This window comes from Williamsia sp. CHRR-6 (assembly GCF_018474015.1).
Lineage (GTDB): Bacteria > Actinomycetota > Actinomycetes > Mycobacteriales > Mycobacteriaceae > Williamsia_A.
Window position 1 is genome coordinate 1 of the sequence record NZ_JAHCSG010000009.1, and the last position, 52996, is coordinate 52996.

66 protein-coding genes and 2 pseudogenes are annotated in these 52996 nt (G+C 66.1%); 33 read left to right on the plus strand and 35 right to left on the minus strand.

Annotation, left to right across the window (positions count from 1 at the left end):
* A pseudogene (locus KIK15_RS17610) lies at positions 1-231 on the minus strand (hypothetical protein); the annotation flags it as partial.
* Positions 232-584: 353 nt separating this feature from the next.
* Here KIK15_RS17610 and KIK15_RS17615 point away from each other — a divergent pair.
* From KIK15_RS17615 to KIK15_RS17670, 12 genes are all read left to right on the plus strand, one after another.
* The gene (locus KIK15_RS17615; RefSeq protein ID WP_214246092.1) at positions 585-1559 is read left to right on the plus strand and encodes an ArdC-like ssDNA-binding domain-containing protein; all 975 of its coding nucleotides are present in this window, start codon (positions 585-587) and stop codon (positions 1557-1559) included.
* Between the two features lie 45 nt (positions 1560-1604).
* Positions 1605-1898: a hypothetical protein gene (locus KIK15_RS17620; RefSeq protein ID WP_214246094.1), complete on the plus strand. Its 294-nt coding sequence runs from the start codon at positions 1605-1607 to the stop codon at positions 1896-1898.
* 410 nt (positions 1899-2308) lie between these two features.
* Positions 2309-2488, plus strand: a complete 180-nt coding sequence (locus tag KIK15_RS17625; RefSeq protein ID WP_214246096.1) for a hypothetical protein — start codon at positions 2309-2311, stop codon at positions 2486-2488.
* 19 nt (positions 2489-2507) lie between these two features.
* Positions 2508-2681: a hypothetical protein gene (locus KIK15_RS17630; protein ID WP_214246097.1), complete on the plus strand. Its 174-nt coding sequence runs from the start codon at positions 2508-2510 to the stop codon at positions 2679-2681.
* The gene (locus KIK15_RS17635) at positions 2678-2860 is read left to right on the plus strand and encodes a hypothetical protein (RefSeq protein WP_214246099.1); all 183 of its coding nucleotides are present in this window, start codon (positions 2678-2680) and stop codon (positions 2858-2860) included. The genes KIK15_RS17630 and KIK15_RS17635 overlap by 4 nt, the downstream gene beginning before the upstream one ends.
* A gap of 333 nt (positions 2861-3193) precedes the next feature.
* Positions 3194-3433 (plus strand): glutaredoxin-like protein NrdH, encoded by a 240-nt coding sequence (gene nrdH / locus KIK15_RS17640; RefSeq protein WP_214246100.1) that lies wholly within the window; start codon positions 3194-3196, stop codon positions 3431-3433.
* Between the two features lie 15 nt (positions 3434-3448).
* Positions 3449-3607 (plus strand): hypothetical protein, encoded by a 159-nt coding sequence (locus KIK15_RS17645; RefSeq protein WP_214246101.1) that lies wholly within the window; start codon positions 3449-3451, stop codon positions 3605-3607.
* Positions 3608-3666: 59 nt separating this feature from the next.
* Complete coding sequence (locus tag KIK15_RS17650; RefSeq protein WP_214246102.1) at positions 3667-4275, plus strand: DnaB-like helicase N-terminal domain-containing protein; 609 nt, start codon at positions 3667-3669, stop codon at positions 4273-4275.
* Positions 4276-4286: 11 nt separating this feature from the next.
* The gene (locus KIK15_RS17655; protein WP_214246104.1) at positions 4287-4490 is read left to right on the plus strand and encodes a hypothetical protein; all 204 of its coding nucleotides are present in this window, start codon (positions 4287-4289) and stop codon (positions 4488-4490) included.
* Positions 4491-4500: 10 nt separating this feature from the next.
* On the plus strand, positions 4501-4761 hold the full coding sequence (locus KIK15_RS17660) for a WhiB family transcriptional regulator (RefSeq protein ID WP_214246106.1): 261 nt from the start codon (positions 4501-4503) through the stop codon (positions 4759-4761).
* A gap of 85 nt (positions 4762-4846) precedes the next feature.
* Positions 4847-5032, plus strand: a complete 186-nt coding sequence (locus tag KIK15_RS17665) for a hypothetical protein (RefSeq protein WP_214246108.1) — start codon at positions 4847-4849, stop codon at positions 5030-5032.
* The gene (locus tag KIK15_RS17670; RefSeq protein WP_214246110.1) at positions 5029-5871 is read left to right on the plus strand and encodes a Fic family protein; all 843 of its coding nucleotides are present in this window, start codon (positions 5029-5031) and stop codon (positions 5869-5871) included. The genes KIK15_RS17665 and KIK15_RS17670 overlap by 4 nt, the downstream gene beginning before the upstream one ends.
* 7 nt (positions 5872-5878) lie before the next feature.
* On the opposite strand, the gene KIK15_RS17675 is transcribed toward KIK15_RS17670, so the two are convergent.
* The 6 genes from KIK15_RS17675 to KIK15_RS17700 form a co-directional block, all read right to left on the minus strand.
* On the minus strand, positions 5879-6214 hold the full coding sequence (locus KIK15_RS17675) for a hypothetical protein (protein ID WP_214246112.1): 336 nt from the start codon (positions 6212-6214) through the stop codon (positions 5879-5881).
* A gap of 154 nt (positions 6215-6368) precedes the next feature.
* On the minus strand, positions 6369-7685 hold the full coding sequence (locus KIK15_RS17680; RefSeq protein ID WP_214246114.1) for a hypothetical protein: 1317 nt from the start codon (positions 7683-7685) through the stop codon (positions 6369-6371).
* 72 nt (positions 7686-7757) lie between these two features.
* A complete protein-coding gene (locus KIK15_RS17685) occupies positions 7758-8540 on the minus strand; it encodes a hypothetical protein (protein ID WP_214246116.1) in 783 nt (260 codons plus the stop codon).
* A gap of 409 nt (positions 8541-8949) precedes the next feature.
* A complete protein-coding gene (locus tag KIK15_RS17690; protein ID WP_214246118.1) occupies positions 8950-9090 on the minus strand; it encodes a hypothetical protein in 141 nt (46 codons plus the stop codon).
* Positions 9087-9713: a hypothetical protein gene (locus tag KIK15_RS17695; protein ID WP_214246120.1), complete on the minus strand. Its 627-nt coding sequence runs from the start codon at positions 9711-9713 to the stop codon at positions 9087-9089. The genes KIK15_RS17690 and KIK15_RS17695 overlap by 4 nt, the downstream gene beginning before the upstream one ends.
* Before the next feature lie 134 nt (positions 9714-9847).
* Positions 9848-10288 (minus strand): hypothetical protein, encoded by a 441-nt coding sequence (locus KIK15_RS17700; protein WP_214246122.1) that lies wholly within the window; start codon positions 10286-10288, stop codon positions 9848-9850.
* 399 nt (positions 10289-10687) lie between these two features.
* On the opposite strand from KIK15_RS17700, the gene KIK15_RS17705 reads away from it, so the two are divergent.
* From KIK15_RS17705 to KIK15_RS17730, 6 genes are read left to right on the plus strand one after another with little or no spacing between them, the layout of a single operon-like run.
* A complete protein-coding gene (locus KIK15_RS17705; protein ID WP_214246123.1) occupies positions 10688-11128 on the plus strand; it encodes a hypothetical protein in 441 nt (146 codons plus the stop codon).
* On the plus strand, positions 11125-12771 hold the full coding sequence (locus KIK15_RS17710; protein WP_214246124.1) for a relaxase/mobilization nuclease domain-containing protein: 1647 nt from the start codon (positions 11125-11127) through the stop codon (positions 12769-12771). The genes KIK15_RS17705 and KIK15_RS17710 overlap by 4 nt, the downstream gene beginning before the upstream one ends.
* The gene (locus KIK15_RS17715) at positions 12768-14174 is read left to right on the plus strand and encodes a hypothetical protein (protein ID WP_214246125.1); all 1407 of its coding nucleotides are present in this window, start codon (positions 12768-12770) and stop codon (positions 14172-14174) included. Before KIK15_RS17710 ends, KIK15_RS17715 begins: the two co-directional genes overlap by 4 nt.
* A complete protein-coding gene (locus tag KIK15_RS17720) occupies positions 14158-15039 on the plus strand; it encodes a hypothetical protein (RefSeq protein WP_214246127.1) in 882 nt (293 codons plus the stop codon). The genes KIK15_RS17715 and KIK15_RS17720 overlap by 17 nt, the downstream gene beginning before the upstream one ends.
* A gap of 9 nt (positions 15040-15048) precedes the next feature.
* Positions 15049-15303 (plus strand): hypothetical protein, encoded by a 255-nt coding sequence (locus tag KIK15_RS17725; protein ID WP_214246128.1) that lies wholly within the window; start codon positions 15049-15051, stop codon positions 15301-15303.
* A complete protein-coding gene (locus KIK15_RS17730) occupies positions 15300-15542 on the plus strand; it encodes a hypothetical protein (RefSeq protein ID WP_214246130.1) in 243 nt (80 codons plus the stop codon). The genes KIK15_RS17725 and KIK15_RS17730 overlap by 4 nt, the downstream gene beginning before the upstream one ends.
* Positions 15543-16000: 458 nt before the next feature.
* On the opposite strand, the gene KIK15_RS17735 is transcribed toward KIK15_RS17730, so the two are convergent.
* From KIK15_RS17735 to KIK15_RS17810, 16 genes are all read right to left on the minus strand, one after another.
* On the minus strand, positions 16001-17461 hold the full coding sequence (locus KIK15_RS17735; protein WP_214246131.1) for a HEPN domain-containing protein: 1461 nt from the start codon (positions 17459-17461) through the stop codon (positions 16001-16003).
* 46 nt (positions 17462-17507) lie between these two features.
* Positions 17508-17819 carry a hypothetical protein gene (locus KIK15_RS17740; protein WP_214246133.1) on the minus strand — a complete coding sequence of 104 codons (312 nt, stop codon included), beginning with the start codon at positions 17817-17819 and terminating at the stop codon, positions 17508-17510.
* A 10-nt stretch (positions 17820-17829) separates the two neighbouring features.
* Positions 17830-18630, minus strand: a complete 801-nt coding sequence (locus KIK15_RS17745) for a DUF4913 domain-containing protein (protein ID WP_214246135.1) — start codon at positions 18628-18630, stop codon at positions 17830-17832.
* A 42-nt stretch (positions 18631-18672) separates the two neighbouring features.
* Positions 18673-20427 (minus strand): type IV secretory system conjugative DNA transfer family protein, encoded by a 1755-nt coding sequence (locus tag KIK15_RS17750; protein ID WP_214246136.1) that lies wholly within the window; start codon positions 20425-20427, stop codon positions 18673-18675.
* The gene (locus KIK15_RS17755) at positions 20424-21095 is read right to left on the minus strand and encodes a hypothetical protein (RefSeq protein WP_214246137.1); all 672 of its coding nucleotides are present in this window, start codon (positions 21093-21095) and stop codon (positions 20424-20426) included. The genes KIK15_RS17750 and KIK15_RS17755 overlap by 4 nt, the downstream gene beginning before the upstream one ends.
* Positions 21082-22773 carry a hypothetical protein gene (locus KIK15_RS17760; protein ID WP_214246139.1) on the minus strand — a complete coding sequence of 564 codons (1692 nt, stop codon included), beginning with the start codon at positions 22771-22773 and terminating at the stop codon, positions 21082-21084. The genes KIK15_RS17755 and KIK15_RS17760 overlap by 14 nt, the downstream gene beginning before the upstream one ends.
* Positions 22774-22775: 2 nt before the next feature.
* Positions 22776-24263, minus strand: a complete 1488-nt coding sequence (locus KIK15_RS17765; RefSeq protein WP_214246141.1) for an SCO6880 family protein — start codon at positions 24261-24263, stop codon at positions 22776-22778.
* Between the two features lie 64 nt (positions 24264-24327).
* Positions 24328-26223: a hypothetical protein gene (locus KIK15_RS17770; protein WP_214246143.1), complete on the minus strand. Its 1896-nt coding sequence runs from the start codon at positions 26221-26223 to the stop codon at positions 24328-24330.
* Entirely contained in the window at positions 26220-26942 is a 723-nt protein-coding gene (locus tag KIK15_RS17775) for a hypothetical protein (RefSeq protein WP_214246144.1), read from the minus strand. The genes KIK15_RS17770 and KIK15_RS17775 overlap by 4 nt, the downstream gene beginning before the upstream one ends.
* Positions 26943-26960: 18 nt before the next feature.
* A complete protein-coding gene (locus KIK15_RS17780; RefSeq protein ID WP_250324923.1) occupies positions 26961-27644 on the minus strand; it encodes a hypothetical protein in 684 nt (227 codons plus the stop codon).
* 90 nt (positions 27645-27734) lie between these two features.
* On the minus strand, positions 27735-28214 hold the full coding sequence (locus KIK15_RS17785; RefSeq protein ID WP_214246147.1) for a hypothetical protein: 480 nt from the start codon (positions 28212-28214) through the stop codon (positions 27735-27737).
* Between the two features lie 29 nt (positions 28215-28243).
* Positions 28244-28582, minus strand: coding sequence for a hypothetical protein (locus tag KIK15_RS17790; protein ID WP_214246149.1), 339 nt, complete (start codon positions 28580-28582; stop codon positions 28244-28246).
* A 20-nt stretch (positions 28583-28602) separates the two neighbouring features.
* Entirely contained in the window at positions 28603-29346 is a 744-nt protein-coding gene (locus KIK15_RS17795) for a hypothetical protein (RefSeq protein WP_214246151.1), read from the minus strand.
* Positions 29347-29351: 5 nt separating this feature from the next.
* A complete protein-coding gene (locus tag KIK15_RS17800; protein ID WP_214246153.1) occupies positions 29352-29774 on the minus strand; it encodes a hypothetical protein in 423 nt (140 codons plus the stop codon).
* Positions 29775-29997: 223 nt separating this feature from the next.
* Positions 29998-31062, minus strand: coding sequence for a bifunctional lytic transglycosylase/C40 family peptidase (locus KIK15_RS17805; RefSeq protein ID WP_214246155.1), 1065 nt, complete (start codon positions 31060-31062; stop codon positions 29998-30000).
* Positions 31063-31224: 162 nt separating this feature from the next.
* Complete coding sequence (locus KIK15_RS17810; protein WP_250324924.1) at positions 31225-32694, minus strand: cutinase family protein; 1470 nt, start codon at positions 32692-32694, stop codon at positions 31225-31227.
* Positions 32695-33079: 385 nt separating this feature from the next.
* Between KIK15_RS17810 and KIK15_RS17815 the strand changes: the two genes are divergently transcribed.
* From KIK15_RS17815 to KIK15_RS17830, 4 genes are all read left to right on the plus strand, one after another.
* Positions 33080-33802, plus strand: coding sequence for a hypothetical protein (locus KIK15_RS17815; RefSeq protein ID WP_214246156.1), 723 nt, complete (start codon positions 33080-33082; stop codon positions 33800-33802).
* Between the two features lie 13 nt (positions 33803-33815).
* On the plus strand, positions 33816-34310 hold the full coding sequence (locus KIK15_RS17820) for a hypothetical protein (protein WP_214246157.1): 495 nt from the start codon (positions 33816-33818) through the stop codon (positions 34308-34310).
* 74 nt (positions 34311-34384) lie between these two features.
* On the plus strand, positions 34385-34930 hold the full coding sequence (locus KIK15_RS17825) for a hypothetical protein (protein WP_214246159.1): 546 nt from the start codon (positions 34385-34387) through the stop codon (positions 34928-34930).
* A 13-nt stretch (positions 34931-34943) separates the two neighbouring features.
* Entirely contained in the window at positions 34944-35882 is a 939-nt protein-coding gene (locus KIK15_RS17830; protein ID WP_214246161.1) for a hypothetical protein, read from the plus strand.
* On the opposite strand, the gene KIK15_RS17835 is transcribed toward KIK15_RS17830, so the two are convergent.
* On the minus strand, positions 35872-36708 hold the full coding sequence (locus tag KIK15_RS17835; protein ID WP_214246163.1) for an SAM-dependent methyltransferase: 837 nt from the start codon (positions 36706-36708) through the stop codon (positions 35872-35874). The genes KIK15_RS17830 and KIK15_RS17835 overlap by 11 nt on opposite strands.
* 153 nt (positions 36709-36861) lie before the next feature.
* Here KIK15_RS17835 and KIK15_RS17840 point away from each other — a divergent pair, with 153 nt between their 5' ends.
* On the plus strand, positions 36862-37284 hold the full coding sequence (locus tag KIK15_RS17840; RefSeq protein WP_214246164.1) for a hypothetical protein: 423 nt from the start codon (positions 36862-36864) through the stop codon (positions 37282-37284).
* 198 nt (positions 37285-37482) lie between these two features.
* On the opposite strand, the gene KIK15_RS17845 is transcribed toward KIK15_RS17840, so the two are convergent.
* Positions 37483-37635 carry a hypothetical protein gene (locus tag KIK15_RS17845; protein WP_214246166.1) on the minus strand — a complete coding sequence of 51 codons (153 nt, stop codon included), beginning with the start codon at positions 37633-37635 and terminating at the stop codon, positions 37483-37485.
* A 1967-nt stretch (positions 37636-39602) separates the two neighbouring features.
* Here KIK15_RS17845 and KIK15_RS17850 point away from each other — a divergent pair.
* The 6 genes from KIK15_RS17850 to KIK15_RS17875 all read left to right on the plus strand — a co-directional run bounded on the left by KIK15_RS17850 (position 39603) and on the right by KIK15_RS17875 (position 44254).
* Entirely contained in the window at positions 39603-40316 is a 714-nt protein-coding gene (locus tag KIK15_RS17850; RefSeq protein ID WP_214246167.1) for a ParA family protein, read from the plus strand.
* On the plus strand, positions 40313-40852 hold the full coding sequence (locus KIK15_RS17855) for a hypothetical protein (protein ID WP_214246169.1): 540 nt from the start codon (positions 40313-40315) through the stop codon (positions 40850-40852). The genes KIK15_RS17850 and KIK15_RS17855 overlap by 4 nt, the downstream gene beginning before the upstream one ends.
* A gap of 1024 nt (positions 40853-41876) precedes the next feature.
* Positions 41877-42464, plus strand: a complete 588-nt coding sequence (locus KIK15_RS17860; RefSeq protein WP_214246170.1) for a ParA family protein — start codon at positions 41877-41879, stop codon at positions 42462-42464.
* Positions 42461-42688 carry a plasmid partition protein ParG gene (locus KIK15_RS17865; protein ID WP_214246172.1) on the plus strand — a complete coding sequence of 76 codons (228 nt, stop codon included), beginning with the start codon at positions 42461-42463 and terminating at the stop codon, positions 42686-42688. Before KIK15_RS17860 ends, KIK15_RS17865 begins: the two co-directional genes overlap by 4 nt.
* A 127-nt stretch (positions 42689-42815) precedes the next feature.
* Positions 42816-43598, plus strand: coding sequence for a DUF2637 domain-containing protein (locus KIK15_RS17870; protein WP_214246174.1), 783 nt, complete (start codon positions 42816-42818; stop codon positions 43596-43598).
* Between the two features lie 161 nt (positions 43599-43759).
* On the plus strand, positions 43760-44254 hold the full coding sequence (locus KIK15_RS17875) for a TetR/AcrR family transcriptional regulator (RefSeq protein WP_214246176.1): 495 nt from the start codon (positions 43760-43762) through the stop codon (positions 44252-44254).
* Between the two features lie 336 nt (positions 44255-44590).
* Here the strand turns inward: KIK15_RS17875 and KIK15_RS17880 are convergent.
* Together KIK15_RS17880 and KIK15_RS17885 are read right to left on the minus strand one after the other, a co-directional pair.
* A pseudogene (locus KIK15_RS17880) lies at positions 44591-45432 on the minus strand (hypothetical protein).
* Complete coding sequence (locus KIK15_RS17885; RefSeq protein WP_250324925.1) at positions 45432-46490, minus strand: DNA adenine methylase; 1059 nt, start codon at positions 46488-46490, stop codon at positions 45432-45434. Before KIK15_RS17885 ends, KIK15_RS17880 begins: the two are co-directional and overlap by 1 nt.
* A gap of 173 nt (positions 46491-46663) precedes the next feature.
* On the opposite strand from KIK15_RS17885, the gene KIK15_RS17890 reads away from it, so the two are divergent.
* The 3 genes from KIK15_RS17890 to KIK15_RS17900 all read left to right on the plus strand — a co-directional run bounded on the left by KIK15_RS17890 (position 46664) and on the right by KIK15_RS17900 (position 49492).
* On the plus strand, positions 46664-47299 hold the full coding sequence (locus tag KIK15_RS17890; protein ID WP_214246178.1) for a DUF6461 domain-containing protein: 636 nt from the start codon (positions 46664-46666) through the stop codon (positions 47297-47299).
* Between the two features lie 196 nt (positions 47300-47495).
* Complete coding sequence (locus KIK15_RS17895; protein WP_214246180.1) at positions 47496-47753, plus strand: hypothetical protein; 258 nt, start codon at positions 47496-47498, stop codon at positions 47751-47753.
* Positions 47754-48556: 803 nt separating this feature from the next.
* Positions 48557-49492, plus strand: a complete 936-nt coding sequence (locus tag KIK15_RS17900) for a DUF4192 family protein (RefSeq protein ID WP_214246183.1) — start codon at positions 48557-48559, stop codon at positions 49490-49492.
* Positions 49493-49555: 63 nt separating this feature from the next.
* Here KIK15_RS17900 and KIK15_RS17905 read toward each other — a convergent pair whose 3' ends face one another.
* From KIK15_RS17905 to KIK15_RS17915, 3 genes are all read right to left on the minus strand, one after another.
* Positions 49556-49711 (minus strand): hypothetical protein, encoded by a 156-nt coding sequence (locus KIK15_RS17905; protein WP_214246185.1) that lies wholly within the window; start codon positions 49709-49711, stop codon positions 49556-49558.
* 152 nt (positions 49712-49863) lie between these two features.
* Positions 49864-50184, minus strand: a complete 321-nt coding sequence (locus KIK15_RS17910; RefSeq protein WP_214246187.1) for a hypothetical protein — start codon at positions 50182-50184, stop codon at positions 49864-49866.
* Entirely contained in the window at positions 50165-50347 is a 183-nt protein-coding gene (locus KIK15_RS17915; protein WP_214246189.1) for a hypothetical protein, read from the minus strand. Before KIK15_RS17915 ends, KIK15_RS17910 begins: the two co-directional genes overlap by 20 nt.
* Positions 50348-50534: 187 nt before the next feature.
* Between KIK15_RS17915 and KIK15_RS17920 the strand changes: the two genes are divergently transcribed.
* A complete protein-coding gene (locus tag KIK15_RS17920; RefSeq protein WP_214246191.1) occupies positions 50535-51410 on the plus strand; it encodes a UPF0489 family protein in 876 nt (291 codons plus the stop codon).
* 64 nt (positions 51411-51474) lie between these two features.
* On the opposite strand, the gene KIK15_RS18935 is transcribed toward KIK15_RS17920, so the two are convergent.
* The 5 genes from KIK15_RS18935 to KIK15_RS17940 form a co-directional block, all read right to left on the minus strand.
* On the minus strand, positions 51475-51639 hold the full coding sequence (locus tag KIK15_RS18935; RefSeq protein ID WP_214246193.1) for a histone-like nucleoid-structuring protein Lsr2: 165 nt from the start codon (positions 51637-51639) through the stop codon (positions 51475-51477).
* On the minus strand, positions 51584-51826 hold the full coding sequence (locus KIK15_RS18510) for a histone-like nucleoid-structuring protein Lsr2 (RefSeq protein ID WP_214246195.1): 243 nt from the start codon (positions 51824-51826) through the stop codon (positions 51584-51586). Before KIK15_RS18510 ends, KIK15_RS18935 begins: the two co-directional genes overlap by 56 nt.
* A gap of 100 nt (positions 51827-51926) precedes the next feature.
* Positions 51927-52049 (minus strand): hypothetical protein, encoded by a 123-nt coding sequence (locus KIK15_RS18645; RefSeq protein WP_284150032.1) that lies wholly within the window; start codon positions 52047-52049, stop codon positions 51927-51929.
* A 299-nt stretch (positions 52050-52348) separates the two neighbouring features.
* Complete coding sequence (locus KIK15_RS17935) at positions 52349-52702, minus strand: helix-turn-helix domain-containing protein (protein WP_214246197.1); 354 nt, start codon at positions 52700-52702, stop codon at positions 52349-52351.
* On the minus strand, positions 52702-52996 hold a 295-nt coding region (locus tag KIK15_RS17940), incomplete at its 5' end, for a hypothetical protein (RefSeq protein ID WP_250324926.1). The genes KIK15_RS17940 and KIK15_RS17935, both read right to left, overlap by 1 nt.

Below are 52996 nucleotides of genomic sequence, written 5' to 3' on the forward strand. Positions count from 1 at the left end.
GGCGATCCCCTGCCGAAACGGATGCGACACCCGCCAGACCGGGAACCGACGCGACTGGCGTACACGCTTCAACGTCGCCGTCTCCTCGGTCGGCGGCGCGTCGAGCTCGTCGAGCACCTGCAACTCCGCCAGTAGCAGGTCCAGACGTTCGCGCTGCTCGGAGTCAGTTTTGGCGGCCTCCTCCAGCCGGTCCAGATAGGCGTCGAATTCGCCCGACCAATCGATCAACACACCACCGATATTAGCCTGGAGCGATATTGCTTGCAACCAATACCTTGCGGTTGGTCGGTGACTGCCGGCGCGCTGCGCACCCCGAATCGGAGCTCCCTGCGGTCGCACAGTGACCCCGGCCTAGCGGCCGGGGCGGGGATCTTGTTTCGTCCTTCTGGCCGTCCGATTGTGACCGGCGTCGTCCGCCGCACAACCCCGCGACACTGTCGTGCCCTTCGGGTCGAGAAACTCTCAACCCGGCTGCGCCTGAGACTTTCTCGCTCGCGGGGTTGTGCTCTGTCCTCCTGTGCCGGTCTTCATCTCCCTTGCCAGAAGGGCAAAAAAATTGGCGGACATGGGAGGTCGCACCAGTCATGGGTACACGTCGCGCACGCACAAGCAAGACCGCCGAGCAGGCAGCCGCCGAGCGTCGCGAGCGGGCCGAGCAGATGCAGGCCCAGATCGCCGCACAGGTCCAGACGATGGCCGAGTCAATCGGCTGGCGTGAATGGCTCGACTACCTCGCGAACTTCCACAGCTACAGCCTGCGCAACATTCTGCTGATCGCCGCCCAGCGCCCCGACGCGACCCAGGTCGCCGGATTCCGCACCTGGCAGTCCCTCGGACGACAGGTCCGCAAGGGCGAGAAAGCAATCCGCATCTTCGGGTTCAGCTCGAAGAAAGTCACCGAGACCGACCCCGCCACCGGCGACGAGACCGAGACCCGCATCCCCCGGTTCCCCATCCTGAGCGTGTTCGACATCGCCCAAACCGACCCCATCGACGGGACCGAGGACCGCACCGTCACCGAGCCCGGCGACATCGTCACCCACGTCCACGGCGACGACGAAACCGGCATCTACGACCGGGTCGCCGCCTTCATCACCGCCCAAGGGTGGACCATCACACGCGAGCAGATCCCCGGCACGACGAACGGATACACCCGCGTAGACGGCACCAAGCTGATCGTCGTCGACGCCGACCTCGCACCCGCCCAAGCAGCGAAAACGATGATCCACGAGACTGCCCACGCCATGCTGCTGCACGCCGACACCGACGGCCACCGCGTCGACACCCTCGACATCGAGCAGCACCGAGGCATCCGCGAGGTCGAAGCCGAATCCGTCGCCTATGTCGTCGCCGCCCTCTGCGGACTGGACACCAGCGCCTACAGCGTCGGCTACATCACCGGATGGGCCGACGGCGACCCCGAGATCGTCACCGCCACCGCAACCCGAGTCCTCGCGTGCGTCCACACCATCGCCGACGCCCTACACCCGCAAAGCGAGGACCACGACGACACCGACGACCAGGACGACACCGACGCCCACACCGCCGACGCAGCCTGAACCCGCGCCGATTCACCACCCACCCAACAGGAGAGACACCACGCCATGAGCACCCGACAGAAATGGACCACCACCAGCGACGCCCTCTACGGCGTCATCACCCGAGTTGAGCTGATCGTGGTCCGCGACCCCGACGGCGACACCACCACCCGCCTGTTCCTCGACGGCCGCGAGATCCCCGCCGCGACCGTCACCGTCGACGCTGGCGCCGGATGGCACCGCGACGACTGGAACACCCATCGCGACAGCGCGGTCGCCGCCGCGAGCTGCCCCGCTGTGGCCACAGCGATCCGGGAAGCGTTCACCGACCCACCCGGGGCCGAGCACATCACCGGCTGACCCCCTGCCCCGGTGCCGGGCCTCGACCTGGGTCCGGCCCCGGTGTCGGGGGCGTCGCCCATAAGGACCGGGCCTGCCCGGACCGTGCCACGGGTGGAGCGGCCTGTGGCCGCGCTAGCCCTGACGCCGTCGGGATGCTGCGCACCCCGGATCGGAGCTCCCTGCCGGTCGCACTGCCGAAAAGCGTTGTTGCTTTTCCCTTCTGGCCGTCCGATTGTGACCGGCGTCGTCCTGCACACAACAGCGCGTCCGCGGCCTCCGGCGGGACCGACACCACTTTCCACACCCGCACTCGGCTGCGCCTCGCGTGGAAACTGCCGCCGCTCCCCTGTTGTGCTCCGTCCTCCTGGCCGGTCTTTATCTCCCCTGCCAGAAGGGCAAAAAAGTTGGCGGTACGAGAGGAGCCAGACATGGCCGTGTTCCGAGGAATCAACCCCATCGCAGCGGGAGCCCTGGTCTGGGACCAGATCGCCGGACCCGGCGACATGGCATTCGACGACCTGACGGTCGAGGACCGCGCGGAACTCGTTGGCCTCGCCCTCGACGACACCGCGATCTGTGAGGCCGCGACGACCGAAATCACCGTCTGACAAAGAAGGGCCAGAAGCCATGATCACCACCGCGATCCGCTACGCCTGCGGGCACGGCGACTGGCACGACACCTACGCCGGCGCCCAGAACGACCCCGGCACCCGACCACCCACCGAGCACGCCACCGACGAACAGCTCGCCCAGCTCCGCGCACTTCTAGCCGCGGACACCCCCGTGGAGACGAACCGATGACCGACACCACCACCGCCAGCGAGCGGGGCGCATACCTCCCGCACTGCGCCGACACCGCCTGCCGCGAAGGCCATTGCCGCGACTGTGGCACCCACACCATGTGGACCGCCGAGGCCTGGGGCAACGCCGTCGACTGCCCCGCCTGCGGCCGCCACGACTTCTACTCGATCGGGGACTGACCAAGTCTCTACGCCGAGGGCACTACGCCGAGAACACACCGCCAACGCACTGTCGTGTCGACGCCAGCCAACGGAGTCCGCCATCCCTTGATTGGAGCTTATTTCGCGGCCCTATATCCCTCCGCAACATTGACACCGCCGACCGCCCCAAGTGAATTGCCGAATATCAGGAAATGACCAAACAATGGCTTATCCGCCCTGCCTCATCACCCGCGAGAACGTAACCAAATAGAAACAGATAAATCGTCAAATAGATTGCGCAACAACGCTGTTGGGCATAGAATCGAGGTATCCCGCATACAGTCGACTCCAACCGAGAAGGATGCGAAACCAATGACTGCCGTCACCGTGTACACCAAGCCTGCCTGCGTTCAGTGCAACGCCACCTACAAGGTTCTCGACAAGCAGGGAATCGCCTACGGCGTCGTTGATCTCACCGAGAATGCCGAGGCGCTGGAATATGTGATGAGCCTGGGTTTCGTGCAAGCCCCGGTAGTTGTGGCCGGTGACCAGTCGTGGGCAGGGTTTCGCCCCGATCGGATCAAGGCACTCGCCGCCGCCCAGGCCGCGTGAAAGGACTGACCCGTCATGGCCATTGATTACGAACAGCGCGCCGCCTGGCACTGGGACCGCGCCGAGCAAGCCCGCGCCGATGGTGACCCGCAGCTCGCGGCCGAGCACGAGCACGCTGCCGGCATTTGCGAGCAGTTCGCCCACGAAGACGCCACCGGCACTGTGGCCGCCTGATCATTCCCCTCATGGACCCCACCGACATCGATCCGGATCCCGACAGGAGTGACGACGATATGACCGCAGCACTGAGTGAGCTGGGCGTCGAGGAGATCCCGCCGGCTGATGTCGACGAGCTCGATGACGCCTACACCGCAGGTGGATCGTTGGGAGATGACCCCGAAGTGGAGGTCGACGTTGCCACCGACCTCGAGCAAGAGCTGCTGTCCGCGCTGATGTGGGCTCCGCCGTCCCTCGCCCGCGCCGTCGCTGCGCAGCTCGACATCAAACACTTCTGGGTGCCCCAGCACGCACGCATCTTCGCGGCGATCGCCGCCGTCGCCACGAACGCCGGGCCCTCTCCCGCTCTGGTCAATGCGCAGTTGCTCGCGACCGGTGGGCAGGGTGAGTTCAGCACCCGAAGTGCGCAGAAGACGATGCTCGCCCTTGTCGCTCCCACGCACCGGCCGGTCGCGGTGCCCGGCCAGGTGCGCTACCTCGCGATCGCCGTTATCGACGGGTGGTACCGCCGTGGCTACACCGCGCTGCTGACCGCGATGGACCAACGCCGCCAGGAAGCGCCGATCGAAGAGCTGTCCGGGCACTGGGCGCAGCTCACCGGATACCAGCAACGTGCCGAATCAGACTGGCTCACCCGACGCCAGGCCCTCACCGAAGTGGAGTGATGACAATGACGATGACCGACACCGAATATGGCCACGAGACAGACGGATACCGTCAGCGCCTCGCCTACGACCTCCACAAAGTTGACGGCCTGCCCCTGGCTGCGGTCGCCGACGAATTCAATGTGTCGCTGGCCGAGATCCAGGACTGGATCAACACCTACATCGCCCGCACCGACGCCGCAGCTGCCGCCGCGCAACCACCGCTGTTCGAGTGAGGAGACGATCATGACGCCGTTCAAGCCGGCAGGCATTGGGAATGAGTGGGAGGCTGACGGCCTGTGCCGTCAGGTCGACCCCGACCTGTGGTTCCCAGAGGTCGGCGAACGCGATACCGCAGCCAAACGCATCTGCGCGGACTGCCCCGTCACCGGCGAATGCTTGGACTGGGCGTTGGCCACCGACGAACGGTTCGGCATCTGGGGTGGCCTCTCGCCCGTCGAGCGACGACGCTTGACCCACCACGACACACGGCGCCGAGCATCATGAGCGCAGCACAGCACAGCACAGCACCGATGACACCGGTGAGCAGGTAGAATCGACCGTGAACCACCACAGGAAGAGGTGATCGTTGATGGCCACCACCACACGCACTGACGATCAGATCCTCGCCGCCGTCGATGCCGGCCACGAGATGGCTGGCATGGTGGCCACCGACGCAGATCGAGCCGCCGCTCTGCGCGTGCTGCACGGTGAGACCACTCCCGAGCAGGAAGCTGCTGCGGTCCTCGCTGAAATCCGGTCACGCCACTCTCAGTGACCACGTCCTCATCATCCGGTGACGAGGCCGGGCAGGTTCCCGATAACCTGCCCGGCCTCTTGTCTGTCACCGATCTTGAGGTGTTCGAGCGTCGCATGGCCTATGTCCGGGTGGCCGAGCTTGAACACGATCCCGCGATCGCCGACGGCGACTTCACGTTTGAGACCCTCCGCGAGATCCACGGATGGATTCTGCAAGACGTCTACCCATGGGCGGGGCAGCTGCGCACTACCGACACCCAGGCGATGGGGATGGCGCACTGTCGGCCGGCGTTCCTGGCCGACGAGCTGCATCGGGTGTTCGGCGGCATCACCACCGACCGTCCCTCCCACGTCGACCGGGAATCGGCGATCGCCACGACCGCCCACCATTGGGGTGAGCTGACCGGGGTCCACCCGTTCGTCGATGGGAACTCGAGAACCCAGCGGGTGTTCTTCCACCGCTACCTCGCCGACGCGCGGTGGGACATCGACTGGCGCGTCGTCGACGCCGCCGCGGTGCACGCAGCCCGCCACGTCGCGATGGCCACCACGGACTCATCGTTTCTCGCCGCCGAGCTCGCACCCGGGGTGGTGCGCTTGGGCGACACCGCGCCGGGGTCCCTGGCCGCCACCCAAGACACCCGAGATCCCGCGAGAGCGGTCGCGGTGTTCCGGGCGATGATGATGCACCGCCGGGCCGGGGGAACCGCGGAGACATTCAGAGCGCAGGCCGCGGCCGCAGGTCCGATGGCCGGCCCGTCCGGACAGGCCGCCCCCTCGCCGCCCTACCGGGGGCGCAGCGAGCAGAGCACATCGGCACCGTCGCGGCCGGATCGGCCGCGCGGCCGGGGCCGCTAGAGCGAGGTCACCACCGGTTGGGTGCCGACGGGGTCTGGCGGGCAGCGTTTCCGCCGACGCCGGCGAACGCCACGAGCAGGAGTAGCGGCAGTAGCAGGAACATGGCGCACGCCGCGGCGAACGCAGCGCGCAGCAGGATCGGGCTCCAGGTCCGGGCGGGAACCCACCGCGGCCGGTAGCCCGGGCCGATCGGCGGGAGCCAATGACCCGGTCGGGGTCGGCGCACCAGGAACCCGACGAGGACGCTGAACGCGAATGTCGCCGCACCGAGCATGAGCCACACGGTGAGGAACACCGCGCCGAAGCTGGCGCTGGCGAGCATGGTGTCGATCGCGTCGACCATGACGGTCTCCTCATCGGCTGGTGTGGTCTGTCGGTGGTATCAGAGTGCTCGGACATGACCGGGTGCGCCAGTGGCCGCGCGGGGAGTGTGACTGACGTGAACGGACGATCCCCGAACCGATGTGGGTCGGGGATCGTCGTTCTCGCTGACGGGTTTACCGCCGAGCCGGCGGAGTCAGTTGTGGGAAGGTGATGTGCAGGCCGGGGAAGGCTTTCTGGGCTTGGCGGCTGAAGTCAGCGACGGCGTTGCTGACGGTGTCGCGGGCGGTTTGGGCGAGGAGTCCTGCCGCTTTGAAGGGGGCGTCGGCCTGGGTGTGGTTGATGTGGATCGGCACGTTGATGGCGCCGAGGGTGACCCGTCCGGTGACGTCGCCGTTCTTGGCGACGACGTAGTCGACCTTCCCGCCGCCGGGTAGGTTCTTGCGGTCAAGGTGCAGCTCGTACTGGTTGGCGGTCGGGTTGGGCGGGTCAGCCCGGTAGGGCCGCTCGGTTTGGGTGCCGGGGGTGATGGTCGGGGCGTTGGGGTTTGCCCCAGGGTCACCGGCACCGACTTGATCGCCGACGACCGCACCGATGATTCCGCCACCGATGGCGCCGATGACGCCGGCGCCCAGGCCGATTGCGGCTGCGCCGCTACCGGCACCGATCAGTGCACCGGTGCCGATGTTGAACGGATAGGGCGGGACGAATGCACCGATCGCGGCACCAATACCTGTCCCTAGCAGTGCGCCGCCGATCGCTGCGGGTGCGGCGAGCACGGTGAATCCGATGGCGGCGCCGGCGGCGCCGCCAGTGACTGCGGCGGCACCGCGGCGGGCAGCTTGGTCCTTGGGTAGACCAACTGATTCCCAGAATTGAGCGATCTTTCCTTCGGCGACGCCAGCGTTTTGGTTGATCGCGGCGGCGTCTGCGTTGGACAGCTGCGCGGGTTTACGGGTGATGTAGTTGCCGATGCGGATGTAGCCGACCGGGGCCAGGATGGTGCGCGGCACAGGGGTGGGTCGCGGGGCGTGCAGGACTGCGGGTGCAGCGCTGCTGTAGGACGTCGAGTAGGTGGCCGGCGGGCTGTAGTAGACGGGTCCGGTGGGGCCGTAGAACGCTGGCGGTGTTTGCGGGCTAGGTACGGGGAGCACCAGTGGCGTGGATTCTTCGGGCAGGGTCGGGATGGCTGAGCCGCGCGGTGAAGGTGCCGGGGTGAATCCGCCCTGCCCGGTGGTGGGGGTGGTGAATCCGCCTTGGCCCTGCCCGGTACCGGGGGTGGTGAATCCGCCCTGCCCGCCGGGATCGGCCATGGCTGGGGCTGCGGTGCCTACTGCGGCGGCCGCGATCGCACCGAGTACACCGAGGGTGATTACACGGGTCGCTCGGTGGCTGGATGCGGTGGACACGGCATCGATGTCGCACTGTCGACGACGGTGACGGCCGACCATATCCGGGGTGTCGTAGGGGCAGGGGGTAGCTGTTTTCGGCATGGGGGTAGCGCCTTTCGTTGTGTGCTGAGAAAAAGAGATACGGGCGTTACTCGGCCCGGTCGAGCGAGGCGGTCAGCTGATGCGGACGTTGAGGAGGTTCTGCGCGATCAGTGTCCGGCCGCCGATGACGGTGGTCTGGAACCGCTGCTGATAGATGGTGGGTGTACCTCCTCCCGGCGGGGTTTCGGTGAGCGTCACGTCAAACAACCCTGACCCGCTGTCGACGATGCGGAGGCAGTGGCGTGTGCCGGTCGGGGTTTGGTCGATGGTGGTTTGGATGGCCTGGGGGGTGCCCATGTTTGCCGTGGGTGCGCCGGTGTCGCGGGCCTGGTCGCCCGAGCGGGTGACGTAGAAGGCGTAGTCGTATTTCTTGATGACTCCGGGGCCGCTGGAGTAGTCGCCGGCGTCGCGTCCGGTGGTCACGTTGTCTTTCGTGGCCGAGGGGCAATCGGCATTTGGGTCGACTGGTGAGGCGGCCGACGTTGTATTCGATGAGGTGATGTCGGGCTCGGGAGCGATCGCGTGCGGCGTGGTGTCACCGCCACCGATGCCACCCAGAGTCACTGCCACGGTGACCGCGGTGACGATGATCAGCGCGACTAGTCCGCCCGCGGCCAGTGCGGCATGGCGGATGTTGCGGCGTTGGGAGGAGCGGTCCGGAGCGGGCTCGCCGGTCCGCTCGACGGGCGGAATGGTGAGTGGAATGTCGGCGGTGACCGGAATCAGTTCGACGGGCGGGGCGTCAGCGACGCCGGCGGCCGGGGCCTCGTCGATCGTCGGTGGGGCGACGGTTTCGGTGACGTCGGTGTTCCACGGTTCGGCGCTGGCCGGTGGGATCTCTTTGCTGCGTTTCATGGTGGTGGGGTCCTGTGGCTTGATTCGGTGGTGACGGTGTCGGCTTTCGCGGCGAGGGCGGCGCAGATCCAGTCACTGAGTTGGGGGTGGTGTTCGCGTTGGGTCCACCAGGCGTCGCGGGCATCGGACCAGATGTCGGGGCGGCAGGTGAATGATCGGCGGGCGCGGGTGGCGGTGCCGGCGGGGGCTGGTTCACGGCGGCCGGGTGGGATGCGGGTGGGAGCGCTCCGGAGGGTTCCCCCAGTGTGGGCGCGGGTCGCGGTGACGCCCTCAGCGATCGCGGTTTCGAGCCATTCGGTCCACGCCGGGTAGGTGTCGAGGGTGTCGGCCCAGGCGCGCTTACACCTGTCCCAGAGGTCTTGGGGGCAGGAAAATGACTGCCGGGTACGTGTCCACTGTGTGCTGTCGGTCATGGGTGGGTTCCCCTGGGGTGGTTGCGGTATCGGGTGGTGGTCAGTCCCCCGATCCTTGCAACCATCGACACGATGACTATCCCCACCACCAGGCTCCCGGCACCATCGGTGGATGGGGTGTCGGCGTGGGTGGTCATCGGGTTCGGGCCGCCTGCTGAGTTCGCGCCGGCGCTCGGTGGCGTCCGCGGGTGGCCGACTGGACACCGTGTGACACCGCCGGTGACGTCGCTGGTGTGGTGGTGGCAGCCTGGAAGGGGCCGGCGGCAGCTAGCTCGGCTGCGGCGGTCCGGGCGTCGGCGGTGGGGGGTTCGGTGACGGCGGCTGTCTGGGTGAGGTGGCTGGCAGCGTCGATCGCGCTGAGGTGCTCGGTCATGACTCTGGTGATGTCGAGATAGTTGGCGGCATCGGCGGCGGCAAGGATCTGACCCGCTCCGCGTGTACGACCACCGTCGGTGTAGCTGGTGTCAGCGACGAGTGCGTCGTGACTGACAGTGTTCAATGCCTGGATTTCGGAGCGGGCGAAGTCGCGGAGCGCGTCGCTGTCGGGTCCGGCGGCCGCTCGGATCGTGTAGGCCTCGGCGAGGATGTCGATGCCGTCGAGGGCGGCATCGGCGGTGCCCTGTGCGGCTGCATTGCGGACCTCGGTTGCGGCGGTTGTCGATTGGACATCCATCGCATGGCGGTAGGTGTCGAGGATGCTCGCGAAGGCTGCGTCGAGAACTGTGTCGACAGGATGGCCTGGGTCGTTCAGTGACGCCACGGTGGTGACGATCGACTCGACTAGTCGGGTCGCTCGAGTGTTCAGACCCGACACGCGGCTACGTGGGCCGTGCTCTATGGAATCGCCGCCGATGCTCGTGGCTAGGGACGACGGTTGTGTCCGCGGGTCGGGGGTCACGCGTTCTGCTCCACGCGGATGTGATCGTCGATCGCGGCGGCGCTGATCTCACGCACCGTCGCGGGCAAAGGCGGCTCGATCGCAGACACCGGGCTCACCGCAGCGGTGTCTGTCTGCTGCTCATCGGGGGCCAGCTCTTTCCGGGCGCTACGCGCCCGCGCGGCCGCCAACGCCGACTCCGGACGCAACCCGATGTTGGCCAACGCTGCGGGCTTTGCCCCGGCTGCTTTGGCCTCCTCGAACGCCACCAGGAGTGCGTCTTCATCGCGCACCTGGCGGGCCGCGAGCTCCTTCTCCTGCACCTTGCGGTCGGCACGATTGGCCTCGTATGCCGCGACCGCGTCGGACAGTTCGGCGATCCGTTGCTCGATGCCATCGGAGATGATCTCGCGCCGATACGCCTCCAGTGCGCCTGCGGCTTTCGACTTGGCTGCCACCAGGTCTCCCTTCATTGTCCGGCTGTGAGCGCTCCCCACCACCATCGATGAATCTAATGTATCTAATGGTTCTAATGTCAAGGGGTTGCCGCGCATCGGCGAGCGATTCCGCCGGCCGGGTAGCCGGGTGTGCGACAGCGGGAACCCCCCGCCGTCCTAAGCATTGTTGGTGGTGACCGCCGGAAAATCTGCCGGTTCCCTCTCAGGCGAATGCGCCGGAGCAAGATATGCCAAAACCCAGGGGTTTTGGCTTGCGCCTGCGGCGGGCGGTCGCCAGACTCGGTGGTACGAGTCGCGGCCAGTGCGGTGGCTGGCCAGGTGTGGCGGGTGGTCGGGGGCGGAGACCGCGACCACGTGAGCGCCCCAGGCGGGGCGGGATGAGACGGAGAGGGACGGCAAATGGCGACACGGTCGGCGCGGGGGCACCGCGCCCATGTGTCGGGTGCGCCGCGTACCCGTCGTGAGGTGTGGCTCTCGACTGAGGAGCGCACGGTGATCACCGCCGCGGCGGCGCAGGCGGGGTTGCGGCCGGGGGCCTACATTGCCCGGGAGGCGGTGCGCGCCGCGCGCGCGGACACCGCCGCTCGCAGCGACTCCCCCACTGCTGAGGCCGCACCGGCGGCCGGTGTCACTGTCTCCGGTGCCCGGGAAGTTCTCGACGAGGTGCGTCACCTACGCCGGCTGATGGGCAACGTCGCTGGCAACCTCAACGACGTCGCCCGGCACGCCAACTCGACCGGCGAGCTGGTCGAGCAATCGGGGGCGATTCTGGATTTCGTGCGCCGCACCAACGAGCGCGTCGACGCCGAGTTGATGGCGATCCTGCGGAGGCTGCGGTGATCGGCAAGGTGGATCGCGGGTGGGATGCGCCCGGCCTGGTGTCGTATCTGATGGGTCCGGGCAAGCACAACGAGCACACCCGGCCGACGGTCATCGCGTCGTGGCAGAACGATCCGGGCGCGTTGCAGCCGTCGATGATCGGCGACGGCGATTTCGATTTCGATCCCGCCGAGCTGGCCGCGTTGCGCGCCCATGTCCACGCCCCGGCCGAGGCGGTCGGGTTGCCGCGCCGCCAGCCGGCCGAAGGCGAACCGGGCTTCACCAAGCACGGCTATGTGTGGCATACCTCGATCGCGATTCCCGCGGCTGACGGCGCTCTCGCCCAGGAGACGTGGGCGCAGATCGCCCGCGACGTGATGGAGCGGACGGGTATCGCCGCGGCCGACGATCCGGGCGGGTGCCGGTGGATCGCGGTGCACCACGGGCGTAGCGCTGAGGGCAACGACCACATTCACATCGCGGCCACCCTGGTTCGCCAGGACACCGGGGCCCGGGTGCACCCCCGCAACGACTACCGCACCCTGCGATCGGTGATGCGGGAGTGGGAAGACCGTCTCGGGTTGACCGTCACCGCGCAGAACGCCCGCGACGCCGACCGGCCCGCGGCGCGCGGGGAGTTCGAGAAGGCCGCACGCCGCGCCGCCGACCCCGATGCGTTCGTCGCCTCACGCACCGATCCGACAGAGACGATCCGCGGGCAGCTCCGCCAGGCCGTTGCCGACACCGCGGCCACGGCTAACGACACCGAAGAGTTCCTCGCCGGTCTGCGCACCCGCGGTCTGCTGGTGCACCTGCATCACGATCGGGCCGGAGCGGTCGACGGGTATGCCGTGGCGTTGCCCGGTGACCGCAACCGGCAGGGCCGACCGGTGTTCTACGGCGGCGGGAAGCTCGCCCGGGACCTGTCGTGGCCGAAGGTGTCTGCGGAGTTCGCCCGCCACGGCGGTGTGGTCGCCGACCGTCCCGCCGAGCGGAGTTGGGATCTCGGGGTGACCCGCCTCGACGGTGCCCGCGAGGTCGTCACCCGCGCCCATCGGGCGTTCGCCCGCCAGCCGTATGCCGCCCAACGCGATATCGCTGTGGCCGCGCACCGCATGGTCGCCACCTACGCCAAGGTAACCGCCGGCAATCCCGGGCCGAACGGGACACCCGATCAGACCGGGCCGCGTATCCAGTCGGTGTGGACCGGTCACCGATCGGCGCGGGCGGCGCGCATGGCCGCACATGCCCTCCACGACACCGGTCGCCCGCTGGCCGGGATCGCCGCCGACCTCAACGCCGCATCCCGCAACCTCCTCGCGCTCGGCGCACTCGGTGAGGGCGGCCCGGCGAAGACCGCGAGCGTCGCGCTCGCCGTCGCCCTGGCCGAGCTGGTGACCGAGATCGCCGCGTGGCATGACCGCACCGGCTCCCCCGCCGGCGGCACCGCGGCCCGCAAGAGCGTCAGTGCTCTGCGCACCCACACCGGGTGGGTCACCCAGTCCACCGCGGCGGCCACGCCCGCGACGTCGACGGCGACCCGTGATCCGCACCGCGCGGCGCACGCGTTGTCGCGGCGGCCACGTGGGGCACCCCGAACCGATCCACCCACCCGACGCATCCCGCCCCCTCCCCCCGGACCGCAGACAGGACCTCGACGATGACTGGACCCCGCACCACCACCATCACCGATGAGCTCGCGGCGCTGCGCGAGACACCACACATGGGTGTCCCCCGCGAACAGGTCCTCGGCATGGCGATGGCCGCCCGCACACTGGCCAGTGGTCTGCGTGCGGTCCGCGAGGCACGCGGCCGGGCTGGATGGTCCGACGCCGAGCACGCCGCCCGTCTCGAGCTCGCCGCCGACGCCCACGGCATCGACCGCCTCACCCCCGCCCAGGCGCAGGAATGGAACCAGCGGGTCGCTGACGGCGACATCACCAGCCACCAGCACCGCCTATCGGGGATGACTATCTCGTTCGCTGACCTCGACGACCACACCCAGGTCGTGCAAGCCACCCTCGACGACCGCACGGTCACCGTCGCGGCCGGGTCGGCCGACATGGGCGCACGGGTGCGGTCCTGGCTCGCTGACTCCCCCAGCGACGACAGTCTCACCGAGCTGCGCGACGTCGCCCGCGAGATCGCCGAGGACAAGGTGCGGGGCGGCCTTGACGACACCCGGGCCAGCACCACCGCCGCGGCGGCCGATGAGCGGACCGAGACACGCGGCCGCGACGAGGCTGAGACCCGAGAGCGGCGCGATCTGGCGGACCGTCTCGGTGACCGGGTCCCCGATCGGGTCACCGGTCACCCGTCGTGGGCGCGCGTGGAGAAGCAGTTCGATGACCTCATCACCGCCGGCGCCGACCCCGACACCCTCGCCGATGCGGTCGCCGGTCTGCGGTTCACCGAGCAGGTCCGCTCCCCCGCCGGCCTGGCGATGTGGCAGATGCGCAAGACCGCGGCCGGGCAACCCGGCCCCAGCGACGAAGACACCGCCCGCCGCGAAGCCGCGACGGAATGGCTCGCCACCGAAGCCCTCGACACCCCCGCCGATCGGGCCCGCGCCGCCCGCCTCATCGGCCAGTTCGACGACGCATTCGACGCCCAGCTCGCCGACAAATACCCCGGGCTGCTGTCGGTCGACGACGCCCACATCGCCGACCATATCGCCCGCGCCGACACCAACACCGACGCCGCGGCCAAACACGAAGAGACCGCACGCGTCGACGAACACGCCCTCGCCACCATCGCGCCACCCGCGGTCGACGACACCCTCGACCGCGACACCGAGCGCGCCGACATCGCGCTCGAACACGGCCAGAGCGTCGACCACGAACACACCGCCGACGACGAACGCGACCTCGCCGAGAACGCCGAATCCGACCGCGCCCGCCACGCCGCCGAACCCCCCACCGCCGAACGCGCAGCCGAACGCGCCGCCGCCGCACCCTCACGCACCGCCGACGGCAACGCCGTCCGCACCGCCAACCCGCGGCCCCGCCGCGGCGGACCGGCCCGCGCGCCACAGCAGAACACCAACCGCCGTGCCCGGACCCGCTAACACCCTGACGCTCGCCGACCGGATAGCAGTCTCGGCGGGACTCGTCCTCGCTTACATCCTTGCCTTCGGCCTCGGGATTTTTGCCTCGGTGGAGGCGCTTCTCGGTGCAGACCTGAGTATCCGGAGCAGCGCCACCGGCGGCCCCGGCTCCTACGACTGGGCGTACGTCATTGCGGAGAATTCCGCGACGGTGATCGCGCTTGTGCTCGTCGTGTGGGCTGGAGCGCTCACCGCCGGTGACGGGTTCCGCTGGCCACGCGCAGACCGGACCTCGCCGGTAGGGCCGGTGGTGATCGCCGCGGCGATCGCGGTCTACGCACTCGCTCTAGTCGCGGCGCAACTCATTCAACAAGCGATGCTCGCCCACGGAGCTGGACTCCCCGCCCCCGAAACCCGGTCCGGTACCCCAGTGTCGGCGTCGATGATCCTTGCCGTCCACGCAGGAATCGGTGAAGAACTGATCGTCGTGGCCGGCCTGGCCATGGCCGTCGGTCTGTTCACCCGACGCGCTGTGATCGCACTCCCAATCCTGATCGCTGCCCGGCTCGCCTATCACCTGTACTACGGCTGGTCAGTCGTTGCGCTCGTTCTGTGGGCGGCGGTGTCGGCATACATCATCTGGCGGTGGCGGTCCTGGACCATCCTCGCCGGGTTCATCGCACTGCACATCGCCTGGGACGCACTCATTCACTGGGATCTCTGGGCGAACGGCGACGCCATCAACTACCTCTTCGGCGTCCCCGCTGTCGCTGTCATCGTGGCCTGCTTCGTCGTCGACCGCCGGTGGTGGTCGACACCGCCGACGGTCTCAGAGCAGTCGAAGGGGCAGGTCTCAACCGCGACCGTCGCCGCCGCCGACCATTAGCGTCGAGATGTGAACAAGATCCAGGTCGAGAACCGCGTCGGCAATCAGGTCACACGCGTCCTCGCCGGCCATCAGCTTGAGGACGACTACGTCGAGTGCAAGGGCGAGTGGTACGACGATTACCGCAAGTCGGCTCGTCAGATCGCCGGTCTGTGCAATGCAGCTCGCGGCGAGGACGCTACGTGGATTGTGGGCCTCGACGAGGACGCCCACACGCTCCGGCCGCTGCCGACCACCGAACATTCCACGTGGTGGCGCAGGTGAAGAAGTGGTTCGCCGACGACGTCGCGCCCGAGCTGGACACCGTCGTGGTCCTGGTCCCTGGCGGGTCGGTCGTCGCTCTGGTGTTCTCCACCGACCGCGCCACATACGCCGTGACCGTCGCGGACCACCAGGTGTCCCGGGAGGTTCCGGGCGGGAAGCAAATAGCACCACCACAGCAACCCGATCTCAACTTCTACCCGTGCTGGTTCCGAATCTTAAAACGCCTGTCTTGGAGTTGATCGATCCCGAGGTGTCGTGCGTATCGGCCACCACTAGCCGACACGATGCGCTTTCAGGCGGATCTCTTCATCTCCGTCGCCGATCGGGCGATGCTGCCCAACCATCGCTGGTCGCTGACCATCTCGTCCGATGAATGGGAGGCGGAAGGGTGGGGTCCGCTGCGGCCTGAGCTGGAAATCAGCCGGGTCGGCTCGGACGATATGACGCCGGTCCGCGGCCCCTTGACCACTCAGGGATCTACGTCAACGGGGCCGGTCGGGTAGGGCTCGTGGCCGAGCTCGGACCCACCGACGCATGGACGTCCGATCATCGTCGCACCCTGCAAGTGCAACCGGAGCTGCGTGTTGTCCTCGACATGCCTGTTGACGGGCAGCCCAAATCAGCGCGCACGGCCGTCACGCTGAGCCACACCCCGACGCACACCATCGGCGAATTGTGGCGTCACCGCTGACCGATCTCACTCGGCGTATATCCGCGGCAGCCGTTCGTTCCACAGCCGGACCGCATTCCGATAGCGCTCACTCTGCTCTGCGGCAGTGGCCAGCTGGTCGGGTGTAACCCCGGCCTCAAGAAGCAGCCGGAACGTCAGCACCCAGCGGAGTGATTGAGTCAACGCGTACACCTCGAGAATGTCGGGTGCCGCCCCTGCATCGTCTTCGCCAAGACCATGCGCCGCGGCGACTCGCTGCGCTCGAACAGCTTCTTTCCACCGGCCGATCTTCCCCACCGCGGAGGGCACCGCTGCGGCAACAGGTTCGGCGAGCTGTTTGAGTCGTTGTGGGTAGGACTCCTCAGCCCACCAGCCCTGCAATGCCTCAATCAGGCTGTCTTTGACCGCATCGTCGACCTGCGATTCTCGAAGTGCTTCGGTTGCTTGAGCGATCTGTCCGTCCGAGAATCGAGTCGCAGCCGGATACAGCCGACGGTGGAGCATTTCCGCGACGGTGGCCAGGGTCAGTGCCTCGGTGTCGATGGTGGTGAACTCATCGCTCCATGCCGCCGCGAGGATCTGCGGCACGGGGGTAACACGCTGCGCCAGTTCCAGCCAGCGCGGCAGGAATTCGTCGCCGAGCACGCTTCGGTAGAGCAGTAAGTCGCCGGCGCTCTCCGGTGCGTCCGTCGCCACCTGATAGCCGAAGACCTCCACACGAACGTCGTCGTTCTTCACCTCCACGCGTCGAACCGAGCTCTCGGCCCCCGACAGCAAGGTCATCAGGGTCGCGATCGGCGTAGCTAGCCGATGAAGCGCGTCGGGCAGGGTGGGGGCGGTATCAACCGTGATGACCGCGGTTGTGTTCGTCGATACGCGAAAGCCGCCGAACTCCGGGGGCGACATGGTCGCCTGCGGCACCAACCGCAGCTGTCCTGGCTGGTCGACCAGGGCTGCAGTGGGGGAATCTGGAAGATCCAGCGTCCAAGACCGAGGCCCCTTCCCGTCGAGCGGCATGGTCTGCGATGTGGTGCTTATGCCCGCCCATTCGTGAAGGTTGGTCACGTTGACGCGCACCTCGCCGAACGTTGTCCCTGGGTCCGCGACGTGGTCCCCGACGAGGCACCAGTCGGTACGCATCACCTGGTTCCCTGGGGCGTCCTGTCCGGGCAAAGAGAATCCGACAGACCGCCGGCGGGTCGTATTCACTCCCCATAGCGTGACTTGGTTCGGATTGACCGCCAGCGACCCCAGGACGACTGATTCAGCCGGCTCGTCTACGTGGCTCCCCACCAAACCATTGCCGTCCGGCTGCTCGACCCACTTGATTGTCGGAGTGAACCCGGGGCTGACTTCCAGTACGGCGCGATCGTCGGTGAACCGGAGGATCCCTGTTCGCACGGGACTCAGCGGATCGCCGGCAGCATCGACCATCTGAAACTGGCCGATGGACTCGGGTGTCGGATCTGGGAACCGCTCAAACGCCATGCTCAGTGATGCTATTTGCGGTTCCCGCGCGGGTATGGGTCAACGGTCAAATGGGATGTGCGGTCGCGCTGATCTGACAGCGCACGCGGTTGAGCGCCGCCCAGTTGGGTGTCGTCACGTCGAGGTCACGCATCACCAGCGACAGACTCGCGCTGATCTGGTCGGCGACGTCGCGGGCCGGGAGCTCGCGGACGTGGTCGTTCCAGGTAGTGGGGTTGCAGCGGGCGAGGACGTCGCCGACTTCTTCGAGCGTGACCGCGACCGTGGTGCCGGCCTGGCCCGCGGCGTACTCGTAGTAGCCGCGGGTGAGGTTCTGTAGTGCGGCAAGGATCGTCGCCGCTGTGACAGGTGCGGTCATGGGGTGCCTCTCATCTCTCATCACGTGGTGGATTGTTGGGGTCGGGGTGTGGGTGGCGGGTGTGGCCGGGCAGCTGGAATGTGTTGTGGGGCTGGGGAGCCCACGGACTTTCCGTGCCGTTGGTTCCGGCCACACCCACCGCGCCACCGTGTGGTCCGGTCGAGATTGGGAGTGGGACCACCGATGGCGGGTTCATGGGGAGACCGGTGATCAACCCGGCTACGGCCGGCAGGCCCGGCGCGGTGGTGGGCAGGTAGCGGCGGTCGTGTGAGTTGGGCGGACTGTGCTTTTCCGGGGTGCAGGCGTGGAAGGGGCCGCCGGCCCCGGTGAGCACGGCGACGTGGTGGTCGAAGTGGTCACGTAGGTACCCCGACAGTGCGGCTGCGCCCTCGGCGGCGGCAATGAGCTGCTGGGCGCGGAGCGCCCACAATCGGGTGATCGCCTCAGGGTGCAGATCCCACCGGGAACACCACCGGGTTCCCCCGCCGCCGCCGGCGGCGACCTTGCGTTCGCACCAGTCGCTGACGTTGGCCATCACCCACGGTCGGAGGACGTCGAGCACCGGGGGGCCGTTGTCGGCCGCGGAAAGTACATCAGAGCTGCCGCCGGCCTGCCCTTCGGAGTCGTCGGTCTCGCCGACGGCCGCGGTGTCGGGGTCGGCGACGATGTCACCGAGTGTGGCCAGTGTCGATTCGAGCTGCGCCATACCGTCGGCGTGGATCTCGGACTGGGTTCTGACGTCGTCGAGCTGGGCACGCATCGCGGCGAGGGCGTCGCGCAGATCGGCGAGCTCGCGGTCGCTGTCACTCATTTCCCCCACCACCACGACTCGCCTCGATTGGCCGTCATGGCGTTAGACCGCGCTGAGACGGTGGCGTAGACGCGCACCGAGCGGGTTGTCGTCGCCGAGTTCCCGGATCGCGGTGTCGCGCACCGTCGCGGTGTACTCGCGGGCGTGCTTGGTGATCGCCGCGGCGTTGTCGGTCTCGCGGTACCACGGCAGCAGGTCGAGCAGGACCGGTCGCGAGCCCTGGCGAATCAGTAGGGCGTGGTTGCGGCTCAGGCCGGCGACCTCTTCCAGTGGCAGGATCGGTTCGCGGACCTGGCTGCGGTTCTTCGTTTTTCCGCCCGGTCCGATGCTCAGCGATTCTTTCCACACTTCGTGGGTGCCGACGAGGTCGCTCACCATGCGGGCGTCGTCGACGTTCTGTAGACCGGCACCGATGATGCGGCAGGTCGACGCACCCCACATCGCGGCCATGCCCTCACGGCCCCACACGCCCATGCCTTGCTGGTAGGACTGCAAGATCACGTCCACGAGAATGCCTTTCGAGCCCAGGTGCGACGCCTTGGCGGGCAGGTCGGGGATGCGGCAGATGTTCGCGGCCTCGTCGAGGACGATCACCGGTTCCGGGCTGATGCGCCCACCCGACGCCGACGCTGCGAGGTCGCCGAGCTTGAAGATCTGATCAACCATCGCTGCGACCACCGGGCCGGAGGACTCCGCCCCCTCCTGGGTCATGAGATACAGCGTCGGTGCGTCCTTCTCCTCCGGGGCGAACAGGGTCCACAGGTCCAGTTCGGGGATCTCGCGGGTGGGTGGGGTCTCCCACGTTGACGGTGGGGTGACCCAGCACAGGTCTGACTCGTCTTGCAGCGATTCCAGGGCCGCCGATGCGCCACCCTGGATGCCGCCCAACGTTTCCTGCGGGAGTCCCCACTGGGCTTCCAGGGCGCGGGCGTGGCGGTGTAGGCCGTGATCGCGCAGCAGCTCCACCGGTTCGGCGGAGTATCCGTCGATCCACTCGATGACCTCGCGCATCGACCGGCCCGCGACGGCGGCCGCGAGCAGGGTCCGAGACAGCATCTGCTTGGACGAGGAGTCGAAGAACCCGGAGTTACCGCCGTCGGAGTTGTTGGTGCCGACCGCGGCCATGAAGTGGGTGGCCACCCGCTTGGCCGATTTGTAGTCGACGACGGCGGACAGGATGTTCCACCACCACATCTGGTCGACGAACGCGATCCGGCCCGGGTCGTAGGCGTAGATCGGCCCGACCTCTTTGCGCAGCGCGGCGGTCAAGATCCACAGGTCCGGCTTGTTCGAGGTGGCTACCACTGCGCCGCGGGCGGCGAGGATGCGTGGAACCGCCTGTGAGCTGGTCTTGTTCGATCGCGGCCCCATGATGATGAGGGTGAAGTCCTCGAGGGTTTTGTAGACCCGCTGCCCACCTTTGGTGGTGCCCTGGCGGCGGACGACGCCGATGGCCATCGCGACGTCCTCGGCGGTGAGCCCTGAGCGGGCCGGATCGTCGTCGCTGAGGCCGCGTAGCTCTGCGCCCTTGTCGATCGCCCCGGCACCCATGACGTCGCCGAGGTCACTGGCGTCGCGCAGCTTGCGGTCGGCAGGGCTCTGTAACCACCACGAGCGCGTCGCATACGCCACCACTGCAGTGGCGATGAGGACCACGACGACCACGGTGACGGGAAGCCAGGTCGGCCATCCCAGCATGTTGTGGCCGATGATCGCGGCACCGATTGCGGTGATGACCGCCAGGCCGACGAAACCTATGGCTTGCATCTGTTTGTCGGCGGCCTGGTTGTTGCTCATGCCACCGACCCCCGCCGGGTCTGGCCCGAACTTTCAGTGGCGGACGCGAGGAGGAACAGACGGTCGGCGATGACGTGGCCGAGTGCGGTGTCGTCGGTGTGGACGATCACCGTCGAGGACTGTGCGCCGCGGACTTCCCGCCACACACCGTTTCCGCCCGTGTCGTAGCCGCGGGTGGGCCCGGTGATCGCTGCGGCGGCCGCAAGCAGTTCACGTCCGGCGAGGGCGGCGGCATGCCGCACGACATCGCGGTCTGGGGCGAGGTCACCGGCCGCGGCCGCCACACACAGAGCGAGATCGTCGTCGCCGTCGGCACCCAGAAGCTCGACGATGGTGGGGATGGCTCCGGCATCGAGGATGTGGGCGACGGTGACCGGCGGCCACCCGACCAGCGCCGCGGCGTGCAACGCCCCGGTAAGCACGGTGGCGGCGTCAGGCACAGCGAGAGTGAGGTTCGCGGGCAGGTCTCGGGTGAGGTGATCGGCGGCGGTCGCAGCGACCGACTGATCGGCGCACATGTCGAGGAGTGGCCACCAGGATCGCTGGTCAGCGGTGACGGCGGCCGGGTCGGGGCTGATGACAGTGGCGGCCGGGTGCATGCGCAGGTAGGCGGCCAGGGCAGTGCGGGTGGGGGCCACCAGCACCGGTGGATAATTACGCGTGTTCACGGGCGGGTCCTTTGTGGTCGAAGCTGGCGGTGACGCCGTTCCAGGCGGTATCGGTGTTGTAGAGGGCGGCTTCGGCGGGGTCGAACTCCATGACGACCGGAAGGCCCATGCGGGCACCGGATTTCACCAAATATTTTCCGCGGCCGGGGTGGCGCTGTCCGGGCACCCAGGTCGGGGGTGCCGACCAGCTGGTGACCATGGCCCGCTCCCGGCTGGTGAACGGGGTCAGCTCGTGCAGGCGCTTCATCTCTTCCCCGTCGAGGCCGCCGAGGACCTTGATGGCGTTGCGTGCGGCCATACCGCGGGCCTTGGCGCGGTCCTCGACGGTGGCCAGGGCGTCAAGGTCAGACAGCGAGTGCGTCGACTGTGCCGAGACGATCCCGCGGTGGCGGTTGAGTCGGGTCATGCGGTCGGTTTTCTCGACCAGTCCCGGACCGGCCCGCAGGCCACGCCACAGCTCGTCTTGGGGTTGAAAGATGTTGCGGCGGTTCCCAGATGCTTGTTGGGCTTCGATGACCGCAGCACCCCAGGTCCAGGAGCAGAGCATTGCTGCGCCAACGACGTCGTCGCCGTCGTCTTCGATCGCTGACAGTGACAGTGACACTGCCGGTAGATCTTTGGTGACCTTGATCGTCGAGGGCCGATCGAACATTCCCTTGATGGGGCCGTTGTCGGAGCACAACAGGTGCAGGGTGTTGCGGAACTCGCGGATCTCACGCTGATAGGTCATGTCCTGCGCGCCGGGTAGTGCGGCGGGGACGGCCATAATTTTGCGCAGCGCATCGCTGCCGTGGTCGAGGGCGCGTAGCACGTCGGGGATGGTGGGTTCTTCGGTGCCGGCGGCATCGTCGGCGATCGCGGTTGCGGTGCCCAGCAGCAGTCGCTCGGTCGGGGTCAGCTCGGCGCGGCCGACGATCGCCAGCAGCGATTCCAGCAGGGCCAAGCGGCGACTGTTGGCCAACGATTCGAGCTGGTCGCGTTCGGCTCCGGTGGTGGCGGCGATGACGGCGATCAGTGGGCCACGATCGAGGGGGTTGAGGGAATGCAGGCCCCGGCCGATGCGGAACACCTGACCGCCGATGGCGTCGACGAGTGGGGTGTATTCGTCTTTGAGATCGCCGGGGATGATGCCCATGAACCCGAATCCGACCAGCCCCATGAGTAGTCGTTTGAGGAACGATGACTTGCCGATACCGGGCTGTCCTTGCACCCAGATCCCAGTGTTGGTGACCAGGCCGTCGACCAGCCACTGCGCGGGGTCGAGACCGATTGGTTCGGCGGTGTGCAGGTTGCGGCCGATCGGTACACCCCGCACCCGGGCGCCACTGGGTGCGGGAAACGGGTAGAAGCCGGGCATTTCCGCTGTTGTTGACTGCCACCAGGTGCCTGGTTCCACGTTGGCTGCCCAGCCACCGAACGGTCGGCGGAACCCTTTGGCTGGTGGTCGAGGTCCGAGTGCGGCGTTGAGCACATCGAAGGGCAGGTCGGTGGGAATGTCGTCGAACGACACCTCGCCGGGTATGTCGGCGACTGCATCAGGGTGGGGTCCTAACCCCAACGCCCGCAACACTTTCTGTCCCATGGAGACGCGTTCGGCTTCAACCGCCACCGCGACATCGACGTCAGGGAGATGGGCGGGCCGTTCTGCGACCGCCTCAATGATCGAATGTGTTCCCATCCCTATGCTCCCCACCGCTCAGCGGCGTTGCGGGACAACCCTGATGCGGGGTCGACCCCCACACCCAGTGACGCCATGAAGGTGGCCTCCTGTGCTTTGCGGGCCCGACGCCAGCGCCCTTTGCTTTGGCCCTGGCGCTCTTCAGCGTCGGCGCATGCCGCGGCCAGCGTGGTCTCGTTGCGGACCGTTGTGGTCAGGTAGAACGTGAACCGGCCCAGCCCGGCACCAAGGGATTCCTGTTGTGCAGCTCGCCGGGTTTTGACCCGGTCGTCGTGTTCGCGTTGGGTTTCGTCTTTTTTCGTCTTCTGCGCCCAAATCCGGCGAAACACACCAGCATTGACTTCCGACTCGACCTTCTTCGACGCCTCAGCGGCGCTGTAGGGCCGGTAGATCATGCACAGTCGGCGGTGGTAGCGGCCGGGAGCGACCAGCGGCAGCAGCGACCGGTACCGCACCACCCCACCCGGTGGGGCGGTGAACACCCACGACACCGAGTAGCCCGAATCATGGGCGTACACATCAGGGTTGGAGCCTTCGGTGCGCAATGGTCGGGCATCATTCCAGCGCCACAGTTCTTCGGTGTCGTCGAGTTCTGTGGTGCGTACGGCCGGGTCGAACGCGGCCCGCAGATACCGGATCAGTCCAGCGCGGGTCATCCGACCCATGACCGTCATCCCGCATGAAGCCAACGACGACTCGAATCGGGGGAGCATGTTGACGACCTCGGCCGCGCCGCGCTGCAACGTGTCAGGGACAGGGGTGGCCTTAGACAGGTTGAAGTTGATGGTCACCAGGCAGGTGACCTCAGCGGTGCGGGCTCGAGACTGGTTGACGAGTCGTTCCAAGACACCGCGGCAGAACTCGGGGGCAGCGGTGTTCTTGTCAAGCCGGTCGAGGGTGTAGGCGCGTTGGTTCATCCCACCGGCGGGCGCGGTTTCGGTGATGAATGCCAGCGAGTCGACCAACGGCATGTGCCCCAGCTCGGCGAGCAGCCCACCGAAGTTCGTGACCCACGTCAGGGCGTCAGCATCATCGGCGAGGGTCAGGCCGACTGGTGCAACCATCAATGGGGCTGTGAGCAGACCGGTCTGGCGGTTCCAGATCAACGCCTGGGTGCCGCCACGACCGTCCTCCACCTCGATCGGGCACAGCGGAGCCAACGGCCCGGGCAGGTTCTGCCCGCGCGGAAATTCTTCGAGGGTGTCATCGGCGTAGGCCGAGGCGTTACCTGCCCCAGCGAACCGCAGCTGGAAGGCCAGCGACGTCATGATCGTGCGCCCGGAACTGGTGACGGGGATGACTGCGAGGGCGATCAGCAGGAACGCGGCCAGCGCGAGAACCCCGGTGACCGCGAGGCTGCCCAGGATCGGGGAAAACGACACCACCGTCACCGCAGTGAGAACGATGATCGTTTCCCGGGTTCCGAGTTTCCCGATCCCAAAGCCCCGCGGCCGGCGGTAGCCGGAATACCCAGGATTGGTGGTTGTCATCAGTGAATCTCCTGTCGTACACACGATGTGGCGGTCACAGAGCAGCGGGGGTGGTGGCGTGGGGTCATCGCAGGCCGGGTCCGGTGTCGTCGGTGGTGTCGGTCATCCCGTCTGCCATGGCCTGGGCCATACCGGTGATCGAATCGCCGGCCGAACCGACGGCGTCCCTGGCGAGCATCGCCCCAGCGACGTACGGGTTGCCGCCGGATTCGGCTGCTACCGAACCCATCTCGCCGCCCCCGACACCTGTGGCGGCGGCACCGTCCCCGTCGGGGCCGCCGGATACCGGGATGCCTGTGTCGCCGGAGATACCGCCGGCGGCGTCGGTGGACTCAGCGCCAACGTCAGAACCCCCGAGGTCCGCGACGTCGGAGCCGCCGCCAACATCAGCCGCGCCACCCCCACCCCCGCCGGAGCCGGGGCTGTTGCCCGGGCTCGGGTCGGGTTCGGGTCCGGTCGTCGATGACTGGGGGCCGGTGGCGTCCATGTAGTTGGACTGTCCGTCGCCGCCGGAGGCACCAAAGGAACTGAGCACGTCCGCGCCGAGCTGCCCGGCGAGGCCCGCTCCGCCGGCGATTCCGGCCAATGCGGTTCCGGCCGACCCGCCACCAGATATGGCGGGCGAGATGAATGCGAAGAACTTCAGCATCACCGGCAGGGCGAGCATGGTCAAAGCGATCACCATCAGCCCAACCATCACCGCAGACAGGGATCGTTCGGTGCCCATCAGTTTCCAGCCCAGGGAGTACATGATCGCTGCAGCGGGCTTGTAGAGGACCAGGGCGATGAGCATGGAGCAGATGCGGGGGAACCACTGCCGACCCCACGACGACAGTTGACCCGCAGCAGCGAAGATCAGCATCGCGTAGAGGACGACGATCCCGGCCTGCCGGATGAATCCGAACAGCCACTGGATGCCGGAGAGCACCGCAGCCACGATGCCCAACAGCAGCACCCCACCCGGATTGTGCAGGGTCGCGATCCCCAACATTTGTTGCATCTGGGGTCCGAATTGGTCGGCGCCGTCAGCGGTGACCTGGCGGGCGAAGTCATCCCCGGCATGCATGGCCCCGGCGAGGATCGTCGTCGACAACGACGCGATGAGCACGAATTTGATTGCCCCCATGCCCAACTCGGCAGCCGGTCCAGGGCGGCGGGTGAGGACCATCGTGATCGCTGAACCGATGATGCCCAACGCGATGATCATCATGACGACGGTCTGCACTGCGTGGCTGCCGGTGATCGCCAACCCGGAGGTGACGTCAATTGACCCGGTGCGCAACCACCACGACATCGACAGGGTCAGCAGATCACCGGCGAACTTTCCCACCGACTCGCAGGCCTGAGCGAACCAGTTGTCGAGTTCTTTCGTGGCCACCGCCACGGGGTTGAGTTTGTTCCAGTCGACGTTCTTCGTGACATCACCGGCGGTGGGGGTCACCGTCGCGCCCTGGGTGAGGCGTTGGAACCGGCCGTTGGCGTCGTACTGCATCGGCTTGGACTGCGCCCACCCGTCAGGCTTGTCGCAGACGGGGATTTTGTGGTTGGCGATCGCACAGTCCAACACGTTGTCCCTGTTGAGGAGTCCTTTGTGGTCGGCATCGATCGTGGCGGGGGCGGTGGCGGAGACGCCGGCGAGCTTGCCGGTGGAGTCATAGATGTAAGAGGTGAACCCCTTCGAGTCGTCGGCGCCGCCATGGGCTGCGCAGTCGCCGAAATCAGGGTGCGCGGCGCACTGGATAGCGCTGAACCCGGGATGGCCGTCGACCGGTGTCAGCCACGTCTTCTGCTCACTGGTCAAAGGACCGGGATCGGCGGGTAGCCAGCCAGGGGTGGTGGCCGGGTCGGCGGCCGCCGACCCGGCGCAGGTCGTCACCACCGCCACGATGACGGCCCCGACCGCGGCGATCACTGAGGACGTGCGATGTCGGGTGCGGGGCGTTGGAATGCGACCCGTCATCGCAGGCTCCGATCCTGAAATTGATGCCAGGCCGGGTCCCCGGTGATCGCAGCTGAGGTCACCGCGTCGGCGGGGCTGGGATAGTAGTTCGGCTGGTAACGCCAGTCACCGGAGATCCACACCACCGTGAGCCGGAAAATGTTGTATCGCCCGTCGGATGCTGCGGTAGCGATGTCGTAGGTGGCGGCCTGATCGTCATAGGGCTCATAGGCACGCCAGGCGAACACCCGCGGCAACACCTGGTTAGCGGCGAGGGTGGCCTGCAACCGTGCCGCCTGGGCCCGGACCTCGTCACGGTCAGCAGCGTCGCCGAGGACCTGATCGGCGAGGATCTCATCGGTGCCTGAAAGGGTGTACACCCGCAACGCGATTTGCAGCGCAGCGATCAACGCCCCATCGGGGGTGTGAGTGAACCCGCGGGCGGTCACCCCTTCCTGGACGCGGGGGCCGGCAGTAGCGGAGAACGGCAACTGCACCGGCCCGACCTGTAGCCACGTCACCGGCTGCGAGGTGACCGACGACGATGACGATCCGTTCGGCGACGCTGCCTGCCCTGTGGGCTGGCCTGCGGTGTCACCCGTGGAACGGGTAGCCACCACGATCACTACGACAGCCACAATCGCTGCGACGCCGATGACTGCTGCGGCCACAGCGATGTACTGGCCGCGACGGTGGCCACTGTCGGGGGTCTGCTGGAACTCGGGGCTGGTGAAACTCATGGGCGGGTGTCCTCGTGTTCAGAAACGGGTGAACGTGTCAGGCAGTGCAGCGTCGGGTAACGGTGGGGAGTGGGAATCGAATTGGTCGCTGTAGCGCCAGTCGCCGCCCTCCCAGATCAATGCCGAACGCGAAAACCGCACCTGGGCGCCGGGGGTCCGTGGATAGGCCAGGTACACCGTTGCGTGGTTGTCGGCGAACGCTGAGACCCGAAACGCCACCGGTGCGGCCGCGAACTGGGCGATCACCGCGGGATCGGGTTGCGGGCCCGCCTCACGGGCGGCGACGAGTTGAGCCCGGGTGCTGTCGCTGACATCGGTTTGGGCGTCGACGACCGCCTGATAATCCGGGGAGAACGCCAACCGGAACGCGATCTGCGCGGCGGCTAAGACCGCGCCCTGCGGGGAGTTGGAGTACCCGCCGGTCACCGCACCCTGGATGCGCGTGGGTCCGTCGGTGGCCGAGAACGGCAGCGGAACGCCATCGACGCGCTGCCACGAGATCCCCTGTGGCGCAGCGGTGAGGTAATCCGGGTCGGCCGGGGTCAAGGTGCGGTGCGGGATCTGCGGCACCAGTGACCCTTTCGCCGCTGATGGGGCGGTCGAGGCTCCGACCCGTGAGCCGCCCACGCTGGACGGGGTGGGATCACAGGAGCGTGCCAACAGTGTCACCGCGACCGCTGACACCACAAGTGCCACGATCATTGCCGCTGACCTGCTGTCGAGTCGGCGTCGCCGAAACTCTCTGGTAGTCATCGCCATTCGGAGATTCCTTTCGTCGCCATCACGTGAGGGTCAGTCGGGAATGCCTGCGGTGAGCAGCATTCCGCCGATCGTGGAGGCGGATCCGACCAACATGCAGCCAGCCCAGATCCAGATGCTCGATTCCAGAGCGTTTTTCGCGATTGTCGAGCGGCCCTTGACCCCGACGATCATCAACCCGAACACCACTAGTGAGCCGAGGACGGCTGCGATCCCGAACCCGGTCAACGCGTAGCCGACGATCTGGGTGGAAAACTCGTCGAGGTTCTTCGGCGAGGTCGTATCCGAGCCGCCGAACTTCTCCCAATGGATCTGGCCCTGATTAGCGGTACCGAATTGGATCTCGTTACGCCCATCCGAGGGATCAGTCGATCCCCCCGGCGGGCTGGCTGGGGCCGTAGGGGCGGCGGGACCAGTCGACGGGCCCGACACGCCCGGCGGTGTGGGATCAGCCCACGCCGCCGGTGCACATGGGGTGGCGAGTAGCACTGCTGTGCTGGTGACTGCGAACACGGTCGCGGTCCACCGCCGACACCGGCCCATCAGGTGAACATGTCCAGGAGGCCGACGATGCTTCCCATGCCGATGATTCCGCCGAAGATCCACGGGAAGTGGCTGACCGCGTCTTTGGCGAAGTTCGAGCGGCCCCGAGCGCCGACGATCATGCCGCCGAACACAAACAGTGCCGCCCCGACAGCGAGTACGTAGATGAACGTCTTCGCCATGCCGAGGATCTGATTGACGCCGTTCTGAGCCTTGGTCGGCAGAGGAACCGGCTTGGGGTCAGGGAAGTTGCCGGTATCGGCTGGATTGATGCCGTGCGGGCGGTGGGCGTCCCACAGCGCGCTGGCCTGGGTGAGGGTCTCGATCGTGATGGACATCGATTGCGTTCCTTATCTTTTCAGGAGGTGCGGCGCAGACCATCTGCGCCGGTCGAACCGAGTGCGGTAGTGCGGGGTTGGGGGGTTGATCCCCGCGGTCCCTGCCGTGACGGTGGCGCATCTGGTGCAACCGACCACCGGTCGTATCCCGCCGCCGGTGGTGGGGGTGTCGGTGGTGAGGGTGTCGGTGGCCACGCAGGGACCAGCGGCCCCGGTGATGCCGCAGCGCTCGAGGCCTGCGGATTAGGCCACTGTCGCGGCACTACCGGTCCGGTCGCGATAGGCCACCCGTCACACACCGCTACGGGCGCCTCGCCCATACCGGTGGTGTCGGTGGCCACGACAGTCGTCACCGCCGCCAGCAGCTCCTCGCGGCGGTGACGGGCGGTCAGTGCCCACCGGGGCGGGTGGTCGGCGAGGACCGCGTCACGGGCCGCGGCCGCCGGATCAGCCACCTCCCGTAACGCAGGAAGCCACGGAATCCACACCACTGCAGCAACATTTGGTTCCAGCATGCGGGCGCGGTCTCGCACCGCAGCAGGTGGCTTTTCGGCGCAATCAGCCACGATGACTACGACCGGGGACGTGGGTAGCGCTGCAGCCGCTCGGGTAATCGCGGCGAGCTGGTGGGCAACCGAGCGGCACACCAACACATCGGCAGGCATGCCAGGCGCCCATACCCCCGCATCGGAGACCCCGAGAAGACCTGCGACGATGGTGGTGCCCACTCCCCCGGCCAGGCCGACGATCACTGGTGGACGCATCCGGGTCATCGGGTCACCACCCCACACCCGTGTCGGCCGTCGTCAGTGACCGACCAGCCCGCGCCGTCGCGGGTCATCGTCACCACAACAACCGGATGCCGATCCGGTAGCGGTGTGTCAGCGATGAAACTCTGGGTCACCGCGATCACCCGCACTGCAACAGTGGCGGTGTCGGCGGGACGTTCCTCGCTTCCGATTGCCGCGCGGGTCTGTGCCCGGGCATGGACGCGGGCCAGCGCCGTCCAGTCCGCGTCAGGTGACCCGGTCGGGGGTGTCGCGGTGATTCGCTGCGCACACCGCCGGGTCATCAATCCAGTCGCCCGGACCGCCGCATCGAACGGGCTGCGGTCGGTGATGGTGTTCCACCCCAACCAGATTCGCGCCGCAGCCACGCCCACCGACGATGGATCGGCACGGTCGACAGTCACACCGGGAGGCAATGTCGAAGGCACCGGCGGTGGGGTTGGGAACGTTGCTGATCGTCCCGGCCACGCCTGCACCGACGGGGCAGTGACCGGTGGCAACGACACCGTCGCCGCCGCAGATCGATCCTCCCGGCCACCACCAGTGGAGCTGCTCGAGCAGCCGGCGAGTGCGGTCAGAAGTACCGCCACACCCAGCGTGGCACACACCAAGCGTGTGTGGGTGCTGTCACGAACCGAATCGACGAACATACATCTCCTCTCCGTTCCACCCCGACAACGGCATGATCGACACTGTCTGTCCGGACTGTGGGGCGTTGAGCAGCATGTCGACACCGTTTTGTGTGCCGTAGTAGATGCCGACGTGGTGGGTGTTTCCCCCACTGCCGAAATAGATTTCATCGCCCGGGGCCTTCTGGTCGAACGGAATGTCCTTGCCCCGCGGGTCATACAGTTGACCCGGATTGGACCGGTCACCGGTGTAGTGCGGCAGGATGATCGCACCGGCGGTGGCCTGGGCGATCGCGTAGAGAGTCAGGCCCGAGCAGTCGAACCCGGTCACCCCCACATCCGGTGCTGACCCCGGGGACGGGCCGTCTTTGGTTCCCCCAGCCCACGCGTAGGGGGTGCCTAACCACCGCAACGCCGCCTGAATGATCTTGCGGTTAACTGGACCCGACAGGCGGGTGTTCCCGCCGCCGGCGTACACGGCCGCATACTTCGGGATCAGCCGTCTGATTTTCGGTGCATACGACTCGGTCTCGCCGTTGTTGATGATCGGTCCACCGTTGGCCAACACGCAGCCATAGCCGCAGTTGTAGGCGGCCAAGACAATATCGAGGAGATCACCCTTGATACGGCCCGACGCGATATCTGCGCGGGCCTGCGCGGCAGTCGCACAGTCAAAGTTGGCCTGCGCCAGAATCGCATCCGGAGGATCGAACGGCGAGACCGCGCCGTTGTGGTTGGCGTCCTGCCCGTACGACGGCCACGTGTACGGCATGAACTGCGACAGCCCCTGCGCCCCCGCCGGTGACACCGCCGCAGGATTCCAGCCCGACTCCACCTCGATCTGTGCAGCGATCACCGGCGCAGAAATGTCGGAGCACACTTTCCCCGCCTTGATGACCCACGGCTCGAATTCCGGTGGGACAGTACCGGTTTTCAGACCAGCCTGAGACGGTGCCACACCCTCATCAGACGGCTTGTTAAACGGTGCAGCGATGACCGTCACGATGATCACCGGGACCAGGAACACAATTCCCAGCACCAGCGCCAGTGATGTCTTTTTCACCGCCTACACCTTCCCCAGCTCGCTTCGTCCCCGACCAGATGCGTTGCAGAGTTTCTGCACTCATCGAGCATCGAGATGTACAACCGCGTCGGCCCGAAACTGGTTGCAGCGCACTCCCATACGCTGTACCCAGGCCCTGGCCAGGCGATCACCGTTAAATCATCAGCTACTCTCGATCCGACCCAGCAGCCACTTCGCCAACCACTGCGTGGCCGAATCACCACGGCTATCGACCTTCATGTGGGCATAGGACTGATGGGCGCCGAGCAGTGCATACGCCGTCACCTCCACCACCTGCGTGGCCAGCTCGTCGGGCTTGGTCAGCGACAGAAACGCGTCATACTCGGGCATATCGACGACCTTGCCGATATCGGAGAGCATCGACGACCCGAACACCACCTGCGCCAACTCCATTGGCAGAGAAGCCGGATTAACCGCGGCGGCCATCGACACCCGAGTCACCGCGCCGATCACCGACTGCACAGCCTGCTCAATGGTCGACGGGTCTGCGTTGACGACATGCTGCAACAACGTCAACGCCCGGCCCGTCACATACGGGCCGATGTCCTGAAACCGAAGATTCAGCAAAGGCACCACAGCCGCAATCGCTTTCGACTTCCCCGACAGAGCACAAATACCGTCCTGGGGCGCACAAAACGACGTCACCTTGTCCGCCAGCGTTCCGAACCCGTCCGGTCGGGCACCCACCACGCCCTGACCCACCACGTTGGGGCCAACGAAGCTTTCCGCACCCGGCAAACTCACCGGCTGAGCCGAAGGCTGATCAGAATCAAGATTCGACGTTGTCTGAGTCCGGGCAGGATCAGACAACAATCCGGCCGCGATCACCGTCGAATCCGGTACCGGACCCCTACCGTTACCGATCGCCGACAACACATCACCCGCGATCAACGCGCCCTGCGAATACCCCAGCAACACCTGCTTCGACGTCGGACACGCCGAAGCGATCGCCTTCATCCGTGCATTCACCGCATCAGTCCCAGCCTGCCGAGACTGACCCAACGTCAACGGATTCCCCGTGCCCAGCCCAGCCAATGGGCCGCCCACCTGCGCCACATACGGGACCTGCTCGAAACTCACCGACCTCCCAACCGACCCGCCGCCCACACCAGACGCACCCGACGTAGTAGTCGGCGGCGCGGCTGGACTCGTCGTCGCCGAGGGTGTCATCGCATCCCACAACCCGCCCGACGTCGATGCTGTCGAAGGATCACCCGTAGACGTCGTCGACGGAGCAGTCGCACCCGCCCCACCCAGAAACGACCCCGACGAATCACCCGCAGCCGCGTCCTGACCCATCCCAGCCGTCGGAGCCGCGCCAATCTGAGCCGGAGCCACACCCAAAGCAACGATCGGCGACCCCTTCTCCACCGCCGCCCTCAACGGATTCGTCACCGCCGCCAACATCCCCGGCACCACAGCCCGATCAGCCCGAGCGTTCGTCTCCCACGTCCCCGGCACCGCCAGCACGAACACGTCCTTACACGCCATCGTCGACGGAGCAGCATCCGCAGGCCCGGTCGCGGCAACGGTCACAGATGCTGCGGTGACAACGGAGCACAGCGCGACGATGGTCAGGGAGCGAACCGCAGGGTTCTTGTGGGCGATCATGAAATCTTCCGCGCAGGCCCGACGTTCCGCGTGACCATCCGGTGGCCGACGGGGCAAGCGGGCCCATGTCCAGGTCCTAGTCCCACACAGCGAAACCCGGGCGGCTGTGCCGGGCAACCAGGTGCCGTGAAGTGAGAGAGTCCGTCGTGAGGAGCCTGTAAGGAAGTCAATTCATCCCAACCCAGAGCGATCGGGGCTTGCGCTGCGTGCATGGATCGCACATTAACACGTCATAAGGAGAAGTTCGACGCTCGGCGAGACTTGGACCAGTAAGACCCGCCGTATCTCCGATCTATGACCCCGTTACGATCGTTTTGTGATAGATCTGCGGGTATCATCGCCCACTAGAGCGTTTCGACACCTTGCGGGCGATAGTCTTCTGCGTGTGCTTGATCAGATCCCGCCACCGCTGGCGTTTCTCGCCGACGCGGTGACTACGAGACGTCGGGCGCTCGGTCTCACTAGAATTGATCTCCACGGGGCTGGTGGTCCGTCCGACTCGACGATGTCGAGGATCGAGAACCCTACTGTTTCCACTGCATACCCGCGGCCGAGCACGCTTGACCGCCTAGACACCGCGCTGCGCTGGAAAGCGGGCTCTGCCGCAGGTTGCCTCGATCTACGGGTACCCACTCCCCTGGAGGATGTCGCGGCACCCGCGCCGGTTGAGGACCCTCCAACACACAACTGGAACCCAGTGAGCGTCGGTCAGCGTTCCGATCCGCTTGATTTCGACTATGTGGCCGTACCTGTCGACGTACTGCGCGACGGACTGATGATCATCCAGCAGAACCTCACACCGGCCGATATCGCCGGCGGAGCGACCGCGCTACGCCAGTTGATTCAGTTCGCGCAGAAGCTTTCCGCAGCGCACGCCACTGAGGTGCTAGAACGCATTGGGGGCCCCGGTCGTCCAATGCCAGGGTTTCTGCAGATCACGTTCGCGCCGTACCTCCTCGAGGAGGTTCCGTTCGACGAACCCAGTGAGCAGCAACGCGACGATCAGCGTTACCGCAGGTGGCTGGTGGGGGCGGCAGATGACGTCTCTGGTCGCTACGAGCGTCGCCTCGACAGGAAGCTTCGTGCCATAGCACTCGACGCGATCTAGCTAGACTGGAGGAATGACGAACGCCGAGCTCGGGAGCGATCGGAACGACTCGCCCCCAACGATAGTGGGGCGAAGCGGTCTCGGTAAGTCTGAGTCCATTGCGTATCGGCTCTGGTTGCTGATCGCACTCACAGGTCTGCCTACGGACGAGGACTCGACTTACGAGATCCTGGCTGAACGGCTGTCCCGCGAGGGTTGCTCTATCCGGCCGCGGACGATCAGAGCTCACCTCAGCGGAACGGTAGTCCCGACCCGGCGAGAACTTGACGCGTACGGCCCCGCCTGCGAATGGTTCGCCAACAACGCGGTACTCGCCGAAGACCCGCGCTACTACCTGAAACCGTTGATTCAGGCCGAGATGTTCATGTGCACGCACATCATCGGAAGCATCCCCCTCGCTCGCGGTCGTGATACCCCACACGGCCTGGACGCCATGTCCGTGCCTGAGCTGCGCGCGTACCGGGCCGAATTGCTGAGTAGCGGTCGCCTGGAACTAGTCAGCACGTGAGCCTCCTCTCCCGGCCACCACGAGTGTCTGGGAATCCCCCTGGTGGGGTGCCTCGCTCGCCGCAGCCCCGAGAGGTGGCCGATCAGCTCGTCCGGCGGATTGACCCCGGACCAATGTGGGACGTCGACCAGTTCGTCAACTCCGTAGCGCGACGACGTCGCCGCCCGATCACGGTCGTCGAATCGCCCGGCCTCGTGTCGCTCTCGGCTGGGGTAACTGGCCAGCTCTGGACTAGAACCTCGTCGGATGAGATATTGCTACCGCCAGGCCTCGAACCAATCGAGCGACGTTATGCGATCGTCCACGAAATGGGCCACCTACTGCTCAATCACCCGTCGCGGATGTCTCCAGACGCGTGGGTGGCGTGGTTCGACGCTCTCCCCCCGCACCTAGTGCGTCGGCGCATAGCCGCGCCCGCGTTCACGTGTGAGATGCACGTGTCAGCACTAGGCGGCGACACCGAAGCCCCGGTAGAAACCGCCGAGGAAGAGGCCGAATGGTTCGCATCGCTGCTGCTATCCGAAGTGGACGACAAACGTGCTCGAATCGCAGCCCGGCGCGGGGCGGACAAGACCAACAAAACGATTGATCGACTAGCGCGCACTTTCGGCTACTACTGATTTCGGAGACACGATGTGGTTTCTCGACGTCGTCACCACCATCGGAGCAACCCTGTTGCTCGCGGTCGGAGTGATCCTCCTCGCCCGCTCAGGTCCGCCCCGCAAGCCGACCTCGGCCGGCCACTGGTTTGGCCTGGCCATCCTGCTTTTCGTTGCTGCCCGCTTCCTGCACCTGCCCACGATCGAGAATGAGATGTCCAGGATCGCAGCCACTCTCGACGGACATCACCAGTGGTACAACATCCCGTACATGCTCACGATCACCTGCACCACGGTCGCCATCGTCTATTGCGTTCCGGCGGTTGCCTGGCTCCTGGGCGCCAACGTCAGACTGTGGCCGCCACATATTTTTGCCGGCGGCTCGTTCGTCGTCATGATCGTGTCGTTCGCGGCGAGCGACCTGTGGAAACGACCGATCGACTATCTTCCCGCCGCCTTCGAGTGGGACACCGCGCAGATCGTGTTCTGGGGATACGTCGCAACCGCTATCGCGGCGGTAGGTCTGATAGCTCTCGCCCTCATCGCCGGAACGCTGCGAGACTTCCGCGGGCCCATCCGCCTCATGATGATCCTCATCGCGTCATCCGCATGTACCGCGGTAGCTTTCGCCGCCCACATCGTGCTCCGCGTGTTCTTCGTCAAAGCGGCCCCAGGCATGTTTCCGCACAGCTACATCACAAATGGGTCGTTCATCGCGGTACTACTCACCACTCTGGTGACAGTGCAGCTGTTGGGCGCCTTCTTCGTCCCGCTGGTAGTTCGGCTACGCATGCGGATTGTCTACTTCCAAATGCTGTGGCAGCAACGCGAAGAATGGAATCTGTCGCGGGAGCTCGATCACCGCAACGTCTTCGACGATCTGGAGATCCCGGAGACACGATGGGAATGCTGGCGAGCCGCTCGGACACCCGTCGTTGCCCGACGGATGCTGTTCGAGATGTCTACGGTATAGCTCGCGCGGCAAACATCCATGTGACCTCAGCGCCGATTTTGTTCTCGTCGTATGGGATCTGCCGGCCAACCTCAGGCGCGTACTGCGCGATTGATAGGGCGCTCTCGACACTCCATGACGGACCGACCCACTCTGCGGGGGCAGACTCGATGACTGATTCGAAGGCATACCCGTTGCTACCGACCGCTAGGGACATAGCCTGCGTTTCGGCGTCGATGAGTGCCCCGCGACCGAAGTGAACGGCGAGAAGGTAGCTGCCCGGCGCAGCAATGTTGTTGATTCTTCTAAGGATTCGCTGGTTGGCCGACTCTTCGATATACATGAACAAGCCCTCCGCGATGAACACCGCGGGTTCTGAGGTGTCGAACCCGGCCGCTACCAGGCCATTCCCCCACGAGTCCGACGTGAGATCCGCCGCGATGCCGTGCCAATTCTTGTCGGGGCCGATCCCAAGGCCTTCTGCTTTCAGCTCTGACACATCGGAACGGTCGATCTCGAACACCGACACTCCTGCCTCGAGCCATCCGAGGCGAATCGCCCGGGTGTCCAGTCCTGCTCCCAGAATCACTACCTGGCGGATCGCCCTTTCGCCGAGCAGGCGGTCGCACCACGAGTCAAGGTAGTGCGTCCTCACCGCCAGCGACACGTAGACTCGCTGCCCCTCCACCTGTTCGAGCGTCACGTTTTCTATGCCCAGGCCAGCCGCCGCCACCAGCTTGCTGGCCAGCTCGTCGGAGAACAATCGGTCATCGCGAGCAGATTCGATGGCGCGCATCTGCGCGGTGATCACGGCCGTTGTTCCTACGCTGGACACATCGAGGGTCATGAGCAGCGATATTACCGACGCCGCTACCCGTCATAAATCCGCCATAGGCTGAGGGGTGGACCAAACTCTAGCGGTCCCCGCGTGTCGCGCCCGTATCTGATTCACAGGCCATGCAAGGATTGGCGGCAGCAGGAACTCAGAGGAGGAGCGACGATGGCACAACCGCATCTCGGTACGCGCCGCGGCTTTCTGGTGCGTGGCGTGCCCATCGAAGTTGACGTAGAACAGCTCGCTCATCAGGCCGGTTACAGCGCCGTCTCCCGCTACGGTGCGGACGTGTTCTGCGACCTGGCCGGATTCGACCAGCTCAAGCTGGGCCCCGACGTCACACTCCCCCTCAACGCCTTACCCATGCCACTCCCCACCAGGATCGTCTCTGGCGCACCGCGCACGCACAAGTACACGATCCGCATCCCAGACCAGGTCAACGCCGAGGAACTAGCCCGGCGAGCGGGCTACAGCGCCGTCTCTCGTTTCGCGCGCGACACGTTCTGCACGCTTGCCGGCCGCAGTGACCTCCGCCTTGGCCCCGACCTGTTCGACGAGGGAGGTAGCCAGCTCTCGCTTTCCGCATAGCGAAAAAATGACGGCCCCCCTGGCGGGAACCAGAGGGACCGTCGAAGTCTGAGCCAGCGAGTTGGCGCTCACTGGTCTCGATATCCCCGAAGGGACTGTCTTGGATGACAGATCTCAGGATAGCTCGCACCCTTTGCGGTCGCTAGCTCCTGTTGAACGCGTGTTGCGTGACGGTTTGGTCACGCGGTGGGCTGATTTCTACGACCGGCTGGTCGCGGACCCCGTCGAGACGATCAAGGCTGTCCAACTCACCGCCGACGGCATGATCACACCGGTGATGTCAGGCACCGCGGCCGAGCTCATGGCCGCGGGAGAGGCCGCCGGCGCCGGCACCTCACCGTGGGCCGTCATCGCCCCGATCCGTTCCGAGATCCAGGTTGTCGACATCGACCGTTGCGCCGACCGTGTCCTGCAACCCCTCCTCGACGCCGCCGAGACCGTCGGCGCGTCCCTGGCGCACCTGACAGAGTCCGGTTCGCCGGACAGCGTCCACGTCGGCGTCACGCTGCCCAGTCGCGCTGCGCGGCGGGAGTTTGCCCGCCGGGTCGAGGAGATCCGTCGGTGGGCCGGCGAGACGACAAAGGCGGTCGACCTGCGGTCCAGGAACGACGGTCTGCGCCTCCCGGGGTCTGCGTCACTCAAGCCCGGCGGTGGCATGTGCTGGCCCATCGACACCGACGGCCGGCGAATCACGGCTATCGCCGCGGCGGCACGGCTCGCCGACGCTCTCGACCAACCGCACCTCGACACCGGTGAACTCCTCCCCTCCCCTGCTGCCGCTACATCGGTGTGGGAGGAACTTGGAGAAGCCGACACTGGCGAGCCTGCGGTCATCGCACCGCGCGCCTACCGGCCGCCAACCCGGATGACGGCCGAGCACTTCAAGACCCTCTCGGTGTCCCCTCGACAAGGGCTGCGATCGCACGTCGCACTCGCGGGAGCATGGGTGCTGTGGCGTCTCGGCGTCCGGTCCTGGCGGGCGGCGGCGAAGTACTACGCCATCTACCCGTGCTTCGAGAAGTGGCGTGAGCGTGACGCTGACGCCCGCGCCCGCAACCGACACCTCGAACCCGGGTGGGTCTCCTGGTGCCAACGGCACTGGCAAGACATAGCGCGACGCGCGCAAGCTCACCGCCCGCCAACCGCGGCGCTGCACGAGCCACAGATCGCTGAGGCCCTTTCCGAGATCGCGCAGTGGGACGACCCAGACCTCGTCGCGGCCGCCGTTGCAGTGATCCGCCGACGATTCTCCGACGGCTACGGACTTACCCGTCCGATCGCTGTACGAGATCTCGCATCGTGGCTGGGACTCTCCGCAGAAACAGCCCGCCGACGGTTGCACCAGCTCGCCGAACGGGGGCTCCTGACAGTCACGCGACCCCACGACCGGCATACAGCCCCTCACGAGGCCACAATCTGGACGCTGACTACTCCCGCTCGTACTTACCGATCATCTGTGAGTCATGACGTCACAGCCGCCCCCGGGGTAGCGACCATCCTCCACCCGGCATGGGTAGACTTGGGTCAGGCTGCCCGACTGGTGTTCAGTCACCTGTCCGTCACCCCCACCCCTGCTCAGGCCTTATCCGCATCCACTGGGCTCCCCACGGGAACGAAGCACCACGGCCTGCTCCGCGTGCTCCACTTGTTGGCTGAGCACGGTCTAGCGGCCCGCACAGGAAGCGGCCGCGCAACGCAATGGCTCCTCGGGGCCACCGCCCTCGACGACGTTGCGCCCGCTTCGACCGGTCGTGCGGCGCGCGAGCACGTCCAGGCGCGGGTCATCCTGGACCGAGATGTCTGGCACGCACGCGGCCACTACGTTGCTGCGCGAGCTGTGCAGCGTCGGCGACGAGCTGTGGGGACTCGTCCAGCGAACGCGCCCGCACGCTTGCAGGATGCGCGCCGCTCTGGGCCACCCCAACCTGCGCTTGTCTTTTCATCGGAAGGGGCGACGAACCGCGTGCGAGCGGCCGCGGCTCGTCGACGCCGGCCGAAGAGACACGGAACCGTACCCGGCTAGTGACGTTCTAACGGCACAACGGTATAACGGTTCGACACGCCAACGTCGTAACGGTAGTGATTTGACGTTCCGGCGTTAAAATGTTCCCACACTACAACGGCACAACTTGACAACCCGACAACGGCACAATGCTAAAACATCAAGACTGCACAACGGCAGGCCATTGCAACGTTTAAGTGTTACACCGTTGAAAGGCCATTTGAGCACCGGGCGCTGCCGTCACCATCACAACGTTCCTACGTTCTGCGTTCATAACGCCAGAACGTCCTGACCAAGATCGAGAGAGGACACGGCCATGGCCAACATCGTTGTGTGTCATTCCCGCAAGGGTGGGGTGGGTAAAAGCACGCTCGCATACGAGCTGTCATGGCTCCTTGACGCTGTGCTCGTCGACTTCGAGCATGACGGCGGCGGCGTCACCGCGACCTGGGGATACCGGCCACTCGAACGGCTCCGGGTCCCTGTCCTGGACGCACTAGAAAGCGGGAGGACTCCCCGGCCACTCAAGGGATTCCACAAACCGAGGCTCGTTCCCGGTCACCCCGAGCTTCTTGATCAGCCACATGGCCAGGAGGACGTCGCCACCGCCTTGGAGCAGTGGGCGGGGGAGTGGGACACCGACTGGGTCGTTGTCGACACACATCCCGGCGCATCGGCGCTCGCTCACGGCGCCCTGATGGTCGCCAACGTCGTGATGGTCCCGAGCCCGCTCAAAGTGAAGGACCTCGCGGCCCTAGAGCACCTTGTCGCCGACATGGCCGATTACCCGGTGGTGATCTCGCCAAGCATGGTTCCCGCTACGCCGCCCCCGCAGATGGTTGCGCGCCTTGAACGAGCCATCGAGGGAACGCCGGTGCAGGTATCCGCCCCTATCCCCGACAGTCGAACTGTCGGTACCAGGACCAAGCGCGTCGCGATCACGTCGGAGTCGCCGGTGCCGAAGAAGCTGGAGAAGGTCGCCGCCGCGTTCGACGACACGGCCAAGTTCGTGAAGGAGTACGTCCAGTGAGCGGTCTCGATCAATTGAAGAGCCAGACGGCCAAGCGCAAGGGCGGCGGCCGATCTATGCCGCCGCCGCGTCACAAGCCTCGTCAGGAGCAGGTCGAGATCCCTGACGAGCAGGCGGCGTCACCAGTGACCCCAGTGCCCGACAGCGTCAAAGAATCCGCTCCGCCCCAACCGCAGACAGCGGCCCCCACACCGGCAGCGAAGGCCGAAACCGCTGGGGGCGATACCGCGCCGCGGGAGGTCCCCGCGGCGCCAGCTGAAAAGCCGCGGCCGGCGGCACCCGCGGCGGCCTCGGCCTCCGCCAAGCAGCGCAAGGTCGGGCCGACCACGATGTACTTCGATGTCGAGACTGACGACTGGCTCGAAGACGTCCTCGCCATCGGCCGCCGGGGGACACCCAAGGTGTCCAGCAAGAGCGCGATCGCCCGCCTGGCGATCCGCCAGCTCGCCAAGCGCATGACCGTCGAGCAGGTCGTCGAGGAGCTACGTCGCGGCGCAGCGACATCCGGAAACCAAACAGGTCGACCACGGCTCTAACCAGCGTTGTAACGCTAGAACGTTAGACCGTCAGACGCGCACATTGCCTCGAACGTGCGTTCGATATAGATTAGCTCCAGCGTGGCCTGGGGGGACGTGGGAAGCGGAACCCCGGCCACGCGACATATGACGGTCTCTGTCGCGGAAGTCAGGAACGTTCCGGTGACACGCGACCCCGACCAGGCTCTACATCTGTTTCAAGCCACGGTCAGACAGACCGGGCCGGGGGAGTGGTCAGAGTCCCGCCCCCGTAACTGTTTTCGAGGCCACGACCTTACCCGGCCCCGCTCATTGCTGGTGGGGTGGGATTCGAGCATCGACCCTCCGCATCGGATCTGGATCTGCCGTACGTGCGGCGACGTCATCCACAATCTCGCACCAGACCAGCAGCGCGAGGCGATGCGGCCGGTACGGCTCGACCACTGTCATCCACACCAGAGCCTGTCGCCGTTAGCCGGCGAGCCGCCGGCCGAGCATTGATCGCGGGGTAGTAGTGAGTGGGTTGCCCACCGGTGATGGACTGCCGACCCCGGCTGATGGACGGCACTCCGGCTACCGCCGGGCCTGCGTCCGACCACAACCCCGCGCCAGGCCCACACCCGTGGACAACCCCGTCAGGCGCCGGCCAGCGGTTCCACCTCAGCACCCATTCGTCGCGGCGTATCGCCGGGCGCGGCACTGGTTACGTGCGGTGGCGAACCGAGAGTGGACGGATCTTGCTGGTTGATGCGCCGGCCGTGCTCCCGGCCTGGTCACCGCGGATAGTCACCGCGGATAGCGAGCTATCCATACCGCAATCCCGCAAGCGGTTTTGATCTCATACCCGCGTTACCGCTAGCCCGCATGCGGTAAGTATGGTTTACTGTTGTTCCCGCACTACCGCGACTGGCTTGCGGGGTCACGGTATTTACCGCAAGGCGTTTTGCGGTAAATACCGCATGCATGTTTGACCGCTCAACCGAGCGCGGTTATTGCCTCAACGCCGCATGACTGCATGCGGTATTCGACGAGAAGGGGTACCAACATGATCGTCTCGGTTGTCAACACCAAAGGCGGAGTAGGCAAGACAACGTCGAGCCTGTTCATAGCCAACGAGTTTGCCTTGAGAGGTAAGCCAGTCACCTTCGTTGACCTCGACAAGCAGGGCTCAGCGACCTCGTGGGCCGACAAGGCCTCCGACCGCGGCACACCACTGCCGTTCAGGGTCGAGGTGTCGAACACGAAGCGGCTCGGGCGGTGGAGCGAGTCCCTAGACCCCGATTCGGTCCTTGTTATCGACACTCCGCCTGGGGACAGCGCGATCATTGACGCCGCAATCGATGCCGCGGACTTCGCTGTCATCCCCACTCAGCCGTCGGCGGCAGATACGGAGCGCGTCTGGGAAACGCTTCCCTCGCTGCCCAAATCCACGGTGTATGGCGTGCTCGTCACCGGTGCAACTCTCCACACGAAGCTCCTCACCACCACCCTGGCCGCGTTTGATGAAGAAGACATCTCACGCTTCGACACTGTGGTCCGATTTCGGCAGGTCTACCGGCAGAGTTTCGGGCACCGACCCCCACACGACAGCACCTACTCAGACGTAATCGACGAGATCGTGAGTGCGCTATGAGTATCAAGAAGCCGGGAAACCCCAGCACAGAGGACATGCGGCCGCGCAAGGCTGTAGCCACAAGCTTCACCCGACCATCCGACGGCGGATCTCAATCACAACTCACCGTGCGAATCGATGCCGGGCTCCACAAGCAGTTCAAGGCTGCCACGGCTATGGCTGACCAGTCGATGTCAGAAGTGATCGAACACCTCATCCGCGAATGGGTAGCCAGCAAGCGGTAAATCCCGCAACACCGCACGCGACCTTGGCGGGTGGTCGTCAAACTGACCCGCCAAGGTCGCTGAACACAGATTGGAGCTGTGCCTAATGAGCGACGTTACAAGCCCGCTGGTGAGGCGGTTGGCGATTGTGCTCGCCGCGGTGGTGGCGGCCGGTATCGCTGTCGCCGCGTTCGTTCTGAGTTTCGCCGCGCTATGGGACGTGGCGACCCGAGTATGGCCGTCTCGCCACCTGAGCTGGCTGGGACCGGTGGTGGTCGATGCAACGATCTTGCAGGCCACGGTGAGTCTAGTTGCGGTGTCGTCGTCGACGCGGGTGGGAGAGCGGCGCTACTTCTGGGCGCTGCTGATCGGCGCCGCCTCCACTTCGGTCGCTGGCAATGCACTGCATGCTGTTGTGCCGGCTTCCCAGCCGCTTGCCTCGTGGGTTGCAGCGTTGATCGCGACGATCCCTCCGGTGTTCCTGTTGCTGAGCACACACTCGCTTACGTTGTTGATCCGGAGGCGACCGGAACCGATCGGGGCGGCGGTCGTGACAGCTTCTGCGGTCGTCGAAGCCGGTAACGCACAGGCTGGGACCACCAACACTGCGGCCATGAACCCGGCGCCTATGGCCGTCGGCGAGGGTGTGGCACCTACGACTACGACATCTGATGGAAGGCAGGCAGCGGAGGTCGACGTTGCACCGGTGCTGCCTGCCAGTGATGCCCGGCCGTTCCTTGAGCCGGCGCGTGCACTGCGTGAGCTCCACAATTTCGACACCCCGACCAGCCGGATAGCGGCGATTCTGCACCACCTCCACACCAACCCCGACGCCTCGCACCGCGAGCTCGGCACAGCTGGAAACGTCCACCACAACACCGCAGCAAAAATCGTCAACGCCTACCACGAAACAGAACTCGTTTCGCGGTGACGTGACCCCCGGGGGAGCTGACGATTGGAACCGTGCCTGATGCAAGTCGTTACTGAACCGCTGGTGAGGCGGGTGGCGAGTGTGTTCGCCACCCGCCAGGCGGCCGACGCAATCACAGTCGGGGTGCAGACGATCTTCGCTACCGCGCAGCGGGTCTCGGCATGAGCCGCCCTGCACGTGGTCATGGACTGGTTGCACTGCTCGATGCCACTGCATCGCTGATCGCCGATAGGGGAGTGGGTGGCCTGAGAATCCGTGACGTCGCTGCTCGAGCAGGGCTGTCTGTGGGGTCGGCTACGTATCACTTCGAGACGCGCGAGGATCTCGTGTACGCCGCGCTACTCAGGCACACCACCCGTGTCGAGCACCTGGTGGCCGAACACGGCCAGGATGCGATCGCAGCCGTCTACGGAGATCGTGACTTGGCGCTGCTCACCGTGGAGCTCCACCTACACGCGGCCCGTACAGGTGGTGACGCACTCGACTTGTCCCGCCGCTTTCGCGATGCGTTCACCGAGTACATCGACCCATCGAGCCTCGCTGTACTCGATGGCGCCGCGATCGACTGCGCTGGTCGGCATCGAGGCGCTCCCGACCGCTACCGCACGGCGATGGGACCGATCATCGACGCCGCAGTCACACCATCACTTCCATAAGCTCGCTGAAACCCGAGACAGGAAAAGCCTTATGAACTTCCAACACAAGAGTGTCCACATCGTCAGAATCGTCGATGTGACAGCCGCGGGTGACACACATGTCTGGTACGTCGGCCCCTACGGTCACAGTGACGCCACCCAGGCCGCGCGGTCCCTCGAGGTGGCGGCCGCTCACAACACGGACCGTGAATGTGTCGTCGAGGCACTGTTCTCCAACAGCGAATGCCTCCGAGTTGTCGGCGGTGACCGCGTCACGCTCGGATCGCTGCAATGACCACGGGCAGCACACGACGCGGGGAAACGACCAGCGTTTACGGACGGGTTTACCGCCGCCGGTCAGAGCAGTCGGCGGATTCGTGCTGCCTCGGCGATGTCTTCGCGGAACTGATCGAGGGTGGCCAGGGTGTACATGCCGTCGATCTGTTCGGTCGCCCACAGTGTGTGGATGCGGCCGAGGTCGGCCTTTCGTGACTTCCAGCCGATCCCGTCGATGACGGCGATGACGAACTGGCGGGGGAGCCGAACCTCCGCCATTTCCACGATTTCGCGGACGGCGTCGGCCAGCTTGCTGCCGGTGGAGTCAAAGCCCTTCGCAGCGACGACGATTGCGGCGTCGTCGCTGTCGGGGATGACCAGGTCGCAGGGCGCGGTACGCCCGTTGCGTCCAGTGAACCGGGTCCGCGTCCTGTAGGTCAGGCCCAGATCTACGGCGATGGCCTCAATCCCGTCTTCGACCTTGCGGCCCGAGGCTCCGGCCCGAGCGGCGGTGACGCGGGTCCCGGCGCGGGCGACGAGCACGTCACCGAACCCGTACTGGCGGCCGACTTGCACGGTGAGGGATCGCAGGAGATCAAAATCCCGGTCGAGCCAGCCGATGAGAGCGGACGGTTCGCGCAGGGCGAGGGTTTTCGCCCCGGAGGTGTCGAAGGCGTCTCGCATGGCGTTCTTGAGCTTCTCCTGCGAGAGGCCAACGACGAGGCCGAGGACGGGCACCGAGTCGGGGTGTGTCTGGACCCATGTCGCGACTGTGGCCACGTCGAACTGGGGGGGAGGAGCGCAAGGGATTCGGCGGCGGTGCGGATCGCTTCTGCTTCCGGTGTCGAGGCTGTGGGGTCGACGTGGCCGGTAAGTCGCCCCAGGGTGCTGAGGTAGTCGTCGAAGGGGACCGCCGTGCTCATCAGTCCCGTCCGATGAACAGGTACTCGCTCACGTCTCGCCGGGTGGCGGCTGCGTGGGTGCCAAAGCTGTACTTGTGGTCGATGGCGACGGTCTCCACATGGGGTTTGACCTTGCCCAGCAGATCGACGATGCGGGTCGCGTCGGGGATCGCGTTAGAGGAGTAGGAGAGCACGATCGCCCCGGCGTCGCTGAAGTGCTCGAAGGTCCGCAGCAACGCGTCCTCGATGGTGCGTTTGTAGGCGAACGGGGTGAACTGCTTTTCGAGCTTCTTGGTCTTGGTGTCCTCCATGATGGTCACCCCGCGCCAGTACAGGCTCAGGCCTTCAAGGAAGTGATAGCGCTTGATGTAGTCGTTGTCGTCGGTCGGCGGGGCGTACGGGGGGTCGAGGTACACCAGGTCGACAGGCTCGTGGGCCAGGTCGAACACGCTGCCGGTTACCGCGCGGCTGCGGGCGCCGTTGCTGAACACGGTCGCGTTGTACTCAGCGACCCGTTCGCGGAAGTGTTCGCGCAGGGTCAGCCGGAGGTCTCTGCGGCCGTCTGCGTAGCGGTTAGAGTCGGTGAAGGTAAACACCCCGCGAGGCTGTTTACGCGCCGCTGAAAGCACGAGAGCGGCTATGGCGAGGTCGCGGCGGTACCCGGTCAGAAGGTCGATGTGTGACCACGCCGAATCCAGGAACGCCCGGTCGGCGGCGGTGAAGTAGAGGCCGTCGAACGTCGACTGGATGAAGTCACGGTCATCAGCCGGCGGCCCGCAGATCTGATCGACCAGCTCGCCGTCAAGACGAACGCTGGAATTGGCGACCGTCGCGCGGGCAATGGAGCCGGGGAAGTGCAGGTAGTCGTTACTGGTGACCTGATAGCCCTGGTTTTTCAGGAGGTAGGACACCACTCCGGATCCGGAGAACGCATCGATCGCAGTGGCGCCGCCGATGTCGGCGAACGTGCGTTCCAGGTGCGGGACCAACCGATACTTCGACCCCATGTAACGCAGACGAGGGAACTGCTGGGTGCGCGCAACGACTTGCGCCGAGGTCAGCACTGCTCGCGGGGTCATGCCCACCAGCTTTCCATGACCTCGTGGCCCAGACGGACGTAACGCTGGGCGCGTCACACCGTGTTGCTGGACCTCGGACTGCCTGCGATGTTTTAGCCGGGGCCGCCGCCACCCGTCCGCAGACCACCGATACGGTGGCGCGCCGGGAGGTACTAGGGCGGAGAACCTGGGTGATGGATTTTCATGACTACCTTTGGGTCGAGGACTTCGGGTGGTTCACCTCAGATGGCTACTCGCTGGCTCTGATCGAGGCGAGCACGGCGGAAATGGCTCTTGCCGGCCTAGGAGCCAGCGATGACAAGATCGTCCGTCCTGGTGCTCAGACGGCGATACAAGATGCCTACGACCTCGGGGAACGGCTGGGTGTCAACGGTGTCGACACCCAGCTCATCGCTGCCGCGGATCTCGAGGGATGGGCGATACTCCTGCAAGCGCCGGGCTTTATTCCGATCTCCCCAGGTCCGATGAAAGCTATCGTGGCCGAGCGCAATGCCGTGGCCCATGGCGCCGACCGTTTCGTGTGGTGGTCGGGCGGAAATGAGCGGATCTCGTTCGAGCCGCTTCTGCCGCGGTCCGATCTCCTGGGGGTCCTGGCCGACCGACAGCCTGCCGACGCCCGAGAGGAGATCATCAGCCTGATCGTGGAGGTTGGTGGCATCGACCTTGATGAGAACCCCGACCGCGAGATCCACCACGTTGCGGGATCGTTTGCATTGGCGGAACGGCTCACCGGGGTCCGGGTGACTGAGCAATTCTTGCGTGAGGCCGAGTTCACGGTCGCCGCAGTCGAGGTTGGCGTGGGGCTGTAAGTGCCTGTTGCGCAGCGCTGCACCTGTTCGCCGGCGACGGAAACGTTCAACAACGAACGAACAACTCTGGCCGGACCCTTGTCTCGCGCTACCGCACCACCGCCCTATGCGACTACCTAGCTAGACGCCCAGCAACGCCGCCGCGATCTTTCCTTCGGCGACTGCTCCATTGGCCCGGTCGCTGCGACCCGCGGGGTTGACCGTCGCCTATCTCACCTCGGCCGCAGCCTGGGCGGCCGTCGACATCGCCCGCCAGACGTCACCGACGCAGACCGTGGCCACCGTCGGCGTAGCGCTACTGGGGATGGGGTGGGCAATCGCGCTGCACCGCAGCGGACACCGGTTCGTTCACGCCGCTGCCCGCCGCTACGCCCACGAATTGTTCAAGGCCGCTTACACGCTGCCCCGCATCGCCGCAGGAAACCCGCCGACCGCGCCCCGATTGGCCCCGTGAGTACCCACCCGTCGCCGATAGACAGCCCAGGTTCGGCAAACTTCGGAGAATGGGCCTGATGTGGATCGCCGCCCTCGTGGTGCTGATTGTGACCCGTACTCGGGTTCGCCACGTGACCGGCCCGGCACCCCGGGCTTTCTGCCTCGTAGTTGACAGATGACAGCGTCAACGACTCGATGAGTCGCGCGTAGAGCGGGCGCGAGGTGAGTGCGCCGCCGCGCTCCAAGCGGTCCGGGTGATGTCTGGTTTGAATTCGTCCCAGTTGTGCGCCGATAACAAATCTTATGTCAGGTCCTCGAAAGCCCCTGCCGTTGGGCGCTCGGGATCGCCGCGACGAAATCGCCGAACAGAACCGGGCCGCAGGACAGTGCGCGAGCAGCAGCGAGACGGCGGTGCGGCGCTGCCGTGACTTGATGCACCGGCGTTTGCTCGGCAGTGCATTGCGCGTTCGAAACGTGCATATGTGCGATTCGCTATCCTGAGGTGTGGGCCCCGCGCATTGGCAGCTTGTCGACGCGTTAGACCCGGCCATCGGAGCTCCCTGCGGTCGCACTGGGAAAAGCATTCTTGTTTGCCCTTCTGGCCGTCCGATTTTGACCGGCGTCGTCCGCCGCACAACAGCGCGTTCGCGGCCTCCGGCGGGACCAGCACCAGTTTTCAAACCGTCCTCGCTGCGCTCGTGAAAACTGGTGCTGCTCCCCTGTTGCGCTCTGTCCTCCTATGCCGGTCTTTATCTCCCTTGCCAGAAGGGCAAAAAAATTGGCGGACACCGGGTCTGCCACCGTTTTCGAGGGAGCCTCACCATGACCGAGCCCATCCGCATCACCACCGCCGCCGACCTCGTCGCCTCGATCCCCGCCCTGCTGGGGTTCGTCCCGACCGAGTCGATGGTGATGGTCGTCCTGCGCGGTGAGCGGGTTCTGTTCACCGCCCGCCACGACCTGGCCGCAATCACCAACGGCCACGACGCCGCCACCCTGGCCGAGACCATCGCCGCCAACGGTGCCGAGCGGGTGTTGCTCATCGGGATCAGCGCCGAGCCCAGCATCGCCGCCCACACCGAGATGGTCGGGCACCTCGCGGGATACGCGATCGACGTCCACCGGCAGATCCACGTCAGCACGTGCGGGCACGCCACCGAGTACATCGATTACGAAACCGGCGAGACCGGCATGACCCGCGACTACCGCGACAGTGCATACACCGCCCACACCGCCGTGGAGCACGGCCAGGCCGTCCGGGCATCGCGCAAGGACTTCGCGGCGATGTTCGCAACCACCACCGAGGCCGCGCCGGTCGACCCGCAGACCATCGACCCCGCACAGGTCGCGCGGGACATGGCGGCGGCAGTCACCGCCAACACCGACCCCGGCCCCGAGCTCGCAGCGCAGTTCGGCGCACTCATCGGGGACGTCAAGAAGCGAGACGCCATGCTTCGGCTGGGTATCAGTCAGACCGGCACCGCCGCCGTCGTCATGGCCCGCACTGCAGCGCACCTGCGGTCACACGCCCGCGCCCGCGTGCTCGCCCTCGCGATGTACTTCTTCTACGTCGCGGGCAACGGAGCAGCAGCCGGTATCGCCGCCGCCACCGTCACCGACGAGGGACTCGAGCCGACCAGCTTCATGCAGCTACTCGACCGGTCACTGCGGGCCGCGATGCACCCCGACGGGTTGAGTGACCTCATGCCCACCCAGGAGGACGCCAGCACCTACCTCGGCGCCCCGTTCCCGATCTGACCGGTCGGGTGGGTATCGGCCCCAGGGAAGCGGGAGCCGATACCCACCCGACCACACGGCAGTTCAGTCCAGACCCGGCGCCTGCCGGAACGACACATCAGACCGCTGCGCCGCCGGCCGCGCACCCTCAGCCACCAGCACCTCGACATCCTCCACAGAGGGCACCGGCACCGCATCCGACACCGCACGACGCAACTCACGCTCAACAGGACTGGACATGTCCACCACGCTAACCGGCCGCCCCCGCCCGCCGGCCATACAACTCCCGCGTGGCGACGAGCCGCCGACAGGCTCCGCCCGCCGGCGGTGTCGCTGGCGCGACAAGGACCGGGCCTGGCGGCCCGGGCTGATGCCCCACGAGGCAGCGGCGGCTACGCCGCCGCCGTCTCCACCACCAACAGCCGGCCGGGAGGAACTGTCATGTAACCCGTTCCGTCAACGTCAACCGACAGCACCCAACCAGCGATGGCCGCGCGAGTGGCGTCCTCGTCGACCTCCAGATCAGCGTCGCCGTGCAACAACCACTGAGTCGTCGTGTATGCGACAGGATTACGGACCTGTGCAACCGGCGTCGGCAGTCCGATCAACGACTCGAGCTCGGGAGCCGGGGACAAGTTGAACCACACCCGAGTCGACTTCCGTTTTCCCAGCTGCGATTCCGCGAAGTCGAAGTCAGCGCGCGCGACGTACATGACCGTCTTGTCCCGCTGATCGACCGCGACGAGGTGATCGACGCGCAGAGCGGACCACCTCGGAGATGTCTTGACCAGCGTCGATGTTCTTCAAACCGTTGTCCTCGGAGATGAAGACGAAGATCGTCTCGCCGTCCGCGTCGTACGTGGTCGCCTCGCTCACCACGAATCCGCTTCTATAGCAGATACATGATCTATCCATCGAGTACATCTTTTAACCTCAGTGCTGCCGCGTCCCTGGCGACCTCCCGGGCAAACGCCGCTCCCGCCCAGCGCCCTGGCCTGGTGTTGCGGTCGAGGTGGCCGCCGGGCGTCACCTGTGGTGGTCAGGAAGGGCTGGCGTGCTACGTGTGACAGCAACGCCCCTGAGGCGGAACTGCGTTCGAGAGTGTGTGGAGCGTGTCGGGTTCCTGCCAGACTGCAGTGACGCCTCACCCTTCCGAACGGACCGCAACGTGACCCCCTCCTCCCGCCCGTCCATAGCGCCCCAGCGCGTCCTCGACATCGACCTGGACTTTTTCGTCACCCCGCCCGTGCACTTTGCCACCAGCGACGGCCCCCGGCCGTCGTCGGAGGACCACTCGGTCTGGCCGCTCGCCCACGCCACACGATTCCTCCGCGACACGTGCGGCGTGACCCAGAAGCTCCCCGGATTCGTTACCACAACCCACGATCAACTGTTCTTCCAGTGGCGCGATGCCCTCGAGCGAGACATCCTCACCCCTCCGTTCCACGTCACCCATCTCGACGCACACGCCGATCTAGGACTGGGCGAGAACGGGTACACGTACCTGATGACCGAACTGCTGTTCACGCCGCCTACTGATCGGCCGTACGCGGTTCAACCCGACGGGCGGACCGGCATCACCGAAGGCAGCTTCCTGCTGTACGCCATCGGATGCCGATGGATCAGCGACCTCACCTACGTATACGGGGACGGCGGCGGAAGCGACGAGCTGCCGTACGCGATGAAGTCATTCGATGCCCGCGCCGACGAGATCCAGCTTCCGGCAATCCGACCGGAAGAATTCAGGAGATCGAGCACGAGCGGTCAGCCGCCCGAGGCGGAATCCCACGAACCGGCCATCCCCTACCACTCAACGCACGCTGAGCGCTTCGTCACGACCGAACCCTACGACTTCATCTGCCTGACAAAGTCTCCCGGCTTCACCCCGCCGACCGCAGACCCGCTATTCGACCTAATCCTCAGCGAGTTCTTCGCATAACAAGCCCAAGCCCGTCCCCATTGCCCTCTGTGATGAAGCGGGCTGATGGAATGGACACCGGTGGTCAGGAGTTGTGTGCCGCGGCGTAGGAGTCGCGAATCGGAGTGGGGATTCTCCCCCGGTCAGGAACCTCGATGCCATTCGCGCGCGCCCAGGACCGGATCGCGGCGGCATCATTGACACCCGGAACACGCGCGCCGACAGGGCGAATCGCGGTGCGGCGTGCCACCGACCCGCCGGGACACGTTCAACAGCTGCGCCACGGTAACTGAGTCGTCGCCTGCCTCAATCGCAGCGAGACGCTCACTGTTGGTGTCGAATTCGTAGTCCACGCCGCGCCAGGACCAGACCACTGTTGTGGCCTGGTCTGCGGTGATCTTGGTGTCGTCGAGATCGTCGACGTAGATGGTGTTCACGGTTTGCGCCATATGTGATCGCCCCCAATGCTGGTGTCTATCGGTTAGGCCCCCACCCAGTCCGACACGGTACAGAACAGGCGCACGAGTTCGCCGAAAGTCACGACGCCTGGTTGCGGCGGTTCCAGTCCTCGACGTCGGTGGCTTCCTGCTCCCGTCGCACCCTGTCGTCGCGGCGGGCACGCAACTGTCGGGCGTACTCGGCGGGATCAGAATCGCGCAACGTCAGCCACGTTCTGCACCTCGGACACATATCTGGATCATCGGGGTCCACAGATGTCGGCAGGATTACCCGCACACGGGCCCCGCAGACCGCTTCGTAGTGCTCCCAATATGAGCTGAATAGTGGCTCGCGCATCGAATCCAGGACCGTCAAGGAACGGGTGCGCACCCGGCGATCGGGGTGCACATCGACCGCGTGGACTTCGCCCGGGTCCGCGGGCAGAACCGGGTCGATCTTGTGGTCGACGGGGTCACGCCGTTCGTCGTAGTGCCGCAACGCTGCCCGCGTCCCGGTGATTCTCACGGTTGCTCGCCCCCGGTCGCGGGCAACGCGACCTCGATGGTCTGCTCCCCCAATCGTGCTGTCAGCACGACATCCTTCGCGCCCGCCGCCGCCAAGTAACTCGCCAACGTGGACAGCAGCACATCGCCCCTCGACTCCAAACCCGACACCGCTGCCTGCTTGATGCCCATTCGTTGGGCCAACTCGGTCTGCGTGAGGTGCGCGGCCTGGCGCACTGCCGCCAGCCCCATGGCGTGCACCCGGTCGGCCTGGTCCATCTCGACGCGGATCGTCTTCACACGCTCGTTGGTGTCCGGGTCGCTCAGCAACCCCGCCAGCCGATCATTGCCCCGCACGAAACGCTCAGCCATCACCGCTCACCTCTCTCGTCCTTGGTCTGCATCAACCACGCTTCCACTGCTGCGTCGGCCCGCGGCCCGACGCTGTCGTAGAACACATCACCCATCCGCGCCTTGTCGCCGGCGAACAGTGCCACCACCGCCCGGTTGTCGTCGGTGAACCACACGATCAGCCGCACGGCGATCCCCTGCCGAAACGGATGCGACACCCGCCAGACCGGGAACCGACGCGACTGGCGTACACGCTTCAACGTCGCCGTCTCCTCGGTCGGCGGCGCGTCGAGCTCGTCGAGCACCTGCAACTCC

Bases quoted from the DNA above. Each gene is read 5' to 3' on its own strand.
- KIK15_RS17615 (WP_214246092.1), top strand. From the start codon at position 585: ATGGGTACACGTCGCGCACGCACAAGCAAGACCGCCGAGCAGGCAGCC.
- KIK15_RS17620 (WP_214246094.1), top strand. From the start codon at position 1,605: ATGAGCACCCGACAGAAATGGACCACCACCAGCGACGCCCTCTACGGC.
- KIK15_RS17625 (WP_214246096.1), top strand. From the start codon at position 2,309: ATGGCCGTGTTCCGAGGAATCAACCCCATCGCAGCGGGAGCCCTGGTC.
- KIK15_RS17630 (WP_214246097.1), top strand. From the start codon at position 2,508: ATGATCACCACCGCGATCCGCTACGCCTGCGGGCACGGCGACTGGCAC.
- KIK15_RS17635 (WP_214246099.1), top strand. From the start codon at position 2,678: ATGACCGACACCACCACCGCCAGCGAGCGGGGCGCATACCTCCCGCAC.
- nrdH (WP_214246100.1), top strand. From the start codon at position 3,194: ATGACTGCCGTCACCGTGTACACCAAGCCTGCCTGCGTTCAGTGCAAC.
- KIK15_RS17645 (WP_214246101.1), top strand. From the start codon at position 3,449: ATGGCCATTGATTACGAACAGCGCGCCGCCTGGCACTGGGACCGCGCC.
- KIK15_RS17650 (WP_214246102.1), top strand. From the start codon at position 3,667: ATGACCGCAGCACTGAGTGAGCTGGGCGTCGAGGAGATCCCGCCGGCT.
- KIK15_RS17655 (WP_214246104.1), top strand. From the start codon at position 4,287: ATGACCGACACCGAATATGGCCACGAGACAGACGGATACCGTCAGCGC.
- KIK15_RS17660 (WP_214246106.1), top strand. From the start codon at position 4,501: ATGACGCCGTTCAAGCCGGCAGGCATTGGGAATGAGTGGGAGGCTGAC.
- KIK15_RS17665 (WP_214246108.1), top strand. From the start codon at position 4,847: ATGGCCACCACCACACGCACTGACGATCAGATCCTCGCCGCCGTCGAT.
- KIK15_RS17675 (WP_214246112.1), bottom strand. From the start codon at position 6,214: ATGGTCGACGCGATCGACACCATGCTCGCCAGCGCCAGCTTCGGCGCG.
- KIK15_RS17680 (WP_214246114.1), bottom strand. From the start codon at position 7,685: ATGCCGAAAACAGCTACCCCCTGCCCCTACGACACCCCGGATATGGTC.
- KIK15_RS17685 (WP_214246116.1), bottom strand. From the start codon at position 8,540: ATGAAACGCAGCAAAGAGATCCCACCGGCCAGCGCCGAACCGTGGAAC.
- KIK15_RS17690 (WP_214246118.1), bottom strand. From the start codon at position 9,090: ATGACCACCCACGCCGACACCCCATCCACCGATGGTGCCGGGAGCCTG.
- KIK15_RS17705 (WP_214246123.1), top strand. From the start codon at position 10,688: ATGGCGACACGGTCGGCGCGGGGGCACCGCGCCCATGTGTCGGGTGCG.
- KIK15_RS17715 (WP_214246125.1), top strand. From the start codon at position 12,768: ATGACTGGACCCCGCACCACCACCATCACCGATGAGCTCGCGGCGCTG.
- KIK15_RS17735 (WP_214246131.1), bottom strand. From the start codon at position 17,461: ATGGCGTTTGAGCGGTTCCCAGATCCGACACCCGAGTCCATCGGCCAG.
- KIK15_RS17740 (WP_214246133.1), bottom strand. From the start codon at position 17,819: ATGACCGCACCTGTCACAGCGGCGACGATCCTTGCCGCACTACAGAAC.
- KIK15_RS17745 (WP_214246135.1), bottom strand. From the start codon at position 18,630: ATGAGTGACAGCGACCGCGAGCTCGCCGATCTGCGCGACGCCCTCGCC.
- KIK15_RS17750 (WP_214246136.1), bottom strand. From the start codon at position 20,427: ATGAGCAACAACCAGGCCGCCGACAAACAGATGCAAGCCATAGGTTTC.
- KIK15_RS17760 (WP_214246139.1), bottom strand. From the start codon at position 22,773: ATGGGAACACATTCGATCATTGAGGCGGTCGCAGAACGGCCCGCCCAT.
- KIK15_RS17765 (WP_214246141.1), bottom strand. From the start codon at position 24,263: ATGACAACCACCAATCCTGGGTATTCCGGCTACCGCCGGCCGCGGGGC.
- KIK15_RS17770 (WP_214246143.1), bottom strand. From the start codon at position 26,223: ATGACGGGTCGCATTCCAACGCCCCGCACCCGACATCGCACGTCCTCA.
- KIK15_RS17775 (WP_214246144.1), bottom strand. From the start codon at position 26,942: ATGAGTTTCACCAGCCCCGAGTTCCAGCAGACCCCCGACAGTGGCCAC.
- KIK15_RS17780 (WP_250324923.1), bottom strand. From the start codon at position 27,644: ATGATCGTGGCACTTGTGGTGTCAGCGGTCGCGGTGACACTGTTGGCA.
- KIK15_RS17790 (WP_214246149.1), bottom strand. From the start codon at position 28,582: ATGTCCATCACGATCGAGACCCTCACCCAGGCCAGCGCGCTGTGGGAC.
- KIK15_RS17795 (WP_214246151.1), bottom strand. From the start codon at position 29,346: ATGCGTCCACCAGTGATCGTCGGCCTGGCCGGGGGAGTGGGCACCACC.
- KIK15_RS17810 (WP_250324924.1), bottom strand. From the start codon at position 32,694: ATGATCGCCCACAAGAACCCTGCGGTTCGCTCCCTGACCATCGTCGCG.
- KIK15_RS17820 (WP_214246157.1), top strand. From the start codon at position 33,816: ATGACGAACGCCGAGCTCGGGAGCGATCGGAACGACTCGCCCCCAACG.
- KIK15_RS17830 (WP_214246161.1), top strand. From the start codon at position 34,944: ATGTGGTTTCTCGACGTCGTCACCACCATCGGAGCAACCCTGTTGCTC.
- KIK15_RS17835 (WP_214246163.1), bottom strand. From the start codon at position 36,708: ATGACCCTCGATGTGTCCAGCGTAGGAACAACGGCCGTGATCACCGCG.
- KIK15_RS17840 (WP_214246164.1), top strand. From the start codon at position 36,862: ATGGCACAACCGCATCTCGGTACGCGCCGCGGCTTTCTGGTGCGTGGC.
- KIK15_RS17845 (WP_214246166.1), bottom strand. From the start codon at position 37,635: ATGACGGCCCACGGTGAGGTGCCGGCGCCGGCGGCCTCTCCCGCGGCC.
- KIK15_RS17850 (WP_214246167.1), top strand. From the start codon at position 39,603: ATGGCCAACATCGTTGTGTGTCATTCCCGCAAGGGTGGGGTGGGTAAA.
- KIK15_RS17860 (WP_214246170.1), top strand. From the start codon at position 41,877: ATGATCGTCTCGGTTGTCAACACCAAAGGCGGAGTAGGCAAGACAACG.
- KIK15_RS17865 (WP_214246172.1), top strand. From the start codon at position 42,461: ATGAGTATCAAGAAGCCGGGAAACCCCAGCACAGAGGACATGCGGCCG.
- KIK15_RS17875 (WP_214246176.1), top strand. From the start codon at position 43,760: ATGAGCCGCCCTGCACGTGGTCATGGACTGGTTGCACTGCTCGATGCC.
- KIK15_RS17885 (WP_250324925.1), bottom strand. From the start codon at position 46,490: ATGACCCCGCGAGCAGTGCTGACCTCGGCGCAAGTCGTTGCGCGCACC.
- KIK15_RS17890 (WP_214246178.1), top strand. From the start codon at position 46,664: ATGGATTTTCATGACTACCTTTGGGTCGAGGACTTCGGGTGGTTCACC.
- KIK15_RS17900 (WP_214246183.1), top strand. From the start codon at position 48,557: ATGACCGAGCCCATCCGCATCACCACCGCCGCCGACCTCGTCGCCTCG.
- KIK15_RS17905 (WP_214246185.1), bottom strand. From the start codon at position 49,711: ATGTCCAGTCCTGTTGAGCGTGAGTTGCGTCGTGCGGTGTCGGATGCG.
- KIK15_RS17910 (WP_214246187.1), bottom strand. From the start codon at position 50,184: ATGTACGTCGCGCGCGCTGACTTCGACTTCGCGGAATCGCAGCTGGGA.
- KIK15_RS17935 (WP_214246197.1), bottom strand. From the start codon at position 52,702: ATGGCTGAGCGTTTCGTGCGGGGCAATGATCGGCTGGCGGGGTTGCTG.